We start from the raw sequence: 57671 nt of genomic DNA, 5'->3' as shown, positions 1-57671 counted from the left end.
CGTGCTGCCGGGGTATCGACCCTGCCAACTACAATAGGTCATGAAAAGAAAGTTAATGTATTTCTACGCGTCCATCTATCCTCAATTCGTCAAGGGCTAGCTAATAAGCGGCATGTATACACGATCGGACGGCTCGAGACTTTTACTGCGTTGCGTGAATGGAAAAACGTTTTCCGCTGATACGCATACCCTAGTAGATGAAAATGCTATCACGAGCTATAACATGACAATAAATTTCTAGATTCGATAATCAATACTAGATTACTTCTAGTAAGCTAAATCATCTAAACGCCCCTCAAGAGACCTCAGAACCTAGATTTTTGGGATTTTTTAGGTTGACGTAATGTAGGAGTTCTGCATACTATTGGGTCGCATTTTCCGGCGCCCCCCCTTGGAATTCGAGACGTTCAATGCGATTGGTACTCAGCGCGCTGTTGATATTGCTGCTCGCCGCATGCTCGAGCAGCAATAGCAGAAATATGGTGAAAACTTTGCAATCGGCTTCCATCGAGCCTTTCATATTGCAGAGCTCGCAACTCCTCGAAGATAATCCTATTCAGAATCACGCTGAGCTATCTTCTTCTAAGCACACCATCGATATTGATCATGGCAGCGTGCAAGCCTTACAGGGCTCCGACGATTTGTGGGGCCGGATTCGTGCCGGATTCCGAATTCCGAATTTAAAAAGTAATCTGGTCGATATGCAGACGAATTGGTATGTGCAGCGTCCCGTATACGTTGAGCGCATGACTGAACGCTCAAAGAAGTACTTATATCACATCGTTGAGGAGCTTGAGCAGCGGCATATGCCAACGGAATTAGCATTGTTGCCGTTCGTCGAGTCTGCATTTAACCCGCATGCACTATCAGTTGCGAAAGCCGCTGGCATGTGGCAGTTTGTGCCTGGAACAGGTCGAAATTTTAAGCTTAAGCAAAACATGTTTCAAGATGAACGACGCAACGTCATAGCCTCTACTAGTGCAGCGCTTGATTATTTAGCGAAGCTATATGATATGTTCGGCAACTGGTATTTAGCGCTGGCTGCATACAACTGGGGCGAGGGCAGTGTAAAACGCGCGATTGCACGCAATTTAGCGCGCGGGCTACGAACCGACTATCAAAGTTTGTCTATGCCACTCGAGACGCGAAACTATGTGCCCAAGCTACAGGCGGTAAAAAACATTGTGATGAACTCACGGAAATATAGATTATCGTTACCAGATATCCCAAATCACCCATACTTCGTTATGGTAACCACAGCGCGCGACCTTGATATCAAGGTGGCATCTAAGCTTGCAGTTCTTTCTCAAGAAGAGTTTTACTCGCTAAATCCGGGATTTAAGCAACCAGTAATTCTCCGAGCATCGCAACCACAGATCTTGCTTCCGTTTGAAAACGCGAATCTGTTCGAGCGCAACCTGAAAGATTACGACGGAAACCTCTCATCCTGGACAACATACAAGGTAACTGAGCGCGCAACACCAGCAGTACTAGCCAAAAAAATTGGCGTCGACTCGAGCATGCTCATGACGGTCAATAGAATTCCGGCCGGTATGCGGCTAAAGCCTGGCTCTACATTGCTAGTGCCAAAAGATAATAGCGATGATGAGGATATCAGCGCCGACGTTGCGGAAAATGCGGTACTCACAATAGAACCAGATGTGCCGGATACTCGAAAGATGTTGATCCGCATTCGTCGCAGGCAGTCAATCGCATCTGTCGCGATGCGCTATAGTGTAACAGTCGCTCAAGTTAAAGCGTGGAACCATACGCGGCGAGACACAGTAATGGCAGGTCAGCGGTTGATGTTACACATCCCAGTCCGGCATACAACTACTAAAGAGATGCTAGTGTTCCATACTAGCCATATAGAGAAGATTGCAGCAAGCGCAAAGAACAGGCGTGTTGTTTCGTTCTACAATGCGCGCTATAGTCAGACAGGACAAGTGCATCAGACAGGACAAGTGCATCAGACAGGACAAGTGCATCAGACAGGACAAGTGCATCAGACAGGACAAGTGCATCAGACAGGACGAGTGCATCAGACAGGACGAGTGCATCAGACAGGACGAGTGCATCAGACAGGACGAGTGCATCAGACAGGACGAGTGCATCAGACAGGACGAGTGCATCAGACAGGACGAGTGCATCAAGACACCCTTAGATAGAGCTGTCGTATGCTTGTAGAAAAATGAGTAATTAATTAAGATATACTTGCTTACACCAATAATTCCGCTATATCGGAAGTTAGTATGAGCTTACAAGATTAGAGATGCATACGAATTTCAATAGGAAACATTAGAATTACTAGGATCGTACTGCGATAATTCCTTAAAATTTCTTGCTCTAGTGGAGAGTGCTTACATTTTCCTTGCTCAATATATGCATTTGAGGTGCTCGCGATTTCGCGCTATAATGCTGAGATATTAGTGCATCAACTAACACCCTAGTGCCTACCTTCTAAAAACTGGCAGGTCGCCGCAAACCCGATTCTATTTGAACTATTGCCTACAGCAATAGGCGCTTTATGCGCGTACGTCATATGTGAGTCAAACGGACCAAGATTGCACACCTGCCGTTCGGATAAAGACAACAGGTCGGCGCAGGGTATCTCTGGAAGGGAGTCCTCCGTGTTGCCGTCTTTTACTCCAGCTCTGCTCGCTCTTGCCGATGGCACTATTTTACGCGGCTACTCGATCGGTGCCATCGGCAACACGATTGGTGAAATAGTATTTAATACTGCGATCACTGGTTACCAGGAAATTATTACTGATCCAAGCTACGCTCGCCAGATTATCACGATGACATACCCACACATTGGTAATGTTGGTGTGAACGGTGAAGATATTGAGTCAGATCGTATCCACGCGGCCGGTCTAGTGATTCGTGACCTACCGGTGCTAACATCGAATTTTCGCTCTCAATGCACATTGTCTGACTATCTTTCTGGTGAGGGTATAGTTGCGATCGCCGGTTTAGATACTCGCCGATTAACGCGCATCCTGCGCGAGTGTGGTACACAAAACGGATGTATCCTTGTTGGAACCGATGAACAGCGCGCAGTTAACTTCGCACGCTCGTTTGAAGGCTTAGCTGGAATAGATCTAGCAAAAGTCGTATCAACGAACACTAGCTATGAATGGACCGAATCTGAATGGCATCCTAGAATAGGTTATCGGTCCCAAAAAACGTCTCAGCATCGAGTGATCGCGTTTGACTACGGCATCAAACGTAATATTCTACGCATGCTTGCAGAGCGGGGATGCCAGGTTACCGTTCTACCCGCGCAATCAAGTGCTGCTGATGCTCTAGCACTAAATCCGGATGGTGTATTTCTATCTAATGGACCTGGTGATCCGCAAGCGTGTGATTATGCGGTTACTACAGCGCGCGAATTGATTGAGCTTGGTATGCCGATGTTCGGAATCTGCCTTGGTCACCAAATTATGGCATTGGCTGTTGGTGCGAAAACGTTGAAGATGAAGATTGGGCACCATGGTGCTAATCACCCTGTTAAGGATCTAGAAAATGGTAGGGTCGTAATCACCTCGCAGAATCATGGCTTTGTAGTTGATGCGTCAACGCTACCAGCCAACGCAAAGGTTACGCATATTTCACTGTTCGATGGAACTCTTCAGGGGTTTGCACTGAAACATAAGCCTATGTTCTGTTTTCAGGGGCATCCCGAATCGTCGCCCGGTCCGCACGACATCAGCTACCTGTTCGACCGCTTTATCAATCTGATGGAGGCGAGAAAGGCTAATCGTAGTTATTCCGCGAGCGCCGAGTGCATTACGCATCTACGCTGAAATACGTGATGCATCCCAGCGTATCCAAGCACTATCGAAAAGACAAATATCAGCGCGATACACGCGCATACTTACATACTAATGAGTATCGTTATGCCTAAGCGGATAAATATCAATAGTATTCTGATCATCGGCGCTGGGCCGATTATTATTGGCCAGGCATGCGAATTTGACTATTCCGGCGTACAGGCATGCAAAGCTCTGCGTGAGGAAGGCTGCAAAGTAATCCTAGTTAACAGTAATCCGGCAACTATTATGACTGACCCGGATATGGCTGACGTCACGTATATTGAACCAATCACCTGGGAAGTTGTTGAGGCGATTATTGCCAAAGAGCATCCCGATGCAGTCTTGCCAACAATGGGGGGGCAGACTGCGCTGAACTGTGCCCTAGATTTACATCGACACGGTGTGCTAGATAAATACGGTGTTGAGTTAATTGGCGCGTCGTATACAGCAATCGATAAAGCCGAAGATCGGCAGAAGTTCAAACAAGCAATGAATTCGATCGGGTTAAGCTCCGCTAGGTCAGGAATTGCGCACTCGTGGGAAGAAGCGCTAAAGGTCCGGACCGAGATTACTCAAGCAACTGGAGATAGAGACTTTCCAGTCGTGATTCGGCCGTCGTTTACACTTGGTGGCTCGGGGGGGGGGATTGCATATAACCGCATCGAGTTCGAGGAGATCTGTAAACGTGGCTTAGATCTATCGCCCACGCGTGAGCTACTGATTGAGGAATCTTTGCTAGGTTGGAAAGAGTTTGAAATGGAGGTCGTTCGTGACTGCCACGATAACTGTATTATCGTCTGCTCGATCGAAAATCTTGATCCGATGGGAATCCACACCGGCGATTCGATCACTGTTGCGCCCGCACAAACGCTAACCGATAAAGAATACCAGTTGATGCGAAACGCATCGCTTGCTGTACTGCGTGAGATTGGGGTCGATACTGGTGGATCTAACGTGCAATTTGCGATTAATCCTCTCGATGGTCGCATGATCGTGATTGAGATGAATCCACGCGTATCGCGATCTTCTGCGCTTGCATCAAAAGCAACGGGTTTTCCAATCGCGAAAGTAGCGGCCAAGCTTGCGATTGGCTATACACTAGATGAATTAAAAAATGAAATCACCAGCGGCCAAACTCCAGCATCGTTCGAGCCGACGATTGACTACGTAGTAACCAAGGTACCGCGCTTTGCCTTTGAAAAATTCCGCGAGGCCGATCCGCACTTAACCACTCAAATGAAATCTGTTGGCGAGGTCATGGCAATTGGACGCACGTTCCAGGAATCGTTCCAGAAAGCGCTGCGCGGGCTGGAAGTAGGCGTGGATGGGCTAGATGAAAAGTCCACAAACCGAGACGAGATAATCGAGCAAATTAGTACGCCAGGTCCAGACCGGATATGGTATGTTGGTGATGCATTTCGCGTAGGTTTATCACGCCATGAGATCTTCGAGGAAACAGGAATTGATTCTTGGTTCCTCGCCCAAATCGAGCAAATCGTCCTAAAAGAAAAAAAACTCACTACACGCTCGCTAGATAGCCTATCTCGCGATGAGCTTTTGTACTTAAAGCAAAGTGGCTTCTCAGATCCGCGTCTAGCTAAGATCTTAGGTTCAAAACCAGCTGAGGTACGTGCTCGACGTATTCAGTTAGATGTGCGTCCAGTATATAAACGTGTAGATACCTGCGCAGCAGAGTTTTCAACAAAAACCGCATACATGTACTCTACGTATGAACAGGAATGTGAGGCTCAGCCAACAATAAATAAAAAAATTATGGTATTAGGCGGCGGCCCGAATCGAATCGGTCAGGGCATAGAATTCGATTATTGCTGCGTGCATGCTGCGCTAGCAATGCGTGAGGATGGCTACGAAACAATCATGGTCAACTGTAATCCAGAAACCGTATCAACGGATTATGATACGTCGGATCGACTCTATTTTGAGCCGCTAACGCTAGAAGATGTGCTTGAGATTGTCGACAAAGAAAAGCCGCTCGGCGTAATTGTCCAATATGGTGGACAGACACCTTTAAAGCTCGCGCTAGATTTGGAGGCCAATGGTGTTCCGATTATTGGCACATCGCCAGATATGATAGATGCAGCTGAGGACCGTGAACGCTTCAAGAAGCTATTACAGTTACTCGATCTGCGTCAGCCGCCGAACCGAACTGCGCGTACTGAAGACGAAGCACTTCGGCTAGCTAACGAGATTGGTTATCCTCTTGTTGTGCGTCCTTCTTACGTTTTAGGTGGCCGAGCAATGGAGATTGTACATGAGCCCCGTGATTTAGAACGTTACATGCGCGAAGCGGTTAAAGTATCCAATGATTCACCAGTATTGCTTGATCGATTCCTTAATGATGCTATCGAATGTGATGTAGATTGTATTTGTGACGGAAATTCCGTCTTTATCGGCGGTGTTATGGAGCATATTGAGCAGGCTGGCGTACATTCCGGTGATTCCGCTTGTTCGCTTCCATCTTATTCTCTATCAGATTCAACTGTAAGCGAACTTAAATTGCAAACTGCAGCAATGGCACGTGCGCTGAACGTAATTGGGCTAATGAATGTACAGTTCGCAATCCAGCAGGTGCCGCAAACTGGCGGCACATTATCCGACGTCATCTATATACTGGAGGTAAATCCGCGCGCCTCCCGTACAGTGCCGTATGTATCGAAGGCAACCGGGCTACAACTAGCTAAAATTGCTGCGCGTGCAATGGTCGGACAAACGCTAGCTATGCAGGGTGTAACACGTGAAATTAAGCCGCCCTACTTTAGCGTAAAAGAGGCGGTGCTTCCGTTTGCTAAATTCCCGGCTGTTGATCCAGTGCTAGGGCCAGAAATGCGTTCTACCGGTGAAGTAATGGGTATTGGATATACGTTCGGCGAAGCATTATTTAAATCTCAATTAGCAGCAGGCTCGCGGCTGCCTGCTTCGGGCACTGTACTACTAACTGTCATGGAGGCAGATAAGCCTAAGGCTATTGAGGTAGCACGCATGCTTCATGAACTTGGATACCCCTTAGTCGCGACAAAAGGAACAGCGGCGGCTATTACATCTGCAGGCGTGCCAGTCAAAGTTGTCAATAAAGTTAAGGACGGTCGACCGCATATCGTTGATATGATTAAGAACGGCGAGATTGCCCTCGTCTTTACAACTGTTGACGAAACCCGGGCAGCGATCGCTGATTCTCGCTCAATTCGTATGAGCGCACTAGCAAATAAAGTTACTTATTACACGACGATGTCAAGCGCTCGTGCTGCAGTTGAAGGCTTGCGATACTTAAAAAACCTTAAGGTCTATGATTTACAAGGGCTCCATGCTCGCCTAAACTAATTACCTCAGTTGGAATAAATGTAGTAAAAGTTTATGCCTGTTGGTGGTACTTAAAGTAGCCCCATAAGCCGCGGTTGGGCGGTATCCTAAATATGGGATACGGTCAACCGCGGTAATTTTTTAATTCTGAGTTGTTTATGAGCACTATTCCACTGACAAAGCGCGGTGCTGACCAACTGCGTGATGAATTGCAACGATTAAAGTCGGTCGAGCGTCCAGCGATAATTCAAGCCATCTCAGAGGCTCGTGCACAAGGTGATTTATCGGAAAATGCCGAGTACGATGCCGCAAAAGAAAAGCAAGCATTTATTGAGGGGCGCATTGCTGAACTTGAATCAAAATTATCGACTGCGCAGATTATCGATCCAAAGTCAGTTGATAAAGATGGGCGAGTTGTATTCGGCGCTATCATTGATCTCGAAGATCTTGATTCGAGGGAGAAGGTTACCTACCAAATCGTTGGGGATGACGAGGCAAATCTTGAACATGGCCTAATCTCGGTAAGTTCACCGATTGCTCGCGCGTTAATTGGTAAATTAAAGGGGGATGTAGCGGAAGTGCAGGCACCCAGTGGCGTGCGAGAGTACGAGATAATCGCAGTGCATTATGAGTAGGGGAGTAGGTATTATCCCCCTCTTAATTCTGCGGAACTCAGGCGATGATTACACAGCATGTGTTTTGTCTTTTCACAATGCTATTGGTTATCTTTATTAGTATCGCGCTACTTAGCGTGCTGCCCTTATTCGCATCTCTCGATCTTGTGAGAGCAGGTAAGGTTAATGTCCTGCTATTTCCATGCACCGATATGATTAGCGTTGGTCACTGGTGTTCTGATATTTGAATTTGCTAAAATGTTTATTCGATTAGCTATCCTTTGTATGGTCAGCATGCCATAGATTATTGCGTTTAGGATAGCTAACTTCGTTATCAGATAAATTCCGCCTACTTTTTGAATTGATACTGGCGCTTCAGACTGATCTGTCGCCTTTTCGCTTTTTTGACATTACCATCGGAGGTAAGGCGTTCATTACTAAGCACTTTGATCCAATATGGTTTTGGGCGCCGTGTTGCGCTAGATAGTTTTACAATTTTAACAACACGCGGTGCGGCATAAATTCTCGTTGTATTACGGCTCGTAGTAGAGAGGGTATTATCAGCACATTGCGGCTTCCAGATAGCAAGTAGCTTGCCGATATGCTGAATAGATGCCGCTGATAGACGATCACAGATTTTGTTGCAGAAAGCTAAGGGATTACCACTGAGTACTCGGATTATAATTAGCTCCTGCGCTTTTAACTGTATATTAATCTCATTGATTACTGCATCTGTTAAGCCGCTTGAGCCTATTAGGACAGTTGGCTTTAGCGCATGAACTTGCGAGCGTAGAACAGTACGTTCAGAGGATGAGAGGGTAAGAGCAGGCATATAGATTGAGTGTGACAAGCGGGAGCTAAAGAGCTTATTATCCGCCCAAAAGCTGTTACTCGAACTAAATTTGAATTTTTATGCCTAAATTTAATCAATCATGGTTGCATAATCATATTAATGATCCGTATGTCAAGCGCGCGCATATTGAAGGATATCGAGCACGATCCGTGTATAAACTTAAAGAAATCGATGAACAAGATCATCTAATTCAACCTGGACAGGTAATTGTCGATCTAGGCTCTGCACCTGGAAGTTGGAGTCAATATGCGCGGAATAGGTTGGTATCTAGCTATTGCCGTGCTGATAGCGGAATAAATGGAACGATTATTGCATTAGATATATTGCCAATGGAGCCTATCTCCAACGTGAAATTTATTCAGGGAGACTTTCGAAACGATGTAGCACTAACGCAGCTAGTAAGGGCTATTAATGGCCGCACAATAGATCTTGTAATTTCGGACATAGCCCCCAACCTGTCGGGTATCCAGGTAGCAGATGCGGCGCAGATTGAGCACGTATGCGATTTGGCGATTGAGTTTGCACAAGATTACTTAATACTAAACGGGGCACTATTAGTTAAGTGTTTTCATGGCAGTAGATACAGTCAGATCGTCGAGCGATTTAAGCATCACTTCAGAAGTGTGGTATCGCGTAAACCGAAAGCTTCTCGCGACAAATCTTCAGAAATATTTATTCTTGGTCGAGGACTGAAGAATTCGCGAGCATGAATATAATGATATCAATCTTAGATAGTGTGCTGTTTCGGCATTGCACAGCGCAATGCCGAAACGCTTTAGGTTTTTTGCTATCTAGTTGAGAGTCAATTGCTACGGCTAGAGAGGATGGGCTAGATTAGAATACCTAAAGTTATAAAATTTAGGCTATAAGTCGGATGCCGTCCTATATGAGTAAAGGAGTCGTGCGTTGAACAACAAAATGTTTTCCAAGGCAGCGGTTTGGCTAGTCATCGCACTCGTGCTATTTACGATTTTCAGGCAGCTTGACAAGACTCATGTCGAGGACGGCGTCACGTATTCACAGTTCATGAATGACGCGAAGAACGGTAAAATTAAGAGCGTCATTGTTCAGGGCCGAAACCTCGATATTACTCTTACTCAGGGTCAACAATACCAGATTGTGTCGCCTGGTGACATTTGGATGGTCGGTGATTTAATGAAGTATGGTGTGCAGGTTAGCGGAAAAGCCGATGGTGAGCCAAGCGTATTAGTATCCGCGTTGTACTACCTTGGTCCGACGATCTTAATAATTGGATTCTGGTTTTACGTGATGCGACAGATGCAGAGCGGCGGTAAGGGTGGGGCATTTTCGTTCGGCAAGTCGCGTGCGCGATTAATTGATGAAAATAACAATGCTGTGAATTTTACTGACGTCGCAGGATGTGATGAGGCAAAAGATGAAGTATATGAACTAGTCGACTTTCTAAGCGATCCATTAAAATTCCAGAAGCTGGGGGGTCGTATTCCATGCGGCGTGTTACTTATTGGGCCACCTGGAACCGGAAAAACACTGCTAGCACGTGCGATTGCAGGTGAGGCTAAAGTACCATTCTTTAGTATTTCGGGCTCGGATTTTGTTGAAATGTTCGTCGGTGTTGGTGCCGCACGTGTGCGAGACATGTTTGAACGGGCTAAGAAGCACGCGCCATGCATTATATTTATCGATGAAATCGACGCAGTTGGGCGTCATCGCGGTGCGGGTATGGGCGGTGGAAATGATGAACGCGAACAAACGCTAAATCAGATGTTAGTCGAAATGGATGGCTTCGAGGCTAATTCTGGTGTAATTGTAATTGCCGCGACAAATCGTTCCGATGTGCTCGATAAAGCACTACTGCGGCCTGGACGTTTCGATCGTCAGGTCTACGTTGGTTTACCGGATATTCGTGGACGAGAACAGATTCTGAAAGTCCATCTGCGCAAAGTACCTATTTCAAACGATGTTGATGCTTCAGTAGTAGCACGCGGCACGCCAGGTTTTTCTGGCGCAGACCTTGCGAACCTAGTGAATGAGGCGGCCCTATTTGCTGCACGTCGGAGCAAGCGTAGCGTTGAAATGCAGGATTTTGAGGATGCTAAAGATAAGATCTTCATGGGTCCAGAGCGAAAGTCAGCTGTGATGCGTGAAGAAGAGCGTCGAAATATTGCGTATCATGAGTCGGGCCATGCGGTCATAGCAAAACTTCTACCGAATGCCGATCCAGTGCACAAGGTGACGATTATGCCACGCGGCTGGGCTCTGGGAGTCACATGGCAGTTGCCTGAGCATGATCGCATTAATCTATATCGTAATAAGATGCTCGAAGAGATTACGATCTTGTTCGGCGGAAGGGCCGCCGAACAAGTTTTCTTAAATTCGATGTCTACTGGTGCGTCGAATGACTTTGAGCGAGCAACCAAGATGGCTCGTGATATGGTAACACGCTACGGCATGTCCGATGTTCTGGGGACAATGGTTTATATTGATACTGAGCAGGATGGCATGTTTGGTAGAATCTCAGCACGCTCAGTTTCCGAGGCAACGCAACAGAAAGTCGACACAGAGATTCGCCGAATTCTTGATGAGCAATATACGCTAGCTTGTAGACTTCTCGGGGAGAACCGAGAGAAAGTTGAGAGAATGGTTAAAGCACTACGTGAATGGGAAACAATTGACGCCGACCAGATCAACAATATTATGTCTGGAAATGACCCTCTTCCGCCAAATAATTTACCTCCACCGTCCGGTGGAATTACAAGCAGCGATACGGATGGATGCATTGAGGTAAAGCCTGAGACGGGCTCAGTAACTCCCGCGTAACCAATCGGTTTTTAAAAAGGCTGGTGAATTAATCACCAGCCTTTTGTCATTTTTTTATGGAGACATGTTTTTTAATGTCTAATACCTTTAAAAAGATTAGTTCAGCTAACGGCGCGATATTACAATGTGGTCGCTTCAAGCTGAAACTGGCACGGCCTCTAATAATGGGTATTTTGAATGTGACGCCAGATTCGTTCTCTGATGGTGGGTGTTTCGTCAATTATAACACTGCATATGCACGAGCTCATCAGATGATTGACGAAGGGGCGGACATAATTGACATCGGTGGTGAATCAACGCGGCCTGGCGCACCGTTAGTTACGCTTGACAAGGAATTAGAACGTGTACTATTTCTGATTGAAAAGTTACTTAATGCGGGTGTGCCAATATCAATTGATACGTACAAGCCTCAGGTAATGCGTGCTGCACTTAATGTCGGCGTAGACTTTATTAATGATATCCGGGGACTTCGTCAGCCAGGCGCGCTTGATGCAGTGCGAGACACTTTTTGTGGGCTATGTGTGGTACACATGCAAGGCGCACCCAGTACAATGCAACATAAACCGCAGTACCACGACATTAGTGCAAATGTCCGCGACTTTCTCAACGAGCGCATTTGTTCACTAGAGCAAGCCGGAATCGCTTCGAACCGGCTCTGTGTTGATCCAGGATTTGGTTTTGGCAAGACGGCTCAGCACAACTTTACGCTACTGCGTGAGTTGCCGCGTGCTATACCTACTGGTGTGCCGACTCTCGTGGGGCTATCACGTAAGTCAATGATCGGCGCAGCTACAGGTCGTAGAGTACCGAAGCAGCGAATAGCTGGTAGTCTTGCTGGTATGCTAGCTGCAATCGATAGAGGGGCAGCGATTGTACGTGTACACGATGTTGCGCCAACAGTGGATGCATTAAAGGTTTGGCAAGCGATAAATGGACGTCCATGGTACCACGCTCAATCTATGCATGTGATGAGCAATAATAAATTGTAATCGATGCTAGGCATATCTATGATAGTGTTGTGTAGTATGAGAAAGAGGCGTCTGATATGATTCGTCGTTATTTCGGTACGGATGGTATCCGCGGTAAGGTAGGCGAACAACCTATTACTCCAGATTTTATGCTTCGTCTTGGATATTCAGTGGGCAAGGTATTATCCGGAGTAAATACTATGTGTAGTGAGCGACTAACCGTATTAATCGGAAAGGACACACGGGTTTCAGGTTATATGCTCGAGGCAGCTTTAGAAGCTGGTTTTTTTGCAGCCGGTATCGATGTAATGCTAGCTGGACCAATACCTACACCGGGAATTGCCTACCTAACACGAACGCTACGTCTAGCTGCTGGCGTTGTGATCAGCGCATCACATAACCCTTATTATGATAACGGTATTAAGTTTTTTTCGAGCCACGGTAATAAACTTCCAGATGAGATTGAATATGCAATTGAAAACCAGATCGCACAACCGATGGCTTGTGTACCCTCCGAGAAGCTTGGAAAAGCATATCGACTTAATGATGCAGCAGGACGATATATTGAGTTTTGTAAGGGTACATTTCCGGCCGAATTTAACTTGCACGGACTAAAACTTGTCGTTGATTGTGCGAACGGTGCGGCATATCAAATCGCGCCGCATGTATTTCATGAGCTTGGAGCTGAGGTCGTATCGCTCGGTATTTCTCCGAATGGTTTTAATATTAATGACGAGGGTGATTCGGCTGAACCTAATATGCTAGTTGCTACGGTACGTGCTAATCATGCAGATTTAGGTATCGCGCTAGACGGCGACGCAGACCGATTAAAGGTTGTCGATGCGACCGGCCGTCTATATAACGGCGATGAGCTCTTATATATACTCTTGAAGGACCGTATAGTCACGCATGGATCAGTGCCAGGAGCAGTTGGCACTCTAATGACGAATTTAGCCGTAGAAATCGCATTGCAGCGACTTGGCATTAAATTCGTACGTGCTGCTGTAGGTGATCGTTATATCTTAGAGCAGCTACTTGAACGAGGTTGGCAGCTTGGTGCCGAAGGCTCGGGACATATCCTATCTCTAGACCGCCATACGACTGGTGACGGAATTGTATCCGCGCTACTGGTCCTTGCAGCAATTAAGCGTAGTGGCCAGATGCTAGCTCAATTGCTTAGCGGGCTAACTTTATTTCCACAAACGTTAGTCAACGTACAAATGTTACCTGGTACTGACTGGCGAAATAACTTCGCGATTCGTAAGGCTGTTGCTCAGGTTGAGAAAGCACTAGGCCAGTCTGGACGAGTGCTAATCCGTGCTTCTGGTACTGAACCGGTGCTACGAGTAATGGTTGAAGCACAGCAGTTAGATAAAGCAAGCATTTATGCTCATGCTATTGCTGGAGTTGCACGAGGTGAGTGTGGCGTACAACTTAGTTAAGTGTACTAGTAGCGTAGTGAAAGAGCTAAATACTAAGCCAGATTCCATAGCGCGATTAACACATTCGTACTGCTGATTAATATAAGTAGGATCTAATACCTCTCAAGAGTTAAGAACTATGAGGTCAGCTGCTAGAGCTGCAAGCGGTAGATTATCAAATTGATGTGATACAGTCAATTAGACTGCTATAGTGTGAGACAAGACTTTGTAGGTTACACACTGCCTAGATTTTATCTAAATCGCAACTGCTGTGCATTACTAAGGTTGTTAACATAGCTTGTTTACAAGCGGATCATGATTGATGATATCTTCCCGGGAAGAATATTTCATTTATTTTTACTATGTTTTATTTTTTCTATTTTTAGAATATGCGTATGAATGACTATATTTTTCTATATGTAAAATATTTCTAATAAAAAGTCAAAATAAATAATTATTTAATACAAAATTCATAGCTCGATGAGCTAACCTAGCAAGATCTAGATTCATAGATCAATAGAACATAGTCGATGGATTCATGGAGATAAGCGCATAGTCTTCCATGTATTGTCTAGATTGCGTAGGTACTGAATTCGATCGTGTAGCCGTGAGGGTCGTCCTTGCCAAAACTCGACTTCGTCTGGGACTAGCCGGTAGCCGCCCCAGTGTGGGGGTCGAGGTGGGTTATTTCCAAACCTTGCCGTGAAGTATGCTACACGCGCCTCTAGCGTCTCTCGATTGTGTAAAACCGAGCTTTGCCTAGAAGCCCACGCTCCAATTCGGGAACTAAGAGGGCGAGATGTAAAATAAGTATCGCTTTCTTTGTCGATAATTTTACTTACTTTTCCCTTGATGCGGACTTGTCTTTCTAGTGCGATCCAATAAAAAAGCAGAGTAGCGTGAGGGTTGCATGCTAGTTCGAGACCTTTCTGACTCTGATAATTAGTAAAAAACGTAAAACCTTGTACATCGACTCCCTTAATTAGAACGGTACGTGCATTTGGACGAGCACGCTCATCAACGGTAGATAGTGTCATTGTATTCGGTTCGGGAAGTTTGGCACAGATGGCTTGTTCAAACCAGATCTCAAACTGCTTAATCGGATCAGCATGGATATCGGCTTCTGATAATGTGCCAAGCATATAGTTTTTTCGTATATCAAAGAGGGAGATCATTTTATATAAATGCCTACTATAATTATATTATATCGACAAACGATGATAGTAGCCCACCTGATCGATAAGTCGGCTGCTATGGGATACATAGTAGAGTATATGTTTACTCTATATCGCATTGCACCTGTCAGTATCTCTTTTTCCTCCAAAAGTTATACCATATTTATTCTGTGCTATTTATAGCATATGAGTTAAGTTATGAAATATCTGACCCATCCCCAGAAACCGTGAAATTCAAAACTGAAAACTATCTACGCCGATTTAGCGGCATATCGCGATTATATGGTGCAGTCTCCCTTCAGAAGTTCGAGCGCTCTCATATTATAATTGTAGGTATCGGAGGAGTTGGCTCGTGGGTGGCTGAAGCACTAGCACGCCATGCAATCGGTCACATAACACTGATTGACATGGATCATGTTTCGGAAAGTAATACAAATCGCCAAATTCAAGCACTGAATGCTAATTATGGAAAATCAAAGGTCTATGCAATGACCGAGCGGATCGAGGCAATCCATCCGCGGTGTATAATTACGCAAATCGATGACTTTATCGAGGCAGATAATCTAGATACTTTGCTGGATGTTGAATGCGACTTCATTGTCGATGCTATTGACAGCACACGGGCTAAGACAGCACTGATCGCATGGTGTATGCGGAACCGAGTGCCGCTAGTAACAGTAGGTAGCGCTGGCGGTAAGATTGATCCAGCGCGTATTTGTATTGATGATTTAGCTCATACAATTCAAGATCCTCTATTACGCAAGGTGCGAGCGCAGTTGAGAAAACATTACGGATTTTCACGACAGCCGAAAGAAAAATTTAACATTCGGGCAGTCTATTCTGATGAGCCGTTAATTTATCCACGAGCAGAAACTGGTGATTTGGCTAGCCTAGCGTCAGGTGGGCTCAACTGCGCAGGCTTCGGATCCAGCGTCTGCGTAACCGGAAGCTTTGGCTTTTCTGCGGCAGCCTACGTGCTATGTACTATAGCCTCCAGTTATATGGGGATATAAATCTGAACAGCGTACGGGACTACTCTAAGATCTACGTACTCCAAATTCATTGAGGAGTACGTAGAGTACGTTTATCTTGCTATCAATAGCATTGTAAAAGTTACCCTGCGATTTGAGGAGCTTAGATAATCTCTTAATAGGGTTACAGCTAGAGAGATAGCAAACTTTTGGGCAACTCGAGAGCTGCCCTGTTCGTGTATTCAGATAGATATTTATGCGGTCTGCAGTAATATAAATGCAACTTCGACTTATGGCCCTATTAAATACCTATATACATTAAGTAGCTACTTCATTAGCCCCAGAGGAATTTGCTTATTAGATTCCAGGTTAGATATCAGTTTAATATAAAAACGAGTCGAGCGTCTTGATATTGAAAATGAGTTGATAGATCGAATGCACCGATTTTTTATAGTAAAGCACTTAATAAATTAGTGTACATACTGTATTTCATACGAGTATCGTACTCCTACTTTTTTCCAGAGGAGAGTAGTGACTTTGAGTATGTCGTACCAGAGCATCGAGAAATTAATTAGTACCAGGACATCCTCTCGATGAGGCGACTGCATTTTACTTCACTCGAGGGCTCCATCATCTTTCCCATAAGTTCTTTTTTTGAAAAAAACTAGTTTTATATGATCTAACAAAGTGAAGCCCTCTTATTTAAGAATTCTTCGGCAGCACTATCTAGTTTCGCTAAGCAAGTTATTCTAGAACTGATATAACCATTCTGCTAACACTCACTAGTTATAGTGATATAAGCTAGAAATAAAATTTATGGTGAATAAGATATCCACATTAGTAAGATAATTACTAGGAAAACGCTGTATAATGCCATACTTAGTCATACTAAGATGACGTCAAAGCTATTATTACCGCTCCGGTAGAACATCCAGAACATCTTCAGCCGAACAAAATTTCCGATAAGTACTGTATATACAGTAAATTCTTTTACACTAATCTTGGTAATTATCTACTGGATAGTAATGACTCACTGTATATCATGATATGATCACCCGATATACCGATTTGTCGAATATTGAAACCTCTGCTGACCAAAAGTGTATATCCCCTGTGTTAGCAAACCTAATAATCTAATTACAGCGCAGCTACCTACGTGATACTCTAATTTTAATAGAGTGAACGAGGTGGACAAGAAAATTGTCTACGCTATTAGTAATAGATGGCTTTCCGCTGATGATAGACAACTTGATTCAGAAGCCGGCTAGCACCGACAATAGCACCCTTAAGGGCACATAGTTGTCTTAATATGCAACCAACAACTCCATATCCTCTCCCGGGGCATAACCTCCTGCTATGAGGATGTACTCCAACTATCTCGCAAGCTAACAATCCGGTTGAACACCGGTTTCCCCGGCACCGAGTTAACTCGGTCTGCAATAAAGTAACCGTGTCGCTCAAACTGAGCTCGTTCTTCAGGCAGAAACTGTTGTGCACCAGGCTCTAGGTAAGCGGTTACTACACGCTTTGCATTTGGGTTGAGCGCCTCAAGAAAGTCTCGACCGTTAGCATCTGGATGCGGCTCTTTAAACAGCCTGTCATACAGTCGTACTTCAGCGCAGTAGGCATGCGCGGCGCTAACCCAGTGAATATTGCCTTTAACCTTGTAATTATTAGAACCCTGGGTGCCAGATTTGCTATCTGAGAAATAGTTGCAATGTACGGCAATAATATTGCTATTATTATCCTTGTCTACGCCAGTACATTCAACAACGAAACCATAACGAAGCCGCACGCGATTGCCCGGAAACAGTCGAAAATAGCCCTTTGGTGGTTTCTCGTTGAAGTCAGAGCGCTCGATCCACAGTTCCCGAGAGAACGGGAAAGTCCTAGTACCACGCTCCGCGTGGTGTGGATGCACGGGTGCGGTGCATATTTCTTCACTATCCTCTGGATAGTTGTCTACAATAAGCTTAAGTGGATCAAGTACGGCGATCGCTCTAGGATGCTTCTCGTCTAGATCTTCACGCAATGCTGCTTCGAGCAATCCGAAATCTATCCATGAACTAACTTTAGTTAACCCGGTACGTTCGCACATTAGACGGATACTCTCCGGCGTAAAACCCCGTCGACGTAACCCGGCGATCGTCGGCATGCGTGGATCATCCCATCCATCTACATATTTTCCCTCAACTAGTTGTAATAGCTTGCGTTTGCTTGTAATTACATACGTCAGGTTAAGTCTAGAAAACTCAATTTGCTGCGGTAGAGGACGGATAAAAACACCTGCATCGGTTAACTCGGATAGAAACCAGTTATATAGTGGCCGGTGATCCTCAAACTCAAGTGTGCATAATGAATGCGTAATGTTCTCTAGCGCATCGGAGATACAATGTGTGTAGTCGTACATCGGATAAACACACCATGTATCGCCGGTGCGATAGTGACTAGTAAAGCGGATTCGGTAAATAACCGGGTCGCGCATATTAATATTCGGCGACTCCATATCGATCTTTGCACGCAATACATGGGCACCTTCAGTAAATTTTCCAGCTTTCATCTCGCGGAATAGTCGCAAGTTTTCCTCTGAAGTGCGATTACGATATGGTGATGGAATACCCGGCATAGTAAGTGTACCGCGAGTCGAACGGATCTGCTCCGAGTTTTGGCTATCTACATAAACCTTGCCACGCTGGATGAGTAGTTCAGCAAAAGTGAACAGCTGATCGTAGTAATCGCTTGCAAAGTACAGATGCTCACAATCCCCCCTTTTCCAATCAAAGCCAAGCCATCGAATTGCATCAATTATTGAGTTGACATACTCCATATCCTCTTTTTCTGGATTGGTGTCGTCAAAACGCAAATGGCAAACACCACCATAGTCTCGAGCGATACCGAAATTTGCGCAGATACTTTTAGCGTGACCAATATGTAGGTAACCGTTTGGCTCCGGTGGGAAGCGCGTCTCAACCCGTTGCCCCCATTTACCGGATCGCCTATCGTTATCGATGATATTGCGGATAAAATTCGATGTGCTAGCAACAGATTTATCTGATGCATGTATTGGTGTGTCAGGGTAGATGGCTGACTTAAGATTATGCTTATCGCCCGATCTTAAGTCGTTATTGCGTTCAATATTCATTCGTATATGGGACCTAACCCGAACCTATCTGAGCTGATCGATGTGTGCGACACGTATTTTATCTGATGTAATAATTCAGAAAAACAATAAGGTAAGATTACAGTGCCGCTATAAACTTAATAGTTATAAAAACTTATTATTTATATTGCGCCTAGAATTTTAAGCGTTTCTGTGTGCATACACTGATACAAATCAATAATCTAAGGAAACATAAACGCCGAATGCGTTAAAGAGTAATACTTTCTCAATAATAATTCTTCCATCAATCGCTCAGTATTGTCTACTTTCTGGTTATTGTTGCCTTTTAAAAAAACATATAGTGGGTGCCCAGGGCGGCAAAATCGTCTGGGCTAAATATTAATAATTATTCTTTGCACCGTGTAATGTATATAGGTTGTTGCTCTATAATTCCGGCTGGTGATAAAAAAATCTTATTCACTTTACTTAGAAAGTATATTACTTATTTTTTGATAAAAGACCAAAAAACTTTAAAAGTTTAGCTATGTAGATTTCTTAATTTTCTTAAAAGATTGAGCCCGTCTAATGGTGTGGACCTACTGAGTGATATATATGATACAGAAAAACAGAAGTTTAACGCCAGTATTCAGCTCATAAATATTCAGCGATATACCTTCGCTTATGGGGGGGTAGGGTTAGCATCAAGTAAAGCTTTACCATACCAGAAATCCTCGGTAGATGGAGCATGGGATCTACCTTGTTTATTATCATGCAATCTCAGGCACGGTTTCCTTCAATAGTCAAGATCGTACCAAAGTTCCGGTTTAAGCTATGTGCATGCTCCCATATTAATAACTCCTATTCGCGTAATATGATAGACGTAGGTGTTCTAAATAGACTATGCGCCCCAAAAAAATCATTGGCATGATAGTTAATGATCGGCAAGCATTCATTTTTTGCTAGGTTAGTAGCTTATATCCCTGTTCCGTTTGGCCTAGCAGCGGGCTCATCGCAAAACTCATCGAGAAATTTCGAGGGTCGCGCTAGACTTGCCTCAGCGAGACGTAGTTAATTTCGTGCTTTTAACCAAAGACGTATCTTATAATTTTGAAGCAGCAAGCTTAAAAATTAAGACTTTATAAACTAAATATGTTTCCAGACAAGTGCGGAAATTATATAGGGGTAAGAGGTATATGCACATCCCGTATAATAAAACTATTAAACGGAATATTTTTATATCCGGATTTACGCGATACGCTAGCTCGTCAGCGACGACTACTCGGAGTATGCTATGAAGGCTGCTAAAATCCGCGAGAAGTTCCTAAGATTTTTCGAATCAAAGGGCCATACAATCGTTCATTCCTCGAGTCTTGTACCCCCTAACGATCCCACTCTATTGTTTACAAACTCTGGAATGGTGCAATTTAAGGATGTGTTTTTAAGCACCGAAACCAGACCATACTCGCGGGCCGTAACCTCGCAGCCAAGCATACGAGCTGGTGGAAAGCATAATGATCTAGAGAACGTTGGCTATACTACCCGGCACCATACATTTTTTGAGATGCTCGGAAACTTCTCTTTTGGTGACTATTTTAAGCGCGATGCGATTCACTATGCATGGGAGCTGCTTACAGGTGTCTATAAGCTACAGCCAGAGAAGTTAAGTGTAACCGTATACTACGAGGACGATGAGGCATCTCATATCTGGAGTAACGAAATCGGTCTGCCACTTGAGCGAGTTATTCGTATTGGTGACAATAAAGGTGCGCGCTATGCCTCAGATAATTTTTGGCAAATGGCCGACACTGGTCCCTGTGGGCCATGCTCTGAAATCTTCTATGATCACGGACCACAAGTATGGGGTGGGCCACCTGGATCAGCTGACGAGAGTGGTGACCGCTTTATTGAGATCTGGAACCTCGTGTTTATACAATTTAATCGAGATGCGCAAGGCAATCTTAGGCCGTTGCAACAACAGTGCATCGATACCGGCATGGGCCTGGAGCGGCTGGCGGCGGTCTTGCAACACGTGCATAGCAACTACAAAATCGATCTATTTCAACGGCTCATTGCTGCAGCAGCTCGGGTAACCCGCACATCAGATCTCGAGCATAACTCTTTAAAGGTAATTGCGGACCATATTCGCGCATGTAGCTTTATGATTGTTGATGGCGTCATGCCTGGTAATGAGGGGCGTGGTTACGTGCTACGACGCATCGTGCGCCGTGCAATCCGACACGGCTATAAGCTTGGGTATAAGCGTCCATTCTTCTATCGACTAGTTGAAGATCTAGTCGATGAAATGGGGGAGGCATATCCTAAATTAAAAATGGCGCAGAGTCATGTAACAGATGTGCTATGTCAAGAAGAGAAGCGTTTCTCTGAGACTATTGAGCAGGGGATATCAATTCTAGAAGCTATTTTGTCAGATCTTACGGAGCGCGGTATGAAGGTTCTCGACGGTGAGCTTGCATTCAAGCTGCACGATACGTATGGATTTCCCCTAGATCTGACAGCGGATATTTGCCGTGAACGGGGAATCGATGTCGACGACGCAGCGTTTGATAAATCGATGAGGCGCCAGCGCGAGCAAGCACGGGCATCCGCTAAGTTTCAGATAGTTCGGGAGCTTGATTATATAGGTGGTCAGACTATATTTCATGGCTATGATAAGTATTTGTGTAGTGATGTTACTGTCGTAGCGGTATATATCAATGGTATATCGGTGCCATTGCTTCGTGCAGGCTACCAGAGCGTTATTATTCTTGATCAGACGCCTTTTTATGCGGAGTCAGGTGGACAGGTCGGAGACCGAGGAGTGATTACTAATACAGTGACACACTTTATCGTGTCCGATACATTGAAGGTCCGGACTAACGTAATCGGTCACTATGGCGTCCTTGAGAGGGGCGAGATAAGGGTTGGCGATGTTGTTAGTGCTTATATCGATATTGAGCGACGTGCTCGTATTACACGCAATCACTCAGCGACGCATCTAATGCATAAAGCGCTGCGTAAGGTGCTGGGTCCACATGTTCAACAAAGGGGTTCGCTAGTTAATCCAGAGAAAACTCGTTTCGATTTTTTACACCACAAGCCTCTCAGCAATCATGAGATCCATAGTGTTGAGATGTTAGTTAATGCTGAGGTATTAGCTAATACTCCGAGCATTGCTCAAATATTATCGTTCGATAACGCTGTTAGCTTAGGAGCTACAGCGCTGTTCGGCGAAAAGTATGTTGACGAGGTCCGTATGATTGAACTAGGTTTCTCGAGGGAGTTATGTGGTGGGACGCATGTGCAGCATACTGGTAATATCGGTTTGTTCAAGATTACGTTTGAAGGCAGCGTAGCGGCACATATCCGCCGCGTTGAAGCGATTACTGGTGATAATGCAGTGCGCTATGTGCATAGATTAGAGTCGATGCTTGAAGAAGCTGCTTCAGTATTAAAAGTTCGACCGATAGAGCTTGCTCCGCGTATCGCGCACCTTCGGGACCAAATGAGGGCATTTAAAAAGGAAGTAATACAATTAAAATCGAAACTCTCAACAAGCTCGAGAGATGAACTTTCGAGCCGAGCAGTTAACGTAGCGGGAGTGCATGTATTAGCGGCTGAGCTTCAGAGTGCTGATGTAAAAATGCTACGTGAAACGGTTGACAAGCTAAAAAATCAGCTTGATCGTGCTGTGATCGTGCTAGCAAGTGTTGATAGCGGTAAAATCAGACTAATTGCTAGCGTAACGCCCGGTGCAAGTAAAAATGTTAAGGCTAGCGATCTAGTTAATTTCGTTGCAAAGCAGGTGGGGGGCAGTGGAGGAGGCTATTCAGATATAGCGCAAGCAGGTGGTAATAATCCGTCTCGTCTACCAGAGGCACTGCTCAGTGTTAAAGAATGGGTCCGAGCACGATTGTAAGTTTACTACATAAATGGTCAGTGATCTAGCAAATAACGAGACAGATAAAGTAACCTAATCTGGCCACACTCGTATATAACATAGCAACGCCTACGGTTTGCGTCTGGAAAATTATTAGGTGAAGTAGTAATAGATTGTAATTGGTACCAGCTTTTCTAGATACACTAGAATAAGTTTCAATATTCTCTAAGCAGGTCTTGCTACCACAGAACTTCCGATTCTCCTAATATTTATTAAAAGATTGGTACGAGTGTACCGTATATTTTATCTGAATTTGCGTTATGATATGTACTATCATTTGATATTACATACTGACAATTAAGTATAAAATCTTATGTATCAGACAAAACTATAAATATAACGTTTCCACTCATCTATAAGATATCAACAATTATTTAGGCGCATTATCAATGTGTATTTAAGTCCAGCGCGATAGATTAACTATCTGCTGCCAGTAATTCACTGGACTTTTAATGATCGTACTATAGTATGATTATAGAAGGTTTTATACTTTCATATCTCAGATTAGATTGCTATTGATGGGAATTACGCTATATGAGATGTGTAATGCAGAACCGGTTACTCAGGAAAACGCCTATTTATAAGCTATTTGATGGTCTATAGCCGTTAGAGGACAACTCTATGTTCTTTTAGGGGTGACGAGCGGATGAATATTTTGTATTCTACGCGCTTCCTGATAGTTTAAAATTGCACTACTGGACTATAATGTCCAGTATTATTGCTATCACGTACTGCAGAAATAACATATAGATTAAGATACTTAGTTTTCGTTATTAGAAGAATCTTGGCGTAATTTCAGAGAACTAAATTCACTACAGGTAAGGTAGTAAGTTCGATTCGATACTAGAAGATATATATTGTATCGATGTGATAGTGCCTCTTGAATCGTTCAATAATAATGAATTAAGTTTTACTAAACCAGTATGCTAGTGATATAAACGCGCAGCGTTGTTCTTACTATAATTTATAGATTATCCAAACAAAACCTCATCGCGCTTAAGCTAAGGCATAGCGTGCAAGCTAAATAGTGGGGATTCAATGGAAATCCACAAGGAAGTTGATACACGTGGGCTGTCCTGCCCATTGCCGATATTGCACACAAAAAAAGCATTGGCAGATATGCAAAGCGGTCAGATTCTAAAAGTGCTGGCGACAGATCCTAGCGCGTACCAGGATTTTGCAGCATTTTCTAGGCAGACTAGCAACAAATTACTCGAAGTTACTACTTGTGATAATAAGACGTGCATATTCCTGATTCGTCGGCGTTAAGTAAAATCGGCGCCAGTTAAGGCACCGTGTCACAGTATTAACCTTCTAATATAGGAGAGCGAGTACGCAAGTATTCTGAAAACTTTTCACAAACCTCTGGGTGCTGTAGTGCAAACTCGACCGTTGCCTTTAAATAGCCAAGCTTACTTCCGCAATCAAAGCGTGTCCCGTGATACTTGTATGCAAGCACTTGCTCGTCTCCAAGCAGCGACTGGATTGCATCAGTTAGTTGCAATTCACCGCCTGTATCTGGCCTCAGTGCGCGTAAGTGACTAAAGATACGAGGTTTTAGTACGTAGCGCCCAACCACGCCAAAATTAGATAGCGCTACTTGGGGGTCTGGTTTTTCAACAATGCCTGATATCTTGACAATGTTATCCTCCCATTCTTTTCCATCGATAATACCATATGACTTCGTTTCCTCATGCGGAACTTCCTCGATGCCAATCACTGAGCTATGGTAGTGATTAAATACTTCGATCATTTGCTGCATCACTGGCGGCCGACCGTATAAAAGATCGTCGGCAAGAATGACTGCGAATGGGTTTTCGCCGAGGAGTTTTTCCGCGCACAATACTGCATGCCCGAGTCCGAGAGACTCGGGCTGGCGAACGTAGCAGCAGTTAACGTGGCTTGGCTTGATCCCGCGCACTAACTCGAGTAACTTATGCTTTCCACGTGCCTCAAGTTCTGATTCTATCTCATATGATTTATCGAAATGATCCTCGATCGCGCGCTTGCTACGGCCTGTCACGAAAATCATTTCGGTTATCCCAGCGGCAATTGCCTCCTCAACCGCATACTGAATCAATGGCTTGTCAACTACTGGAAGCATTTCTTTTGGGCTTGCCTTTGTGGCCGGAAGGAATCTCGTGCCAAGACCCGCCACTGGAAAAACAGCCTTAGTAACTTTAAGCATCTTCAATTACCCCGTTTGTTTCCGGTTGTACTAGGTTAGACCGATATTGAGAAAATAGACAGCCCATCAGATATCATTTCTGTAGTATAGATTATATGCACCTTATGACGAAAGTTGACTAAGACGCTCAGAAAGTTTTGTTAGCATAGATCTAAAATCTGATAATCTTTTCTGCTCTTGGGAGACGATAGCAATCGGTGCACGATTCATAAAATACTTATTTTGTAGCTTTGCGTTGCACTTAGCTAGTTCACCCATAATACGGCTAATTTCACGGGTCAGCCTCCTGCGTTCCGCGGTAATATCAATTTCGACCTTCAGTACAAGCCTAATCGTGCCGACTATTGCAACGGGCGCACCGAACGCCTGTTGATTAAGATCGGCTTCGTCTTCGAGCACCTGAACTTCCGATAACCGTGCAAGCGCTTGCACATAAGGTGAGAATTCCATCAGGCGCATTGCATTCAAGCTTGTATCTGCGCTAGCTATCAGCCCTGCTCGCGTTGCTGGCTCTAGATTTATCTGGCTACGTAAATTACGACATGCATCGACTATTGTCTTTAGTTCGGTGATCCACTGTTCCGCCCTCTTATCGCATTTCTCGGACATGCTGCGCGGATAAGGTTGCCTCATTATAGAGGCATCGCCAGGCGCGGTTCCCACGGGATACCGACCTGCTAGTGGCGCAACTTTCTGCCATAACGATTCAGTAATAAATGGTATCAACGGGTGTGCAAGCCGCAGGATTGTCTCAAGCACTATAAGTAGTGTGCACCGCGTGCTACGCTGCTGAATCGGCGTACCAATCTGCAACTGAACCTTAGCTAACTCAATATACCAGTCACAATACTCATCCCAGACGAACTTATAAATTGCACTTGCAATGTTATCAAATCGGTAGTTGGAAAAGCCTTTCTCAACGTTTGATTCAACCTGTTGCAACAGTGATACAATCCATCGATCAGCCGGGGAAAAGTTGAACACTCTGCGCGACTTGGGGTCGCTCTGGTATGGAACGATGCCACAATCATGTCCCTCGCACTTTATCAGAACAAACCGTGCAGCATTCCATAATTTGTTACAGAAGTTTCGATAGCCCTCACAACGCGAAAGATCAAAGTTTATATTACGCCCAAGCGTAGCCATCGAGGCCATTGTGAATCGAAGTGCATCAGTACCGTAGGCAGGAATCCCATTTGGAAATATCTTGCGTGTCTTTTGCTCTATTAATACCGCCTGATCCGGATTCATTAACCCAGTGATGCGCTTAGCAACAAGCGACTCTAAGTCTATACCATCAATAATATCAATTGGATCGAGCGTATTGCCGCGACTTTTAGACATCTTTTGTCCTTCAGCGTCGCGCACTAATCCGTGAACATACACAGTATGAAACGGCACTTTATCGGTGAAATGCGTGGTCATCATCACCATTCTGGCAACCCAGAAGAAGATGATGTCGAAACCTGTTACTAATACAGCTGACGGAAGGAAATATTCGAGTTCTGGTGTGGATTTTGGCCAGCCAAGTGAAGAGAATGGAACAAGTGCGGAAGAAAACCACGTATCCAGCACATCCGTGTCACGCTTAAGCGTGCCGTTATAGGCTTGTAATCGGGCCTGTGCAAGCGCATCAGATTCGCTGTGTGCGACGAATACTCGACCATCATCGGAATACCATGCGGGAATCTGATGCCCCCACCACAGTTGGCGCGAGATGCACCAGTCCTGGATGTTCTCAAGCCACTGGTAGTATGTGGTAGTCCAGTTTTCGGGAACGAATTTGATGCGACCACGCCTTACTACGTCAAGTGAGATTTGCGTTATTGATTGACCTGGATAGAATGTGCCTTCGGGCGCCGGTTGGCTCATCGCGATAAACCACTGATTAGTAAGCATCGGCTCGATAATCGATCCTGTACGATCACCGCGCGGTACAACCAATCGGTGTGGCCTAATCGATTCAAGCATACCGAGTGCGCTGAGATCTGCGACGATGCGCTCCCGTGCAGCGAAACGGTCAAGACCACGATAAGCAGCCGGTGCATTGTCGTTCATCTTTGCATCAGGTGTAAGCACAATAATCTGCGCTAATCCATGACGTTTCCCGACCGCATAGTCGTTGAAATCATGAGCTGGTGTAACTTTGACTGCTCCTGTTCCAAACTCGCGCTCTACGTAATCATCAGTGATTATCGGGATTTTACGTCCCACTAGCGGTAGTATAAGAGTCTTACCGATTAATGCCATGTAACGTTCGTCCCGTGGATGAACCATCACTGCAACATCTCCAAACATCGTTTCAGGCCGCGTGGTTGCTAAGGTTAGATGGCCTGAGCCGTCAGCGAGTGGGTATCGGATATACCATAGATTTCCATCCTCCTCTTCGCTAATTACCTCTAGATCTGATACTGCAGTCCTTAGCTTTGGATCCCAGTTTACAATCCGCTTTCCACGATAGATAAGCCCCTGCTGATAGAGGCGAACAAATACATCAATGACAGCCCGAGACATACCATCATCCATCGTAAAATATTCTCGCGACCAATCGATCGATGCGCCAAGCCGCCGAATCTGTTGAGTGATTGTGGCGCTTGATTTCTTTGTCCATTGGCGGACACATTCAACAAAGCGCTCTTGTCCTAGCGCTTGCCGTGATTGTTTTTGTGCGTCGAGTTGTCGTTCTACAACGATTTGAGTGGCAATGCCCGCATGATCCATGCCGGGTACCCATAATGTATTGTCGCCGTCCATTCGATGGTAGCGTGCCAATCCATCTATGATAGTCTGGTTAAATGCATGACCCATGTGCAGCGTACCGGTCACGTTTGGCGGAGGCAATTGAATCGCGAAGTTAGGGCGATGCGAGTCCAAAGTTGTCCTCGCGTAGCCACGTTTCTCCCATTCTGAACACCAATATGCTTCAATCGTTGACGGCTCAAAATTTTTTGCAAGCGTAATAGCGCTATTGCTCATTGTCGAAATCTGCCTGAAAGGCGGTGAAAATGCAGTGGGATCTATTATAATGGAGACGTTAGTCTCCTAACCGTCGTGTATCGAGCACACCGTGTCGATATAATAATAGGCTTGTTTTTATGACTAAAGCCGCTCGTGTCTGATTTACTTGCTAATCTCAATCTAGAACAATATGCAGCAGTAACGCTGCCGAACGAACCGGCTTTGATTCTAGCCGGCGCTGGCAGCGGAAAGACGCGTGTACTTATTACTAGGATTGCATGGTTGATTTCATGTGGCGAAGCGAATGCTGCTGATATTTTAGCTGTTACCTTCACGAACAAAGCGGCTCGTGAAATGTTAATGCGATTGGATGTAATACTGCCAATTAATACACACAACATGTGGATTGGAACCTTCCATGGACTATGTAACCGGATGCTGCGCACGCATTATCAGGATGCCGGTTTGCCACAAGCCTTTCAGATCTTAGACTCGGCAGACCAATTAGTGGCAATCAGGCGGTTGATAAAAAGCCTAAACGTTGACGACGAGAAATATCCCGCAAAAAATCTTCAGTACTTTATTAATAATGCGAAAGAGCAAAGTTTAAGGCCCAAAGATGTCGATGCTAGCGATAACTACAATCGCAAGTGGGTTGATCTGTATTCTGCCTACGATCAACAATGTCAACGCGAAGGAGTCGTCGATTTTTCAGAATTGTTATTGCGCTCGTACGAGCTGCTACAACATAATTCAACTCTACGGTCATATTACCAGTCCCGTTTCCGGCATATTCTAGTTGATGAGTTCCAGGATACTAGCAAGCTTCAATATGCGTGGATAAAACTTCTAGCTGGAGAGCGTAATGGAATATTCGCAGTTGGAGATGACGATCAGTCAATTTATGCCTTCCGTGGCGCCAATGCGGGTAATATGTTTGACTTCGAACGTGAGTTTAATGTTCGGCACTTGATTAAGCTTGAGCAGAATTATCGTTCACACGGCAATATTCTCGACGCAGCTAATACGCTGATCGCACATAACTCGAAACGGCTCGGCAAGAACTTGCGTACGAATGCTTGTCACGGAAAACCAGTGCATGCTTATAAGGCAACGACTGATTCACAGGAGGCCGGTTGGATTGCAAAAGAAGTGCGAGCTCTTATCGATACGGGATTATCACCAGACGAGATTGCAATTCTATATCGCAGCAACGCGCAGTCACGCGTGGTCGAACATGTTCTGGTCAATTCTGGAATTACATATCGTGTATACGGTGGCCTACGTTTTTTCGAGCGTCAAGAGGTTAAACATGCTCTTGCCTACCTTCGGCTGATTATTAATTCGAGTGATGATACTGCGTTTGATCGGGTGGTTAATTTTCCAGCCCGTGGCATTGGTACGCGCTCGCTCGAGCAACTATCCAAAACTGCGCGTATACACAATTGCTCTATGCTACAAGCAGTCCCGTATGTGACAGGCAGGGCCGGCCAATTATTAGGCAAGTTTCTTGCGTTGATTGAACAGATAAATAATGAGACCCGCTCTATGAGCTTGCCAGAGATGGTTAATACAGTAATTAAACTGAGCGGGTTAGAAAAATTCTACTCTAATGATCCAGAAAATCTGGGTCGCATCGAAAACTTGCGGGAACTGGTTAATGCAGCTGGCGCATTCGTGATTGAGGAAGGTTATGGTCCCGTGTCCGCATACTCGATGTCATTTTCGTTCACAGCTAAGCTCCATAAGTCTATGCAAGGAGTAGACAATGATAACGAGCAAGTCAGGGCGGATGCGCTAAGTGTCGACGGATCCCAGCAGAATTACAACTATATAACGCCAATTTCTGGGTTCTTGTCACATGCATCACTTGAGGCTGGTGATAATCAGGCCAATTCTACGAAGAATGTAGTTCAATTGATGACGGTACATGCTGCTAAGGGACTTGAGTTTGTAGCCGTTTTTGTCACTGGACTTGAGGAGGGTTTGTTTCCACATGAAAGTAGCGTAACAAAACAGAATGGGCTAGAAGAAGAGCGTCGTCTCATGTATGTTGCAATCACGCGCGCCAAAGAATTTCTTTATCTATCATTCTCCCAAAGTCGGATGTTACATGGAAAAACACGTTACAGTGTACGTTCTCGATTTTTTAATGAATTACCTGCTAGAGTTTTGAGGTGGATTCAGCCTAGACCGGACAGTCTACGTCAGAGGCATTGCACCGGTTTAGGTAACAGCTCTGGATTAAGGGGGGGTGATTGGCTTGCCTGTGATAGGCGGCAGAAAAACCATTTTACTGATACCCGTCTTGATAATTCAACGATGCCAATGTTGTGTGATCAGAAAGATGATATACAAAGTGCTTTTCAGATCGGTGCAGCTGTATTCCATAAGAAATTTGGAGAAGGCAGGATCACCGAACTAGAAGGAGATGGCGAAAACGCAAAAGCTTGTGTTTCATTTAAGCGATACGGTACAAAGTGGCTTGTTCTCACAATCGCGAAATTACAATCAGTGTAATCTATGTAATAGTGACAGCGTACTACAAAATCTCTATTTACAACAGATTAATGACAGACACTAAGTTAGCGCACTATTCACAGCTAAAACAACCACAATAGCTTATGTGTAGTGAACAGTAAATTACCGTCCATAAGATCGCGCCCCCCGGTAGTAGCAAAGTCAAGGCTATATTTAATACGCTAAACGTGTTTAGAATAAAAGCAAGTACTAATGATACGCCCATTATAACTGCGAACCACGCAGCTAGATAGACAAGAAATGCGACACGATTTCGCCAGCAGGCAACAAAGCTAAAGAACATTGCTTTAACTGGGGGCATGCTATGCCAAGCAGTTAGCATCGGAGCGAACCAGAACAACATATTCGTAGGAATATAGATGACGAATCTAAGGATGATACTAGAAAGCGAGACGTTCCTATAGACGATATTGTCATACGATTTTACTTCGCTCATAAAGGTTTTTAGCGGCCAGCTGTCATCAATCATGGAAGTTAAAAACAGGCTTATACTAACTAGTAAGTAGTAGATTAGTCCAAGCTTCAAGAGCCGCCAAGCGACGCCAGCACCATACGCGCGAAAGCCAGTAAACAAGGCGAGTGGACATATGTGCCTATTAGCTAACACATCACGGCATGCGCTCATGAACCCAACGAATAAACCCGGCATGAGTATTATCCATAGCATGGAGCCAACGACTGGCATATGTATAACCAGCGTCATCGAAAATAGATATGTAAAGAAAATCGACAGGAGGTGAATCGGGTTTTTTCGGAAAAGCCGGATGCCTTTTCCGATCCAGATATAGCCTGATTTCGCGGACGTTTCAATTAGTCGCATAGCAGAGTAGTTAAAGCCACGGTAATGCATCCGCGCTAATTCGTTCACACAATACACGCTCGAAATGAGCGGGATTATGCGGCTTAAGTAAGTGAGCATCGCGGGGCAAGTAAAAGTCGTAGAGTCGGGATAACCAGAAACGAAATGCGCCAGCACGTAGCATATTGCGCCAATGCTCTGTTTCAGATGATGTAAACGGTCTCACGGCATGATACGCGCACAGTAATGCCTGAGTTTGTGCCTGATCTAGACGACCGGTGTTTAGATCAACACACCAGTCGTTAACAGTTACGGCAACATCGAACAACCATTTATCGCAGCCGGCAAAATAAAAGTCGAAGAAACCTCCTAGGGTATCATGCCCATCGCACGACGTGAATAGTACATTGTCCCGAAATAAATCGCAGTGGCATGGACCACCAGGCAGCCTTGCATAATCTGGAGATGTAAAGAAGGCTTGATGATATTCTAACTCGCTGATTAGTAACTGATGCTGTTCATCAGTCACGTAGGGCAATACCGACGGAACACTCTCTCTCCACCAAGGCAAGCCACGCAAATTCGGTTGATATATTGAAATATCTTTTCCAGCAATATGCATGCGCGCCAGCATGCGCCCAACTTCAGTGCAGTGTACAACCTTCGGCGCTAGCCTCGGCGAGCCAGCCAGGCGCGTCACTATTGCGGCGGGCTTATCCATCAGCATACCAAACAACGCTCCATCAGAACGCCGCATGGGATCAGGTACAGGAACATGATGTGCTGCTAAATGACGCATTAATTCTAGATAGAAAGGCAACTCGTGCGCGGTAAGTTTTTCAAAAATTGTTAGCACATATTCGCCGGTAGTGGTTGTCAAGAAAAAATTGCTGTTCTCGATTCCAGACGTAATGCCATGGAAATCGATAATCTTGCCTATCGCGTAGTGCCGAACCCAAGCGGCAAGCCGGGCTTCGGAAAGGGCAGTAAAAACGGCCATGCAAACGTCATTGGATAGGTTCGAAGGCTGCCGCTATCTAGGCGGTCAGTACTTGAAATGTGCTGATCTAGTAGCGTATACCAAATTAGGTAGACCTAGATTTTGGCTAGTTTGTCACGATCGCGATATTTGATAATAGGTATGCCGTTTAAACTCTTTTCGTAAAAGTGCGGCGCGCTGTGCGCCCTGAATTTTGTATGCGCTATGCTGGCAATTAGTAGGTTGGTTAATGGCTTTCATATTCGACAAGACAATAGTCCCATCCAAATCCCGCGATTTGGTAGCAGCTGCGGCTAGCACAGCACTTGTTTGTGATGCACCGGATATAGTAGCTTCTCCGGCATTTTCTACTAGGGCAGCTACTATAAGCAATGTCTCAACCCGGCTCGCGATGCGAGGGATTGCGACAGGCTCAGTGTGAAACAGCTTCATTATGGTTCTCCGAGACAGTAGACAACTTTACTAAACCAGTATGCACCGTAGGTGTCGACATGACACTGCCTTAAGTTTTTAGTGCTTACATGACAGCCGTGTTTTATAAGAATGCCGATGAGCCATAGTTGTTAACATGAAGTGGTATGCCTTCGAATCTATACTTTCGCCTTGACTATCTGTTTGTGAAGATGCAAACAAACTGGATAATACGTATGTCAACTAGTACTACCTTTATAATTTGCTTGCAGAAGTCCTGGGTTGTACTTGTTAACTTATTAGCTTATTACAAATAATTGAATCGAATTTCAGGGAACTATAAAGTGCTGGTCGATGTGGATTTATCACAGCAGATTATTTTGAGCTACTTTTGTTTAGATACATTGTCCATAGCACATACTAGACACGCCTAAGCGATCTATCTACTAATATTATTCATCATGACGTAAGCAGACTCTTGATGCCACACATGCTATGTCGCGGCATATGTTAAGACCTCACCCAGAACTTCTAAAACTAGGTACCATGCTTAAATAAGCAGTTCTACATTAACTAGCTTTTTGAGCTTATTGTCTTCTTGCTGCTCGAGTAAATTGCAACAAATAAGTTGAGCTTACTAAGCTCGGCGACCTAATTGCATATAGTAAAAACCTGAGCAAGAAGCTCAAAATCGAGCCACTGGTAGCTCTCATCGAAGAGCTACCCATACGAAACTTGAAGCACGCTGATAGTAGCCGTATTACGATAATTAATATAGTGGGGAGGCATGTCGAAGCAAGGACAAGCATAAAACGAGTTTATGGTGTTTAGTTTGCATATAAGAGCATGCTTAAATACTAGTATGGGCTCTACCTCTCCGAGAACCAGATGCTCAATAAGCATTGTCTGCTATCGGTACAGGTTCCCCCTGGTTAGTAGGGAATATATAATACGCATTAGAGAAAATCTCTAGATAGATTTTTGGTATCATACGCCTTGCTTAAGAGAGCTGATGCGCTATAGCATAGTTACTACTGCATATAATTGTAATTATTATGGATAATAATTGGGAACCAGTATTTCTGCTCTTGAAGAAACGAGCGTAGATATGCAGGGTGCATTGATCGGTAGAAAAATTTTTTCTGCTTTTTATCTCACATTGCTTTGCCTATTTTATAGGTATGTGGCATATCGAAGCTGAAATTGCTGGGAATGTCTGATTTGTTTTACGATATGTTTACTGCTATGTAGTTTTTCTGTAAAATAATTGCATAATACAGCTTAGAAATGAGCGCCCTCGTTTCCTTAAATTCGTTTAAAAGTTAGTCTCTTGTTCCTCGGTAGATAAAAAATCTAAAGTCTCCTGACTTTTTGCCAGTATAGTTATTATTTCGATAATATATCTATCTAGACTTTACTAAATTTAAAATCTGTTTTATTAATTTTTAATATTTCTTTAAATTTTATTATCGCTTAGATTCTCTAATCTATAAAAATCCTAGTATTGTTTAGTGGATAAATCAATTATTTATATTGAACTTTCTGCGTATTTTTAATATCATAACGTCTAGTTTGCTAGCTGTGCTATACATGATAAAAATCGCCCTTACATTCAGCTTTTTAAGCTACAGTTTATACAAAATAAAATTATCCTATTAGCGTGTACCGAGTTATATTATGCAATATAAAGTAGTGTGGATACACTTTCTAGTGGTGTTCCAGGAGTAGACTATATAATATAGTACTTCATAAGCTTGCGTATAAAACAGAGAATTGCTTATTAAATATAGCAATTAGTAAGATTTTGTGTTTTATAGGAGATAATTAGTGCCGTAAGCACTCAGAGTGCCATTCCAAATAGTTAGTTTATAGGTCAGATAAATTAGATTTCTTTCAACTGGAATGCTTTATTTTTTACCAGAATTTTTTTAAAAATTCTGGGGTTGATACCTATTTCTAGATAAAATATCTGGATCAGTATATTACTGTTTTACAGATATATGTAAAACTACTGCTTTTAAACAGAACTCACTCTAGTGGCATATGTATCAGTTTTAGCCATCGAATCCGTCTTATAGATTATTAATATCTAATTAATATTTTGATAATTAGTTGGCATTGATTAATTTAGTCAGGTTATAAAATCAGTCCGAAAGACCTTCTTGGAGTATTGGGTAATCGAAAAATTTCTCCTATAATTAGTATTATAATCTGTCACGGGCATGTCGACCAGTATAAAACCACTAGGTGGACTAAAAGTATCTTGCATGCGTTCACATTCTTAATATTTGTGTAGCTATTTATTACACATTTATAGCTGTGACTTTGGCTAGGCAAGAACCGTACATGCTAATAGCTAGGATGATGACCGATGAATACTTGATTGTTTTAATAGACTTTGCAATAAGCGCAGATATTTATAGAGATACGGTATAGAGATACGGTATTTTTTTTAAATGTCGCGCTTTATTGATCTACCAATTAATTCAAACTTAAGATTATTTTTTATTTGAAATGCCTCAGCAGCAGAACCCTAATGGAAATACTTTGCTATTGGTCGATGGTTCGAGCTATTTATATCGGGCCTACCATGCGCTTCCGGATTTTCGTGGGCCGGATGGTGGTCCAACCGGTGCGCTGTACGGTTTCATTAATATGATGAGGCGATTACGACGAGATATTCCTGCGAAGTATGGCGCGTGTGTGTTTGATGCAAAAGGCAAAACATTTCGTGACGAGTGGTATCCGGCCTATAAAGCGAATCGCCCTCTGATGCCAGAGGATTTGGCTAAGCAGATTGAGCTAATTCATATTGCAGTATATGCGCTCGGTTGGCCGAAGCTGATGATTGATCGAGTGGAAGCTGACGACGTGCTTGGCACGCTAGCAATGCGCGCCAAACAATCTGGCATGAATGTAGTGATCTCAACGGGCGACAAAGATATGGCACAATTGGTCAACGAGCGCATAACATTAATTAATACTATGACTAATGAGCAGCTCGATTGCGATGGCGTGCTTGCGAAATTCGGTGTGCCACCTGAGCGTATTGTCGACTATCTGACATTAATTGGCGATACTGTTGATAACGTGCCGGGTGTAGAAAAGTGTGGCCCGAAGACAGCATTAAAATGGCTGGAGCAATATCAATCGCTAGACGGAGTCATTGCGCATTCGAACGATATTAAAGGAGTACTCGGCAACAATCTGCGCCGAGTACTAGCGTTTCTGCCAACAGCGCGCCGGCTTGTTACTGTGCATACTAACTGCGTTCTATTTCCTGATGTACAGTCTATTTCTAAGTCGCTGCAGCTCCGGGCGGAGGCTAAGGAAAAATTGCGTGATATTTATGTGAGACACGGATTTAAAACATGGTTGCGCGAGCTCGATATCCAAGCTGAGAGGGAGATTCTTATCAATATTAATAGTGGAGAAGCGCTCGGCCTGAGATCGCCTGAAATAGAGGTGGAAACTGATATCGATCGTCATTACGAAATGATTAACGTATGGGAGCAATTCGAAAAATGGTTGTCAGCGATTAAGGAATCACCTCTTACATCATTTGACACTGAAACTACCTCTCTGAACCCGTTATGTGCCCGTATCGTTGGTATATCATTCGCGACCGGTCCTGGGCGTGCCGCATATATTCCACTCTCACATTCTGGACCAGATAAGCCGGTACAATTGCCGTGTGATGAGGTGCTCGAAAAACTCAAGCCATGGCTGGAGAATCCTGCATATAAAAAAGTTGGACAGCATCTAAAGTATGATGCACAGGTCTTAGCTAATTATGGCATCACACTGACAGGTGTTGAGCACGATACGCTTCTGGAATCATATGTGCTTGAATCGCATCGTTCGCATGCTATAGACGCTCTTGCAATGCGGCATCTCGACGTAAAAATAATCAAATATGAGGATGTTGTTGGCAAAGGTGTCGACCTTATCGGCTTTGATAAGGTCGCAGTAAACGTAGCCACAAAATATTCTTCTGAGGATGCAGACATTACGTTGCGATTGCACCGGGTGCTGTATTCTCGTATTCAAGTTGACAGGGGGCTGGATTATGTCTACCGCTCTATTGAGCTACCAACATCGCGAGTGCTGCAAATTATTGAGAGAAATGGCGTACTAATCGACAAAGATAGACTCATTGAGCAAAGCAACGAGCTTACCATTCGGGTGCTTCGGTTGCAAGATGAGGCGCACGTACTAGCCTGTGGCAGGTTTAATCTGAATTCACCGAAGCAGATCGCCGAGATTTTTTTTCAGCAGTTGCGATTGCCAATAATCAAGAAGACTGCATCAGGTGCACCATCTACAGATGATGAGGTATTGCAAAAGCTCTCCGAGAACCATCAACTACCAAGGGTGTTACTCAACTATCGTGCTCTAGCCAAGCTTAAGTCGACTTATACAGATAGGCTGCCTAAAATGATTAAACCGGATACTGGCCGCGTACATACTCATTATGCACAGGCGGTAGCAGTGACTGGGAGGCTCGTGTCTAATGATCCAAATTTACAAAACATTCCGATTCGGACGCTAGAAGGACGGCGAATTCGCGGGGCATTTATTGCCCCGCCAGGGAGCAGCATCGTCTCAGTCGATTACTCTCAAATCGAGCTAAGAATTCTGGCACATATCTCTGGCGATGAATCACTGATGGCGGCTTTTGAACATGGTGAAGATATACATCGAACAACCGCATCGGAGATCTTTGGCGTAATGCGGCCAGAAATCACGATTGAGCAGCGTCGTATTGCGAAAGTTATCAATTTTGGCTTGATCTATGGCATGAGTGCATTTAGACTTGCTTCGAATTTAGGCATCACACGTGCTGCAGCCAATCTTTATGTTGAACGTTATTTCGCTCGCTATTCTGGTGTCAAGCGTTACATGTATAAAATACGAATGGAGGCAAAATCTCGTGGTTTCGTCCAAACTGTATTTGGTCGGCAGCTATGGCTCCCGGAAATTAGTAGCGGTAGTGACCCTCGGCGTAAAGCTGCTGAGCGAGCCGCAATTAATGCGCCGATGCAGGGTACCGCAGCTGATTTGATCAAGCTCTCTATGATTTCCGTCCAAAATTGGATCGAACAGGAACGAATTAAATCGCGTTTGATTATGCAGGTTCATGACGAGTTAGTTCTAGAGGTACCAAATAATGAATTAGAAGTTATTCGTGCTAAGGTGCCCGAACTAATGTGTTCGATAGGCAAGCTCAATGTACCTCTCGTCGCTGAGCTAGGCTCTGGCGTCAACTGGGAGGAGGCGCATTAATACCAAGTAATACGACATTATTAGCATAATGCAACTAAGCGAGAGAGGTGTAAGTCTTCATTGGCGGCATAATAAGCATCGGCAGTACCTACAGATTAAAATTTGTTTGCGTGACTTGGAAATAATTTAGGATCGCAGTGTACAGTCTTCTCAAATAGAGTGACTACAAGTGACTACCACTAGTAATTTACTGTGCATCAATAGATAGCGTATGTTGCGCATAATTTTAGAAAAGTTATTAAAAACCGTTGCATCTGTTGCTGTACATCGTTAATGTTGCTTCTGATTTTGCCTTTACTGGCTTAGTAGCAGCCGATAGAGCTCTGCTACGAACGACTGCTATGAAATCTCGGATTACTATACGCTATAGCTTAAACTTAAGCATGAGTGAGCGTGTATTCTATATTAGAAGAAAATAATGCTATCTATTAGTAAAAAACTTTTAGTTTATATAGGTCTTATACTTCTCGAGAAGATATAAGTACTTATAAAAATTCTAGATAATCGACGCAGCAGATAGCTAACTAATAGTTTTGGTGAAAATCAGTACGGAATAGGGGCACACCATAGAATAGACTTCCTTATTAAAACCGCATTATCTTAGCCTTGGATAAAGTAACCCTAGATAAAATAGGGGCTAGACTTAATTTATATTTCACTTATCTTAGGCCTAAATCGGATTTAAATAGTGCTTTGTTATCTAGATAAACAGGGCTTGTGAATACGCTATGCAGCGTATATTGCATATGATTAGATACAACACGAATGTGCAAGTACTGTTTAGCCATCAAATCATGTAAATTAAGATTCAAGATTCAAGATTCAAGAGAACTCTCCGTAGTTTGTGGTATTTCTAAAAATCTAGATCTACATGTATATATTTATATTCTATGAAATGGAAGATTTTTATTGTAATTAGTTTAGTAGACTACTTTAAACTAAGTAATTTTTATATTATTCATGCTAAAGATTTTAGAACGAGTTAAATCGTACGGATACAAGAAAATACATAATAATCTACTAGCATGTAAAATACACTTACGGTTTATTAATGTCGCTTAGTAAATTTAAAAAAATTTGTTAAGAACTCTTTAATTAAAGTAAATATTACTCATATTTTATATGAGTAATATTTTTTAGTATTTAACTGCGTAGGCTTGGACGGCATTTGCTGCTACTAGTCTAGAGTTTTCCGTAAAATACGGGTAAATTGCCAAAATATATGTGCATAATGCCTAATACTCCCGCTAAAGCCCATAATGAGGCAGATATCCCATTACCGGATAATTACGAAACAGCACTTAGTGAACTTGAGTCATTGGTTGAGCAGATGGAGGGGGGTGCATTAAGCCTTGAGCTATCGCTAGCGGCATATCGTCGAGGTGTAGCGCTAGTCGCATATTGTCAGCAGCAGCTGAAACGAGTTGAGCAGCAGGTTTGCATACTTGATGGTGAATCACTTAAGCCTATCCATTCAGCGGCCGATGATGGAGAATGTGCGTGAGCACTATAGAATTTAATGAGTGGGTATGCGAAGTGCTATCGCGAACTGAGGTAGCGCTCTCAGTAGCGCTACCTTCGGTGGATATCGAGCCAATGCAGTTGCATCAGGCGATGCGCTATGCAGTTCTTGGGGGAGGAAAGCGTGTACGACCGATGCTGTGTCACGCAGCTGGCCAGGCACTGGATGCGCCTGGCCAGCTGCGTGACACAGCATCATGTGCGATTGAATTAATTCATGTGTACTCGTTGGTTCATGACGATTTACCGTTAATGGATAACGATAACATTCGTCACGATAAGCCGGCAGTGCATATACAGTACGACGAGGTAATGGGGCTTCTTGTCGGCGACGCACTACAATCACAGGCGTTTATTGTGCTTGCTTCAGACGTAATCGACGTATACCGACGAACTGCGTTGATGCGTATACTTGCTTCTGCGACAGGCTCGCTTGGTATGGCGGGCGGACAGGCGATTGATCTAGCGAGTGTAGGCATGCAGTTGTCGCAGACACAGTTGGAGATGATGCATCGGATGAAAACCGGCGCGTTATTACGTGCAGCCGTTAAAATGGGAGCAACGTGTGGGGACAAAATGTCGGCCGAGATTGAGGCTGGGCTCGATGCGTATGCGAAAGCAGTGGGCCTAGCGTTTCAGATAGTTGACGATATCCTAGATGTTACAGCTAACTCAACCTTGCTTGGCAAAACGGCTGGCAAGGATGCAGCTAATAACAAACCGACATATGTTTCAGTTATTGGGTTGCAAGCATCTCTTAAACTTGTGGCTCAGCTACGATGTGACGCGTATACCGCGCTTGCTCCGCTAGGTGAGCGCGGTATACGACTTGCTCAAATAGCCGATATGGTGGTGAAGCGTGTAAATTAAGCTGTCGTACTATCAACACGATAAGCGACAACACGTCTACAGCGCAAAGACGCTACACAGGAGCGTCGGTGTATACGCCGTAGAATTGTTTGGAATAGAGCGACGATGTACGAATTGCTAAAAACCATCAATAACCCTGATGCGCTTCGGCGCCTAGAGCTCCGGCAGTTAAAGCCGCTTGCTAAAGAGCTACGTGCCTTCGTGCTTGACAGCGTATCTCAAACGGGTGGGCATCTATCATCAAATCTAGGCACTGTTGAGTTGACAATCGCGTTGCACTATGTGTTTGATACACCGAAAGATCGGATTGTTTGGGATATTGGCCATCAGACTTATCCACATAAGATTTTAACTGGGCGACGCGATCAGATGAGTACGCTACGGCAATGGAATGGAATTTCTGGTTTTCCGCGCCGTTCCGAGTCAGAGTACGATACTTTTGGTACCGCACATTCGAGTACGTCGATTTCAGCGGCACTGGGTATGGCTGTTGCAAGCCAACTCAAAAATGAAAACCGATATGTAATCGCTGTGATTGGCGATGGCGCGATGACTGCTGGTGAGGCGTTCGAGGGACTGAATAACGCTGGCGTGTGTGGGAATATACCGTTTCTAGTGATTCTAAACGATAATGATATGTCGATTTCACCCCCAGTGGGTGCGCTCAACCGTTACCTTGCCAGATTGATGTCAGGTAAGTTCTATGCAACTGCAAAAAAAAGCGTTGAGCGAATGCTTCGCCATGCTCCACCAATGCTCGAGCTTGCACGAAAGCTCAGGGAGCACGCAAAAGGCATGGTAGTACCCGCAACGCTGTTTGAGGAATTTGGCTTTAACTATATTGGTCCGATTGATGGACACGATCTCGATTCGCTGATTCCAACGCTACAGAATATCCGGGGATTATGCGGACCGCAATTTCTTCATGTAATAACAAAGAAAGGTCAAGGTTATAAGCTTGCTGAAGCTGATCCAATCTTATACCACGGTCCAGGAAAATTCAATCCGGCCGAAGGAATTAAGCCAGCCCCGTCTTCAAAGAAGACTTATGCACAGGTTTTTGGCGAGTGGTTATGCGATGCCGCAGAATTAGATCCACGGGTAGTCGGTATTACTCCAGCCATGCGTGAGGGTTCAGGACTTGTTGAATTTGAACGACGTTTCCCGCAACGCTATTTTGACGTAGGCATTGCTGAGCAGCACGCGATAACCTTCGCTGCCGGGTTAGCGGCCGAAGGGTTGAGGCCAGTAGTGGCGATCTACTCAACGTTTCTGCAGCGCGGCTATGACCAATTAATTCACGATGTGGCATTACAGAACCTACCGGTTATGTTCGCGCTAGACCGCGCAGGACTAGTGGGAGCGGATGGGGCAACACATGCGGGCGTTTATGATATAGCATATCTACGGTGTATCCCAAATATGGTAGTGATGGCACCGGCCGACGAGAATGAGTGTCAACGAATGCTGTATACGGGCCTAGAACTTGATGGTCCAAGTGCGGTACGCTACCCACGCGGAACAGGATCGGAGCTAACTACAAAAAAGAATTTGAGCGTAATACCGATTGGAAAAGGGGAAATCCGGCGAACATCGCAGGCGCCAACTGGTCATCGGGTAGCAATCTTGGCATTTGGCTCAATGCTAGCGCCTAGCCTGACAGCGGCACAGGAATTTGATGCAACAGTAGCAAATATGCGATTTGTAAAACCGCTAGATGAATCTCTTGTCTGGAAACTCGCAGATACGCATGAGCTACTTGTAATTATTGAAGAAGGTTGCGTGATGGGGGGGGCTGGATCTGCATGTATCGAGTCTCTACAAGCAGCAGGAGCAAAACGAGCAGTATTACAACTAGGCCTTCCTGACCGCTTTATCGACCATGGCGATGCGGCACGGTTGTTATCCGAATGTGGTCTAGATGTAGTTGGAATTGCTAGATCGATCCGTAAGCGCTTGGTGCTCTGGGAATAGCAAAGGCATAATGATAAGGTAAAAACAACTATGCTTACCGTATAGACTGCACCCTACATAGTTTTTTCTATTTTTTATTTAAGTTAGTGTGACTGACACTCCGACACTTCTATGAACTAATGTGTTCGCCGGTTATCAAGGAATTTCGATGAACCAGATGAATCACGCTTTTGTGATGCTTGATGTACAAAACACGCCGGATAGCCGGAAGATTCCGATCCAGCGAGTCGGTATCAAGACGATACGTCATCCACTGACAGTGAAAACTGCGGCAGGCGAAGTACAGGCAACAGTAGGATCCTGGAATCTTAACGTGTACCTTCCTGCCGAGCAGAAAGGGACGCATATGTCACGCTTCATAGAGCTACTAGATCAAGCAGGAAATCCGTTAGATATTACTCATTTCCAAGCTATGCTAGCGAGCATGCTCAAAAAGCTTAAAACTGCCGCAGGTCAAATCGAAGTTACATTTCCTTATTTCATTCGGAAAACGGCGCCTGTATCTGGTGCGCAAAGTTTGCTTGACTATGAGGTAACGCGTAGCGCTGATACGCGCAATGGCAAGACACGCTTATTTACTAAGGTTGTAGTGCCAGTAACTAGCCTCTGTCCATGCTCGAAAAAGATTTCTCAGTACGGCGCACATAATCAGCGTTCTCATATAACTATTGCTGCTGAATTATCTGATGATATTCCGATTGAGGACCTAGTGCGGATGGCTGAAGAGGAAGCTTCATGTGAGTTATGGGGTCTACTAAAGCGTCCTGATGAAAAGTTTGTTACCGAGTGGGCCTACGATCATCCAAAGTTTGTTGAAGATTTGGTGCGCGATGTTACACAACGACTGAATGACGATGCGCGAATTGTCGCCTATGTTCTCGAGGCTGAGAATTTTGAGTCAATTCATAATCATAGTGCGTACGCGCTAATCGAGCACGACAAGCGGTTTTAGGATAGCTGCCCAGATATTGATTTAGGTATTAGTGGATCTATGCTAGTGAGGGGGCATGCTTCGTATTACAGGATGCGGTTAATAGATACGGGGGGTTCTTATATTAGCCTTTTACGCTAAAGCACTATGCCCCCCCCATGACAGCTCCAAGGGCGATACGCTATTCTAGCGTCCCGCTTAGATTATTCACGGTACTCAAATCCCAGCGTGGTTTAACAGTAAAAGCATACGATGTATTAGCCACTTCTAGATTACGTTGTAGCCGCATAGCACCCGCAAGAGCGATCATTGCACCGTTGTCTGTGCAAAGTGTAATTTCAGGGTAATATACGTCGAAGCTACATTCAGCAGCAGAACATAGCGCTTTACGCAATTGATGATTTGCGCTGACCCCGCCGGCCACAACTAACCGATTTACTCCCGTGCGCTTCAATGCAGAAACTGCTTTCGCAGTTAGTACTTCGACAGCAGCGTCAACAAAGCCACGCGCTAAATTAGCTTTTTCCTGCTCACAGGTGTGAGGGCCGCTTCGGCTGAGATACATGAAAACTGCTGTCTTTAATCCACTAAAACTAAAATTTAAATCGCCAGAATGCAACATTGGGCGTGGTAACTTAACAGCTCCAGAAATACCGAACTCAGCTAATCTCGACACTTCAGGTCCTCCTGGGTAGTGTAGTCCCAATAGTTTTGCGGTTTTGTCGAACGCTTCACCGACAGCATCGTCTAGAGTCTCACCAAGTGTCTGATAGATGCCCACATCAGCTACATGCATAAGTTGTGTATGGCCGCCTGATACTAAAAGCGCAACAAATGGAAAAGATGGCGGCCTTGGAACAAGTAATGGCGATAGCAAATGTCCCTCAAGGTGGTGAATGCCAATGACTGGCTTTCTAAGTGCTAAGCCCAGTCCATGGGCAATGCTAGCTCCGACAAGCAGTGCACCAGCAAGCCCTGGGCCACGAGTGAATGCGATCGCATCGATTGCTGTGCGTGAAACCCCAGCCTGTTGTAATACCTTCTTTAGTAGTGGCAATGCATGCTGAATATGATCACGTGACGCAAGTTCCGGCACTACGCCACCATAGTCTCGGTGCATAGCAATCTGCGAATGCAGTGCGTTTGCAAGAATCCCGAGCTCGCTATCGTATAACGCGATTCCGGTTTCATCGCATGAGCTTTCAATACCTAAAACGAGCACAAAAATTAAAGGAAAAAGTGATCAGGCTGAATATGGCCTATTTTACCCAACCAGGCTAGATAGCTAAAACCGGTGCGAGAAATTTTTAACATGTAATAGTGTGATACTACTATAGTAGATAACCTAAATAGAGCGTGCATTATTAAATAATACGATATAACCATAGTACTAGTACTATGGTGTATGTTACTACACTATTCTATCTTAATCGGCGTACAGTTTTTATTAATCACGTACGGCTTTATTAAGAAAAAGCCGATGCTCTTGAGCAGTCGATGAATATAAGCCAGTATGCAAGAATCTTACTCACTTCCGACCCAAGAACTCTTGTTTTTCGTTCTGCGCTAGATTTCTATACACCGTTAGAATACCTGGAATTGTTATGTGTTAACATAATAATTCCAGTGTACACAATAAAAGCATTAATCTAGATGAGATAATTATCTATGTGCTTCAATGTGAATGTGACATCATGTTCCGCTCAGCTGTCAGGGCAGTATATATTCTGATGTGCACAGGCGCCTACGCTTATTGTAGTAACAGTGGATTATAAATTCTGAGATACAGATCGATCTTATCGATTATAAGATACTTTTACCAACGCATATCAAGCTACGCATCATAAACTGTTTGCCCTCTCTGCATTTTGGGGTATATCTAGTTACGAGACCCGAAAATATTATATCGGGTAACCCATACTAAAGAACCACTCGCTTAGGAATGTAAGTATTTACGCGCAATACTGTCGTTTAATTTCAGAGGCTTCTTACTCAATGCGTATCTGACTAGCAGTTTCTAGCAATAAACTTTGTGCTGAGTGGGTACTAGTGGTTTTTAAAACCTAATATTCATTATATTAAGTAGCATTAATACCTCTGCTTTATCGTTGGTAGAACAGAGGTATGCTATAGAGCATGGTTTCAAAGATAATTGTTCGATGTTGCGGTAAGCTCATCAGGACTTATGCTATTGACTAATATTAAACGGATGCGTAATGCGAAATTCTACGCGAGGACGTTTTTTATACTTCCATATCTTGGATATGGATAAATGAAATGTCCATTTCAGAGTGGACTGGAACATACAACAATTATCCTAAAAGACTCGATTCGAAATTATGGTTAGCTACATCTCAATCTTGTTTAAAAACTAGCGCCGGGAATATACAACTTTAAGTTTTATAGGGGCCAACTAAATGAAAAAAGCAATGACCATGAAAATTCTATTTAACTTATTTAGATTTTACTATTGCGGAAGGCAAGCTGATGAAACGTTTGTATAGACGCATAGTACATAATTGCATAAATACTACGATAGTAAGTACTAATAAAACCTGTGGTACTGTGTAATTCTGCTATAGATAGTGCTGCATCGTAGATTGTGCTTCAGTAGGTTTTTTACCTTATATCACAGTTCTACACTTAAATTATCTGAGATTAAGTAGAGTAGAGTAGATGAGCGTACAAGATAAGCGATAACGAAATCAGCTTGTTTACCGATAAGTGAGTCAAGAAAAATTTGATTTTGCATTACAGACTGCGGATCTAAGTTTAAAGAAACTAAGGAAACAATGATTCTATGGAAATATATCCGAGCCCAACTATTCAAGAGTAACGTCGTCTTTCGGGTATGGAGCAAACAAGTAGACATTGCCAACTCACAGAGTTCAGCACGACCATGCTGTCCTATAAAAGCAAACCTACAGTCTGCGCCAATATAGAGGAATTTTCTACGTAGGTAAATCACCATTGTTACCGACGTAGACTTACTAATGCAACTGTGATTCCACACTCATTTCTGCAGGACTTATTAAACCGCGTTGATATTCTTGACGTAGTAGGAAGGTATGTAAATCTAAAGAAGAGTGGGGCAAATTTTAGCGGGTTGTGCCCATTCCATAATGAAAAAAATCCTTCGTTTACTATTAGCCCAACGAAGCAGTTCTACCATTGCTTTGGTTGTGGTGTGCACGGAACGGTAATCAGTTTTCTTATGCAGTATCAAGGCTTGACGTTTCCTAAAGCCGTTGATGAGCTAGCGCAGTCGATTGGGTTTGCAGTTCCACACGAAACCACGCCGGAAGAATATAGTGTTAGGAATCTATTGGGACTCGAGAACAGTGGCAATTTGCCATCTACTAGTCCCAGGCCGACGTACACACTTATTGACATTATGCGGAGTGCATCTGATTACTATTGTAAGCAGCTTCGGATCGCGCCAGATGCAATTCAGTATTTGAAAAATCGTGGTTTGACCGGTGAGATCGCGCGTCGTTTCGGATTAGGGTATGCACCGCATGGCTGGCAAAACCTAGAGGCAATATTTACAGACTATCACAACGACATGTTGCTCGACGTGGGTCTAGTAATTGTTAGTGAAAAGGTTTCAAGTAACGGCGAAACACAAGCACGCCGTTATGACCGATTTCGGAAGAGAATTATGTTCCCTATCCGTAACATGAGTGGGCATGTCGTCGGCTTTGGCGCACGCGTGCTAAATGATTGTGGTAGGCCAAAGTATTTGAATTCTCCAGAAACACCACTATTTAATAAAGGAACTGAGTTATATGGCCTCTTTGAGGCACGTTCTGCGATTCGCGAGAAGGGTTTTGTTCTAGTCGTAGAAGGTTATATGGACGTTGTTATGTTGACGCAATTGGGCTTTCCAAACACGGTAGCAACTCTGGGTACTACGTGCACACCCGTACATATAAAAAAATTGATACGGCAGACAGATACAGTGATTTTTGGATTCGATGGTGATGCAGCAGGACGCCGTGCAGCACGCCGCGCTTTGGATACTTGTCTACCACATGCGGCAGACAATCGCGCGATCCGGTTTCTATTTCTGCCTGCTGAGCACGACCCAGACAGTTATATCCAAAAGTACGGCGCCAGGGTATTTGCAGACCAGATTGAGCGGGCAGTTCCTCTCTCGCAGTTTCTGCTTAACGAAGTTATATCGGACAAAGAAATTGAGCAGCCGGAAGGACGGGCGAGGGCCTTGTATAAGGCTAAGCCACTACTACAGATGCTGCCGCCTAACGCACTGAGGACGCAAATTCTACGTACTCTAGCGGATCAGATATCAACACCCGTTGAAGACGTAATGCGGTTCTGCACAATTGGCAGGCGCACTGCATTTAAAATACGCGTTCCGGCAGGGATCGATCGTCGTTATGTCACCGGCCACGAGCATCGAGCACTGCGCAATATAATTATGTATCCTCGCATCGTCGCGATGCTTAATATACAAGAGTGCAATACGCTAGCCACTCTTTCTCAGCAAAAAGAGCTATTTTCTGAAACTATTTCATATGCGCAGGCTCTAGGAGATACAGCTGAGTATCGGTTGCTGAAGGATTTATTGCTTAGTTCCCCAAATGCGCCGATATATGAAGAAATATTTCGAGAAATTCTTTTATATGATGAAAACGTGCGCGATTTACTTCATATGTCTCTAGACAATAATAGCGTGCACCGCCGTGATGAGCAGAAGCGGATTGCGGCCGATGAAGTTAAGATAGTAGTCTCCAAAATGCATTATGACGCTTGCTCTGAACGACTCGAGATTTTATCTCGACAGACAAAACTAGAGGGGGAACGGGCTATAGAGTTTGCCGAATTATCACGTCGACGCGCCGAACTAAAGCGGTGGATTACTGTGTCGCCGCTTGGCGAAAAAACGTAATCATCGTACTATATTGGAGATTCTCAGTAAAATTATTTCTAGACAGAAGCGAATGGAAAAACTAAGTATCAAGGATTGGGTTGCATGAAAAGTTTAAGTTGATAATTATTAAGATAATAATCCTATTCGCAGTATAGCGAAGCGGTTCTTTTTATGCATGTGTCTTACTAAAAAATATTATGAGATCTAGCCAGCCAAAAATAATAACTAGGTTTTCCGCGACGACGGTAGAGTCTACTAATCGACTTCATCATGTAGTTTAACCGCGAGTTTTATAAAACGGAAATTACACAGATTTCGGTCGCTAGATAGTAGACGGAGGCTGCACTAATACGATGAAAGCGACAACCGTCAAAGAGCTGTAAGTCGAGACTAAGGCCGTAATAGCGACATCCATGACAAAAAAGCTGAATAAAGTACTGCCTGACAAAGAAACGAGGCAAGTCAATGAGTCGGCTAGCTCATTCACGGCAGTGAAGGGTGAGAAGACTAAAGCTCGTGATCGTAGGGCGAAGGAAAAAGCGCTGCTAAAGGATGCTTTCGCATCTCGCCAGCCGGGTACAGCTGAGGAGCTTGAGGAGCGCCGCTCAAAGCTTCGAGCACTGATCAAGCTTGGTAAGGAAAGAGGGTTCTTAACCTACTCTGAAATTAATGATCATCTACCGGACAATTTTGCAGAAACCGAGGCGATTGAAAGCATCATTAGCACATTCAACGACATGGGTGTGGCAGTTTATGAGCAGGCGCCTGATGTAGAAACGTTGTTGCTTAACGATAACGCGCCCTCGTTATCGTCTGACGACGAAGTGGAGGAAGAGGCTGAAGTTGCACTATCATCAGTGGATTCTGAATTTGGCCGTACAACGGACCCGGTACGCATGTATATGCGAGAGATGGGGACTGTTGAGCTATTAACACGAGAAGGTGAAATTGAGATCGCCAAACGTATCGAAGATGGCCTAAAGCATATGGTTCAAGCAATTTCAGCTTGCCCCACTACGATTGTAGATATCCTTGCTATGGCCGATCGGATTACTGGTAATGAAATCCGGGTAGACGAACTAGTCGATGGATTAATCGATCCAAATGCGGAGGATGAAAATGGCTTTAGCACGGCTGATGTGGATGAGATTAGGTCGGAAGATAGTGGAATAGATCTAGAAAATGAAGAAGGAGATGAGGGTGCTGGATCAGCTGCAGCTAGCGCTACGCAACTCGATGCCCTTAAGCGTCACTCTTTAGAGCGCTTTGCATTAATCGGTGAGTGGTTTGAAAAAATGCGACTAGCATACGAGAACGAAGGGTATAAATCTAAGTCGTATCTAAAAGCACAAGAGGCAATTCAGACCGAGTTAACATTAATTCGTTTTACTGCCCGAACTGTTGAGCGACTGTGTGACACATTACGATCGCAAATTGATGAGGTACGTCAAGTGGAGCGATGTATCTTACATATTGTTGTCGACAAGTGCGGGATGTCACGCGAAAAATTTGCTTCGCAATTTCCGGGTAATGAGACTAATCTAGCCTGGGCTGAACAAATTATTGTAGAGGGGCATCCTTATAGCGCAGTGCTCGCTCGAAATATCCCAGCAATTCTCGAACAGCAGCAGCGCTTGATTAATCTGCAAACGCGTATTGTGTTGCCACTAAAAGATTTAAAAGAAATAAATCGTCAGATGGTGTCTGGAGAGTTTAAGGCACGTCAGGCTAAGCGCGAGATGACAGAAGCTAATTTACGGCTAGTCATTTCAATTGCAAAAAAGTATACGAATCGTGGCTTGCAATTTCTAGATTTGATTCAAGAGGGTAATATCGGCCTGATGAAAGCAGTTGACAAGTTTGAATATCGTCGAGGTTATAAGTTCTCTACGTATGCAACATGGTGGATTCGTCAAGCAATTACACGATCGATTGCAGACCAGGCTCGCACGATCCGCATTCCAGTTCATATGATTGAGACAATCAATAAAATGAACCGTATATCTCGGCAAATTTTACAAGAGACGGGGCTCGAGCCTGACCCTAGCACACTCGCTGAAAAAATGGAGATGCCAGAAGACAAAATCCGTAAGATTATGAAGATCGCAAAAGAGCCAATTTCGATGGAAACCCCAATCGGGGATGATGACGATTCTCATTTAGGTGATTTTATCGAGGATAATAATACGCTGGCACCAGCGGATGCTGCATTACACGAAAGTATGCGGGATGTTGTTAAAGAAGTGCTAGATTTATTAACCCCGCGTGAGGCAAAAGTACTTCGGATGCGATTTGGTATTGAGATGAGTACGGATCATACTCTCGAGGAGGTAGGTAAGCAGTTTGATGTGACGCGGGAGCGGATCCGCCAGATCGAAGCAAAAGCGTTGCGCAAATTGCGTCATCCAAGCCGTTCAGATAAACTAAAGTCTTTTTTAGAGGGAAACTAAATCCCGTATTTAAATAACTAATTTGGGCCTCTAGCTCATGCTTGGTTAGAGCAGCGGACTCATAATCCGTTGGTGCCGTGTTCGACTCACGGGAGGCCCACCAATATATTAATATAAGTTGATTCTACTATTGAGTAGTTCTGATTTAGAAGAGAATTTTTCTTCTTATGACAGCAAACCTTAAAAGTTGCAATATAATGTGCCTATAGCAGGTTTAATACTAACTCTGGAAAATATTGGCTGCATTCATTTAAGAATACGATAGATATACGCACATAATTAATTCATAATAGCTAATATTTCTAGCGTTGATACTATTAACTTTATGTTAGAGTTTGACTCTCTATCGGTAGACACTACTGAAAATTCCTATGTATTTTGCTAAACTATAATTAGCATATAAAAGTAGAGCAAATAAAATTTTTTTTTCTTAACTAAAACTGCTAGTATTTTATATAAGTTTATATAATTCCTGCTTAGATCGTAGGTTTTTCACTAGTATTAGAGGTGATATTCATCACCTCTAATACTAGTGTCTAGTGACTAGAGAAGGTTTAGAAAGTAGCTAATAAGAAGGTTCATATCGCATAAATTGTTCTTATCTAAACTAATAATCTCGAAGCAAGAAGCAAGATTGCATCTCAATGCTCTAACTTCAAATGTTTCCGAAGACTCAGAAAAAGAGAGTATCGACTCTAATTTTGGGATTAATTAAAGATAGTAAGTCACTAAATTTGTGATATAAATAGCGTTATACAGGAAGATAATAAATAATTATGCCCCAAAGAGCCTAATAAGATTTTTAAGAAAGTTTTTAAGAAAGCTCTTGACGTTTCGCAGCATTACATTGAGAATGTTAGTTCTTTGCTAATACTATGGCAAAGTGTCGAGAGTACTTTAGCTCAAATAACTGAGCTAAAGTAAGCTCAGTACAACGTTCTTTAAAAAAGTAACAGCCGATAAGTGTGGGTACTTGATGGCTAGACTAGCTACACCCTATGTTCTACACTGGGTGTAGAAAATCAAAGAAAATCATCAAGTCTCATGCAAAATAAAAAACAAGTTTTAAAAAACTTGTCAATGTTTTGGGTTGAGCGACAAAGCTTAAAAAGCTTAAATAAGTAACAGGTTTAAACTAAAGAGTTTGATCCTGGCTCAGATTAAACGCTGGCGGCATGCCTTACACATGCAAGTCGAACGGCAACGCGGGCTTCGGCCTGGCGGCGAGTGGCGAACGGGTGAGTAATACATCGGAACGTGTCTTAGAGTGGGGGATAGCCCGGCGAAAGCCGAATTAATACCGCATACACTCTCAAGAGAAAAGCGGGGGACCTTCGGGCCTCGCGCTCAAAGAGCGGCCGATGGCAGATTAGCTAGTTGGTAGGGTAAAGGCTTACCAAGGCGACGATCTGTAGCTGGTCTGAGAGGACGGTCAGCCACACTGGGACTGAGACACGGCCCAGACTCCTACGGGAGGCAGCAGTGGGGAATTTTGGACAATGGGGGAAACCCTGATCCAGCAATGCCGCGTGTGTGAAGAAGGCCCTCGGGTTGTAAAGCACTTTTGTCCGGAAAGAAAGCAATTTAGTTAATACCTAAATTGGATGACGGTACCGGAAGAATAAGCACCGGCTAACTACGTGCCAGCAGCCGCGGTAATACGTAGGGTGCGAGCGTTAATCGGAATTACTGGGCGTAAAGCGTGCGCAGGTGGTTTGCTAAGACCAATGTGAAATCCCCGGGCTTAACCCGGGAACTGCATAGGTGACTGGCAGTCTAGAGTATGGCAGAGGGAGGTAGAATTCCACGTGTAGCAGTGAAATGCGTAGAGATGTGGAGGAATACCAATGGCGAAGGCAGCCTCCTGGGTCAATACTGACGCTCATGCACGAAAGCGTGGGGAGCAAACAGGATTAGATACCCTGGTAGTCCACGCCCTAAACAATGTCAACTAGTTGTTGGGGATTTATTTCCTTAGTAACGTAGCTAACGCGTGAAGTTGACCGCCTGGGGAGTACGGTCGCAAGATTAAAACTCAAAGGAATTGACGGGGACCCGCACAAGCGGTGGATGATGTGGATTAATTCGATGCAACGCGAAAAACCTTACCTACCCTTGACATGGTCGAAACTCTACTGAGAAGTAGAGGTGCTTGAAAGAGAATCGGCGCACAGGTGCTGCATGGCTGTCGTCAGCTCGTGTCGTGAGATGTTGGGTTAAGTCCCGCAACGAGCGCAACCCTTGTCCCTAGTTGCTACGCAAGAGCACTCTAAGGAAACTGCCGGTGACAAGCCGGAGGAAGGTGGGGATGACGTCAAGTCCTCATGGCCCTTATGGGTAGGGCTTCACACGTCATACAATGGTCGGAACAGAGGGTTGCCAACCCGCGAGGGGGAGCTAATCCCAGAAAACCGATCGTAGTCCGGATTGTAGTCTGCAACTCGACTGCATGAAGCTGGAATCGCTAGTAATCGCGGATCAGCATGTCGCGGTGAATACGTTCCCGGGTCTTGTACACACCGCCCGTCACACCATGGGAGTGGGTTTTACCAGAAGTGGCTAGTCTAACCGCAAGGAAGACGGTTACCACGGTAGGATTCATGACTGGGGTGAAGTCGTAACAAGGTAGCCGTATCGGAAGGTGCGGCTGGATCACCTCCTTTCTAGAGAAAATGTCTATCTGCAAGTACCCACACTTATCGGCTGTAAAGTCACGGGGGACAGACAAAGGGTCTGTAGCTCAGTCGGTTAGAGCACCGTCTTGATAAGGCGGGGGTCGTTGGTTCAAATCCAACCGGACCCACCATGCGTGTCTAGCAAATAAATATCAAACCCAAGAAGCTTGGGGGCATAGCTCAGCTGGGAGAGCACCTGCTTTGCACGCAGGGGGTCGTCGGTTCGATTCCGTCTGCCTCCACCACTGTTTAATTGCAAGTATTCAAGTTTGAGTATTAGTAATTAAATCTGTGTATCAAGAATTTTTTGTTAGCTGTAACGTTCTTTAAAAATCTGGAAAAAGCAGTATATCTATTAGAGCATCTTGAGATGGATGCAAAAATAGATGGGTAGAGAATTTATTTTCTTGAGTAACTCAAAATACTCAAAAAGTATGGCACAGCACAAAGCTCACCCATAACTTGCTCGTTGCAAAACGGACTTGTTATAGGATCAAGCAAGTAAGTGCATGTGGTGGATGCCTTGGCGATCACAAGCGAAGAAAGACGTAGTAGCCTGCGAAAAGCTGCGGGGAGCTGGTAAACAAGCTATAATCCGCAGATGTCTGAATGGGGTAACCCGACCTACATAGGTCATCCGTGATTGAATCTATAGATCATGTGAAGCGAACGCGGCGAACTGAAACATCTAAGTAGCCGTAGGAAAAAAAATCAACCGAGATTCCCAGAGTAGTGGCGAGCGAAATGGGATCAGCCTGTACCATGTAACTCTCTAGTTAACTGAACGCTTTGGAAAAAGCGGCCGCAGTAAGTGATAGCCTTGTAAGTAAAAACTAAAGTGTGGAACTAAGGGTACGATAAGTAAGACGGGACACGTGAAATCTTGTCTGAAGATGGGGGGACCATCCTCCAAGGCTAAATACTCGTGATCGACCGATAGTGAACTAGTACCGTGAGGGAAAGGTGAAAAGAACCCCGAGAGGGGAGTGAAATAGATCCTGAAACCACATGCATACAAACAGTCGGAGCCTTGTAAAGGGTGACGGCGTACCTTTTGTATAATGGGTCAGCGACTTACGTTCAATAGCAAGCTTAACCGATAGGGGAGGCGTAGCGAAAGCGAGTCCGAATAGGGCAATAAGTTGTTGGGCGTAGACCCGAAACCAAGTGATCTATCCATGGCCAGGTTGAAGGTGCGGTAACACGCACTGAAGGACCGAACCCACTAACGTTGAAAAGTTAGGGGATGAGCTGTGGATAGGGGTGAAAGGCCAAACAAACTTGGAAATAGCTGGTTCTCTCCGAAAACTATTTAGGTAGTGCCTCGTGTATCACCTTTGGGGGTAGAGCACTGTCATGGTTGAGGGGTCCATTGCGGATTACTTCGTCATAGCAAACTCCGAATACCGAAGAGTGTAATCACGGGAGACAGACGCCGGGTGCTAACGTCCGACGTCAAAAGGGAAACAACCCAGATCGCCAGCTAAGGTCCCTAAAATTAGCTAAGTGGGAAACGAAGTGGGAAGGCAAAAACAGTCAGGAGGTTGGCTTAGAAGCAGCCATCCTTTAAAGAAAGCGTAATAGCTCACTGATCGAGTCGTCCTGCGCGGAAGATGTAACGGGGCTAAGCTAATTACCGAAGCTGCGAATACGTGCGTAAGTGCGTATGGTAGGAGAGCGTTCCGTAAGCCTGCGAAGGTACACTGAAAAGTGTGCTGGAGGTATCGGAAGTGCGAATGCTGACATGAGTAGCGATAAAGGAGGTGAAAAGCCTCCTCGCCGTAAGCCCAAGGTTTCCTACGCAACGTTCATCGGCGTAGGGTGAGTCGGTCCCTAAGGCGAGGCAGAAATGCGTAGCTGATGGAAAGCAGGTTAATATTCCTGCACCATTGTTAGATGCGATGGGGGGACGGATCGCGGAAGGTTGTCCGGGTGTCGGAAGTCCCGGTCCCTACATTAAAGAAGGTGCTCTGGCAAATCCGGGTACATAATTCAAGGGTGTGGGGCGAGCAGTTTTAAGCTGCAAAGCAATTAGAAGTGGTCCCAAGAAAAGCCTCTAAGCTTCAGTCTAACAAGACCGTACCGCAAACCGACACAGGTGGGCGGGATGAGTATTCTAAGGCGCTTGAGAGAACTCGGGAGAAGGAACTCGGCAAATTGGTACCGTAACTTCGGGATAAGGTACGCCCTATTAGCCTAACTGGCTAGCGCCAGCAGGGTCAAAGGGTTGCAATAAACTGGTGGCTGCGACTGTTTAATAAAAACACAGCACTCTGCAAACACGAAAGTGGACGTATAGGGTGTGACGCCTGCCCGGTGCCGGAAGATTAAATGATGGGGTGCGAGCTCTTGATTGAAGTCCCGGTAAACGGCGGCCGTAACTATAACGGTCCTAAGGTAGCGAAATTCCTTGTCGGGTAAGTTCCGACCTGCACGAATGGCGTAACGATGGCCACACTGTCTCCTCCCGAGACTCAGCGAAGTTGAAGTGTTTGTGATGATGCAATCTACCCGCGGCTAGACGGAAAGACCCCATGAACCTTTACTGTAGCTTTGCATTGGACTTTGAACAAATCTGTGTAGGATAGGTGGGAGGCTTTGAAGTGTGAACGCTAGTTCGCATGGAGCTGTCCTTGAAATACCACCCTGGTTTGTTTGAGGTTCTAACCTAGGACCCTGAAGCGGGTTCGGGAACCGTGCATGGTAGGCAGTTTGACTGGGGCGGTCTCCTCCCAAAGTGTAACGGAGGAGTACGAAGGTACGCTAAGTACGGTCGGAAATCGTGCTGATAGTGCAATGGCATAAGCGTGCTTAACTGCGAGACCGACAAGTCAAGCAGGTGCGAAAGCAGGTCATAGTGATCCGGTGGTTCTGTATGGAAGGGCCATCGCTCAACGGATAAAAGGTACTCTGGGGATAACAGGCTAATACCGCCCAAGAGTTCATATCGACGGCGGTGTTTGGCACCTCGATGTCGGCTCATCTCATCCTGGGGCTGTAGCCGGTCCCAAGGGTATGGCTGTTCGCCATTTAAAGAGGTACGTGAGCTGGGTTTAAAACGTCGTGAGACAGTTTGGTCCCTATCTGCCGTGGGCGTTGGAAGTTTGAGAGGGGCTGCTCCTAGTACGAGAGGACCGGAGTGGACGAACCTCTGGTGTACCGGTTGTCACGCCCGTGGCATCGCCGGGTAGCTATGTTCGGGAGAGATAACCGCTGAAAGCATCTAAGCGGGAAACTTGCCTCAAGATGAGACTTCCCCGGGGACTTGATCCCCTTGAAGGGTCGTTCAAGACTAGGACGTTGATAGGTCGGATGTGTAAGCGCAGTAATGCGTTAAGCTAACCGATACTAATTGCCCGTAAGGCTTGATCCTATAACTGGTCCGTTTTGATGTTGTGCTATTATCTACTAACTGCTTTTACCCCAGACTAGTTACGCGCTATAGCGTAACAACAGTTTTTTGCCTGATGACTATAGTAAGTTGGCCCCACCCCTACCCATCCCGAACAGGACCGTGAAACGACTCCACGCCGATGATAGTGCGGATTGCCCGTGTGAAAGTAGGTAATTGTCAGGCTCTTCTTTTTAAAACACGACGCCCGCTTTAAATAATGAAGCGGGCGTCGTGTTTTAAATCTCCTGAAAATTGGATGGATACTGGAAGTAAGTATCTCATAAGGTTGCATGCAGGTTGCATACTCCAAATAGCCTATACAAGATAGGCAGGCTAGCCCGTATGTTAGGCCATAGAAAAACTAAAATGCGCTATAAGTAAGGCTACTAAATAGTAAACTTATTTAAACCTCTGTCGCTTCCGGCTTTAAATCTATATGACTTAAGTTAATCCAATAAAGTATAGGCTAATATGTTTATATTAGTTGTTAATACGATAATATCGTTAAAGCTGTCTAGATAAACAGCAAGTAAGGAAGATAGACTTTGACGAAGTTTAATATCGATTTAGATGCTCTGAAGCGGCTCGCGCACTTTATTGCGCAACGCAGTGCTGAAGATCGTATCCCGCAAGTAGCGGGTAGTCTTACATTCACGACCGTATTATCTCTAGTACCACTAGCAACCGTAGCTTTTGCGTTGTTTACTGTTTTTCCACTCTTTGCATCATTCCAACAGTCTTTGCAAGGTTTTCTTGCTGACCATTTAATGCCAGCGCAGATTAATAGCCAAATTTTTAAATACTT

30 protein-coding genes, 3 tRNA genes and 3 rRNA genes (2 of these 36 only partly in view) are annotated in these 57671 nt (G+C 44.5%); 27 read left to right on the top strand and 9 right to left on the bottom strand.

Annotated elements, in window-relative coordinates; all coding sequences use genetic code 11:
- The 5 genes from gloB to greA all read left to right on the top strand — a co-directional run.
- Positions 1–180: the final stretch of a hydroxyacylglutathione hydrolase gene (gloB, locus tag GKR41_RS02840; protein WP_226809675.1), read on the top strand. It extends 663 nt beyond the left edge of the window; only the last 180 of its 843 coding nucleotides appear in the window; the start codon falls outside the window, past its left edge; the stop codon is at positions 178–180.
- Between the two features lie 299 nt (positions 181–479).
- The gene (locus GKR41_RS02835) at positions 480–2168 is read left to right on the top strand and encodes a transglycosylase SLT domain-containing protein (RefSeq protein WP_420885648.1); all 1689 of its coding nucleotides are present in this window, start codon (positions 480–482) and stop codon (positions 2166–2168) included.
- A 462-nt stretch (positions 2169–2630) separates the two neighbouring features.
- A complete protein-coding gene (carA, locus tag GKR41_RS02830; RefSeq protein WP_226809673.1) occupies positions 2631–3809 on the top strand; it encodes a glutamine-hydrolyzing carbamoyl-phosphate synthase small subunit in 1179 nt (392 codons plus the stop codon).
- Positions 3810–3902: 93 nt separating this feature from the next.
- Positions 3903–7157, top strand: coding sequence for a carbamoyl-phosphate synthase large subunit (gene carB, locus GKR41_RS02825; RefSeq protein ID WP_226810240.1), 3255 nt, complete (start codon positions 3903–3905; stop codon positions 7155–7157).
- Positions 7158–7294: 137 nt separating this feature from the next.
- The gene (greA, locus tag GKR41_RS02820) at positions 7295–7771 is read left to right on the top strand and encodes a transcription elongation factor GreA (protein WP_226809672.1); all 477 of its coding nucleotides are present in this window, start codon (positions 7295–7297) and stop codon (positions 7769–7771) included.
- A 328-nt stretch (positions 7772–8099) separates the two neighbouring features.
- Here the strand turns inward: greA and GKR41_RS02815 are convergent, their stop codons facing one another.
- Positions 8100–8582, bottom strand: coding sequence for a YhbY family RNA-binding protein (locus GKR41_RS02815; protein ID WP_226809671.1), 483 nt, complete (start codon positions 8580–8582; stop codon positions 8100–8102).
- Positions 8583–8662: 80 nt separating this feature from the next.
- On the opposite strand from GKR41_RS02815, the gene GKR41_RS02810 reads away from it, so the two are divergent.
- The 4 genes from GKR41_RS02810 (at position 8663) to glmM (ending at position 13812) form a co-directional block, all read left to right on the top strand.
- On the top strand, positions 8663–9313 hold the full coding sequence (locus tag GKR41_RS02810) for an RlmE family RNA methyltransferase (RefSeq protein ID WP_420885647.1): 651 nt from the start codon (positions 8663–8665) through the stop codon (positions 9311–9313).
- A 196-nt stretch (positions 9314–9509) separates the two neighbouring features.
- On the top strand, positions 9510–11402 hold the full coding sequence (ftsH, locus tag GKR41_RS02805) for an ATP-dependent zinc metalloprotease FtsH (RefSeq protein WP_226809670.1): 1893 nt from the start codon (positions 9510–9512) through the stop codon (positions 11400–11402).
- Positions 11403–11476: 74 nt separating this feature from the next.
- Positions 11477–12391 carry a dihydropteroate synthase gene (gene folP / locus GKR41_RS02800; protein WP_226809669.1) on the top strand — a complete coding sequence of 305 codons (915 nt, stop codon included), beginning with the start codon at positions 11477–11479 and terminating at the stop codon, positions 12389–12391.
- A gap of 56 nt (positions 12392–12447) precedes the next feature.
- Positions 12448–13812, top strand: coding sequence for a phosphoglucosamine mutase (glmM, locus tag GKR41_RS02795; RefSeq protein ID WP_226809668.1), 1365 nt, complete (start codon positions 12448–12450; stop codon positions 13810–13812).
- Positions 13813–14327: 515 nt separating this feature from the next.
- Here glmM and pdxH read toward each other — a convergent pair.
- Positions 14328–14966 carry a pyridoxamine 5'-phosphate oxidase gene (gene pdxH / locus GKR41_RS02790; protein WP_226809667.1) on the bottom strand — a complete coding sequence of 213 codons (639 nt, stop codon included), beginning with the start codon at positions 14964–14966 and terminating at the stop codon, positions 14328–14330.
- Positions 14967–15193: 227 nt separating this feature from the next.
- Between pdxH and GKR41_RS02785 the strand changes: the two genes are divergently transcribed.
- Positions 15194–15979: a tRNA threonylcarbamoyladenosine dehydratase gene (locus GKR41_RS02785; protein WP_320412909.1), complete on the top strand. Its 786-nt coding sequence runs from the start codon at positions 15194–15196 to the stop codon at positions 15977–15979.
- A 1312-nt stretch (positions 15980–17291) separates the two neighbouring features.
- Here the strand turns inward: GKR41_RS02785 and GKR41_RS02780 are convergent.
- The gene (locus GKR41_RS02780; protein WP_226809666.1) at positions 17292–19079 is read right to left on the bottom strand and encodes a glutamine--tRNA ligase/YqeY domain fusion protein; all 1788 of its coding nucleotides are present in this window, start codon (positions 19077–19079) and stop codon (positions 17292–17294) included.
- Positions 19080–20328: 1249 nt separating this feature from the next.
- On the opposite strand from GKR41_RS02780, the gene alaS reads away from it, so the two are divergent.
- Both alaS and GKR41_RS02770 read left to right on the top strand, forming a co-directional pair.
- Complete coding sequence (gene alaS / locus GKR41_RS02775; protein WP_226809665.1) at positions 20329–22953, top strand: alanine--tRNA ligase; 2625 nt, start codon at positions 20329–20331, stop codon at positions 22951–22953.
- A gap of 1059 nt (positions 22954–24012) precedes the next feature.
- On the top strand, positions 24013–24243 hold the full coding sequence (locus GKR41_RS02770) for a sulfurtransferase TusA family protein (protein ID WP_226809664.1): 231 nt from the start codon (positions 24013–24015) through the stop codon (positions 24241–24243).
- Between the two features lie 37 nt (positions 24244–24280).
- On the opposite strand, the gene galU is transcribed toward GKR41_RS02770, so the two are convergent.
- Both galU and GKR41_RS02760 read right to left on the bottom strand, forming a co-directional pair.
- The gene (gene galU, locus GKR41_RS02765) at positions 24281–25162 is read right to left on the bottom strand and encodes a UTP--glucose-1-phosphate uridylyltransferase GalU (RefSeq protein ID WP_226809663.1); all 882 of its coding nucleotides are present in this window, start codon (positions 25160–25162) and stop codon (positions 24281–24283) included.
- A 102-nt stretch (positions 25163–25264) separates the two neighbouring features.
- On the bottom strand, positions 25265–28138 hold the full coding sequence (locus GKR41_RS02760) for a valine--tRNA ligase (RefSeq protein WP_226809662.1): 2874 nt from the start codon (positions 28136–28138) through the stop codon (positions 25265–25267).
- A gap of 135 nt (positions 28139–28273) precedes the next feature.
- Between GKR41_RS02760 and GKR41_RS02755 the strand changes: the two genes are divergently transcribed.
- The gene (locus tag GKR41_RS02755) at positions 28274–30640 is read left to right on the top strand and encodes a UvrD-helicase domain-containing protein (protein ID WP_226809661.1); all 2367 of its coding nucleotides are present in this window, start codon (positions 28274–28276) and stop codon (positions 30638–30640) included.
- A gap of 73 nt (positions 30641–30713) precedes the next feature.
- Here the strand turns inward: GKR41_RS02755 and GKR41_RS02750 are convergent, their stop codons facing one another.
- The 3 genes from GKR41_RS02750 to GKR41_RS02740 form a co-directional block, all read right to left on the bottom strand.
- Positions 30714–31529, bottom strand: a complete 816-nt coding sequence (locus GKR41_RS02750; RefSeq protein ID WP_226809660.1) for a BPSS1780 family membrane protein — start codon at positions 31527–31529, stop codon at positions 30714–30716.
- A complete protein-coding gene (locus GKR41_RS02745) occupies positions 31492–32460 on the bottom strand; it encodes a homoserine kinase (RefSeq protein WP_226809659.1) in 969 nt (322 codons plus the stop codon). The genes GKR41_RS02750 and GKR41_RS02745 overlap by 38 nt, the downstream gene beginning before the upstream one ends.
- A gap of 114 nt (positions 32461–32574) precedes the next feature.
- On the bottom strand, positions 32575–32892 hold the full coding sequence (locus GKR41_RS02740) for a hypothetical protein (protein ID WP_226809658.1): 318 nt from the start codon (positions 32890–32892) through the stop codon (positions 32575–32577).
- 2493 nt (positions 32893–35385) lie between these two features.
- Here GKR41_RS02740 and polA point away from each other — a divergent pair.
- The 5 genes from polA (at position 35386) to folE2 (ending at position 43474) form a co-directional block, all read left to right on the top strand.
- Positions 35386–38157 carry a DNA polymerase I gene (gene polA / locus GKR41_RS02735; RefSeq protein ID WP_226809657.1) on the top strand — a complete coding sequence of 924 codons (2772 nt, stop codon included), beginning with the start codon at positions 35386–35388 and terminating at the stop codon, positions 38155–38157.
- Positions 38158–39379: 1222 nt separating this feature from the next.
- Positions 39380–39661 carry an exodeoxyribonuclease VII small subunit gene (locus GKR41_RS02730; RefSeq protein WP_226809656.1) on the top strand — a complete coding sequence of 94 codons (282 nt, stop codon included), beginning with the start codon at positions 39380–39382 and terminating at the stop codon, positions 39659–39661.
- Positions 39662–39666: 5 nt separating this feature from the next.
- Positions 39667–40548, top strand: a complete 882-nt coding sequence (locus tag GKR41_RS02725; protein WP_226810237.1) for a polyprenyl synthetase family protein — start codon at positions 39667–39669, stop codon at positions 40546–40548.
- Between the two features lie 105 nt (positions 40549–40653).
- Complete coding sequence (gene dxs, locus GKR41_RS02720) at positions 40654–42522, top strand: 1-deoxy-D-xylulose-5-phosphate synthase (protein WP_226809655.1); 1869 nt, start codon at positions 40654–40656, stop codon at positions 42520–42522.
- Between the two features lie 148 nt (positions 42523–42670).
- The gene (folE2, locus tag GKR41_RS02715) at positions 42671–43474 is read left to right on the top strand and encodes a GTP cyclohydrolase FolE2 (protein ID WP_226810236.1); all 804 of its coding nucleotides are present in this window, start codon (positions 42671–42673) and stop codon (positions 43472–43474) included.
- A 160-nt stretch (positions 43475–43634) separates the two neighbouring features.
- Here folE2 and tsaD read toward each other — a convergent pair whose 3' ends face one another.
- Positions 43635–44675, bottom strand: a complete 1041-nt coding sequence (gene tsaD / locus GKR41_RS02710) for a tRNA (adenosine(37)-N6)-threonylcarbamoyltransferase complex transferase subunit TsaD (protein WP_226809654.1) — start codon at positions 44673–44675, stop codon at positions 43635–43637.
- 1779 nt (positions 44676–46454) lie between these two features.
- On the opposite strand from tsaD, the gene dnaG reads away from it, so the two are divergent.
- The 9 genes from dnaG to GKR41_RS02665 form a co-directional block, all read left to right on the top strand.
- Entirely contained in the window at positions 46455–48365 is a 1911-nt protein-coding gene (dnaG, locus tag GKR41_RS02705; RefSeq protein ID WP_226809653.1) for a DNA primase, read from the top strand.
- 395 nt (positions 48366–48760) lie between these two features.
- A complete protein-coding gene (gene rpoD, locus GKR41_RS02700; RefSeq protein ID WP_226809652.1) occupies positions 48761–50797 on the top strand; it encodes an RNA polymerase sigma factor RpoD in 2037 nt (678 codons plus the stop codon).
- Between the two features lie 24 nt (positions 50798–50821).
- A tRNA-Ile gene (locus GKR41_RS02695) sits at positions 50822–50900 on the top strand.
- A gap of 1029 nt (positions 50901–51929) precedes the next feature.
- A 16S ribosomal RNA gene (locus GKR41_RS02690) occupies positions 51930–53460 on the top strand.
- Positions 53461–53526: 66 nt separating this feature from the next.
- A tRNA-Ile gene (locus GKR41_RS02685) sits at positions 53527–53603 on the top strand.
- A gap of 38 nt (positions 53604–53641) precedes the next feature.
- Positions 53642–53717, top strand: a tRNA-Ala gene (locus tag GKR41_RS02680).
- 246 nt (positions 53718–53963) lie between these two features.
- Positions 53964–56845: ribosomal RNA gene (locus tag GKR41_RS02675) — 23S ribosomal RNA — on the top strand.
- Between the two features lie 90 nt (positions 56846–56935).
- A 5S ribosomal RNA gene (gene rrf / locus GKR41_RS02670) occupies positions 56936–57049 on the top strand.
- The 16S, 23S and 5S rRNA genes sit together here with 2 tRNA genes alongside, the layout of an rRNA operon.
- 362 nt (positions 57050–57411) lie before the next feature.
- Positions 57412–57671, top strand: partial view of a YihY family inner membrane protein gene (locus tag GKR41_RS02665; RefSeq protein WP_226809651.1) — the 5' portion only. 1054 nt of this gene lie beyond the right edge of the window; the window shows 260 of its 1314 coding nt (coding positions 1–260); the start codon lies at positions 57412–57414; its stop codon lies beyond the right edge, outside the window.

It is taken from the genome of Candidatus Vallotia laricis, assembly GCF_020541325.1.
GTDB lineage: Bacteria > Pseudomonadota > Gammaproteobacteria > Burkholderiales > Burkholderiaceae > Mycetohabitans > Mycetohabitans laricis.
The sequence above is the reverse complement of the archived record's forward strand: the minus strand, read 5'-3'. Positions and strand labels throughout refer to the sequence as shown.

What these genes read in the sequence shown, in the direction of transcription:
- pdxH (WP_226809667.1), bottom strand. Translation starts at nt 14,966, where the DNA reads ATGATCTCCCTCTTTGATATACGAAAAAACTATATGCTTGGCACATTA.
- dxs (WP_226809655.1), top strand. Translation starts at nt 40,654, where the DNA reads ATGTACGAATTGCTAAAAACCATCAATAACCCTGATGCGCTTCGGCGC.
- GKR41_RS02760 (WP_226809662.1), bottom strand. Translation starts at nt 28,138, where the DNA reads ATGAGCAATAGCGCTATTACGCTTGCAAAAAATTTTGAGCCGTCAACG.
- GKR41_RS02740 (WP_226809658.1), bottom strand. Translation starts at nt 32,892, where the DNA reads ATGAAGCTGTTTCACACTGAGCCTGTCGCAATCCCTCGCATCGCGAGC.
- glmM (WP_226809668.1), top strand. Translation starts at nt 12,448, where the DNA reads ATGATTCGTCGTTATTTCGGTACGGATGGTATCCGCGGTAAGGTAGGC.
- galU (WP_226809663.1), bottom strand. Translation starts at nt 25,162, where the DNA reads ATGCTTAAAGTTACTAAGGCTGTTTTTCCAGTGGCGGGTCTTGGCACG.
- rpoD (WP_226809652.1), top strand. Translation starts at nt 48,761, where the DNA reads ATGACAAAAAAGCTGAATAAAGTACTGCCTGACAAAGAAACGAGGCAA.
- GKR41_RS02815 (WP_226809671.1), bottom strand. Translation starts at nt 8,582, where the DNA reads ATGCCTGCTCTTACCCTCTCATCCTCTGAACGTACTGTTCTACGCTCG.
- GKR41_RS02745 (WP_226809659.1), bottom strand. Translation starts at nt 32,460, where the DNA reads ATGGCCGTTTTTACTGCCCTTTCCGAAGCCCGGCTTGCCGCTTGGGTT.
- folP (WP_226809669.1), top strand. Translation starts at nt 11,477, where the DNA reads ATGTCTAATACCTTTAAAAAGATTAGTTCAGCTAACGGCGCGATATTA.
- alaS (WP_226809665.1), top strand. Translation starts at nt 20,329, where the DNA reads ATGAAGGCTGCTAAAATCCGCGAGAAGTTCCTAAGATTTTTCGAATCA.
- GKR41_RS02835 (WP_420885648.1), top strand. Translation starts at nt 480, where the DNA reads ATGGTGAAAACTTTGCAATCGGCTTCCATCGAGCCTTTCATATTGCAG.
- GKR41_RS02810 (WP_420885647.1), top strand. Translation starts at nt 8,663, where the DNA reads ATGCCTAAATTTAATCAATCATGGTTGCATAATCATATTAATGATCCG.
- GKR41_RS02770 (WP_226809664.1), top strand. Translation starts at nt 24,013, where the DNA reads ATGGAAATCCACAAGGAAGTTGATACACGTGGGCTGTCCTGCCCATTG.
- greA (WP_226809672.1), top strand. Translation starts at nt 7,295, where the DNA reads ATGAGCACTATTCCACTGACAAAGCGCGGTGCTGACCAACTGCGTGAT.
- carB (WP_226810240.1), top strand. Translation starts at nt 3,903, where the DNA reads ATGCCTAAGCGGATAAATATCAATAGTATTCTGATCATCGGCGCTGGG.
- folE2 (WP_226810236.1), top strand. Translation starts at nt 42,671, where the DNA reads ATGAACCAGATGAATCACGCTTTTGTGATGCTTGATGTACAAAACACG.
- GKR41_RS02730 (WP_226809656.1), top strand. Translation starts at nt 39,380, where the DNA reads ATGTGCATAATGCCTAATACTCCCGCTAAAGCCCATAATGAGGCAGAT.
- polA (WP_226809657.1), top strand. Translation starts at nt 35,386, where the DNA reads ATGCCTCAGCAGCAGAACCCTAATGGAAATACTTTGCTATTGGTCGAT.
- GKR41_RS02780 (WP_226809666.1), bottom strand. Translation starts at nt 19,079, where the DNA reads ATGAATATTGAACGCAATAACGACTTAAGATCGGGCGATAAGCATAAT.